This is a genomic window from Janibacter limosus NBRC 16128 (assembly GCF_001570985.1).
Taxonomy (GTDB): Bacteria; Actinomycetota; Actinomycetes; order Actinomycetales; family Dermatophilaceae; genus Janibacter; species Janibacter limosus.
Genome location: NZ_BCSS01000028.1, coordinates 1 through 44,093 on the forward strand (window position 1 = coordinate 1; position 44,093 = coordinate 44,093).

44 protein-coding genes and 1 pseudogene are annotated in these 44,093 nt (G+C 70.6%); 20 read left to right on the forward strand and 25 right to left on the reverse strand.

From position 1 onward, the window contains the following. Together JLI01S_RS11065 and JLI01S_RS11070 are read right to left on the reverse strand one after the other, a co-directional pair. Positions 1–369 (reverse strand): annotated as a pseudogene (locus tag JLI01S_RS11065) (transglutaminase-like domain-containing protein); the annotation flags it as partial. A gap of 59 nt (positions 370–428) precedes the next feature. Then, positions 429–779: an ArsR/SmtB family transcription factor gene (locus JLI01S_RS11070; RefSeq protein WP_084349374.1), complete on the reverse strand. Its 351-nt coding sequence runs from the start codon at positions 777–779 to the stop codon at positions 429–431. A gap of 81 nt (positions 780–860) precedes the next feature. On the opposite strand from JLI01S_RS11070, the gene arsM reads away from it, so the two are divergent. The 7 genes from arsM to JLI01S_RS11105 all read left to right on the forward strand — a co-directional run bounded on the left by arsM (position 861) and on the right by JLI01S_RS11105 (position 7,527). Further along, positions 861–1,682: an arsenite methyltransferase gene (gene arsM, locus JLI01S_RS11075; RefSeq protein WP_068264467.1), complete on the forward strand. Its 822-nt coding sequence runs from the start codon at positions 861–863 to the stop codon at positions 1,680–1,682. Beyond that, positions 1,682–2,773, forward strand: a complete 1,092-nt coding sequence (gene arsB / locus JLI01S_RS11080; protein WP_068264470.1) for an ACR3 family arsenite efflux transporter — start codon at positions 1,682–1,684, stop codon at positions 2,771–2,773. Before arsM ends, arsB begins: the two co-directional genes overlap by 1 nt. Next, positions 2,770–3,189 carry an arsenate reductase ArsC gene (locus JLI01S_RS11085; protein ID WP_068264472.1) on the forward strand — a complete coding sequence of 140 codons (420 nt, stop codon included), beginning with the start codon at positions 2,770–2,772 and terminating at the stop codon, positions 3,187–3,189. Before arsB ends, JLI01S_RS11085 begins: the two co-directional genes overlap by 4 nt. Positions 3,190–3,308: 119 nt before the next feature. Then, positions 3,309–4,889, forward strand: a complete 1,581-nt coding sequence (locus tag JLI01S_RS11090) for a peptide chain release factor 3 (protein ID WP_245634594.1) — start codon at positions 3,309–3,311, stop codon at positions 4,887–4,889. Next, on the forward strand, positions 4,886–5,311 hold the full coding sequence (locus tag JLI01S_RS11095; RefSeq protein WP_068264474.1) for a helix-turn-helix domain-containing protein: 426 nt from the start codon (positions 4,886–4,888) through the stop codon (positions 5,309–5,311). Before JLI01S_RS11090 ends, JLI01S_RS11095 begins: the two co-directional genes overlap by 4 nt. 51 nt (positions 5,312–5,362) lie before the next feature. Next, positions 5,363–7,048, forward strand: coding sequence for a ribonuclease J (locus tag JLI01S_RS11100; RefSeq protein ID WP_068264476.1), 1,686 nt, complete (start codon positions 5,363–5,365; stop codon positions 7,046–7,048). Between the two features lie 245 nt (positions 7,049–7,293). Next, positions 7,294–7,527 carry a hypothetical protein gene (locus JLI01S_RS11105; RefSeq protein WP_068264479.1) on the forward strand — a complete coding sequence of 78 codons (234 nt, stop codon included), beginning with the start codon at positions 7,294–7,296 and terminating at the stop codon, positions 7,525–7,527. 19 nt (positions 7,528–7,546) lie between these two features. On the opposite strand, the gene JLI01S_RS11110 is transcribed toward JLI01S_RS11105, so the two are convergent. Next, positions 7,547–8,077, reverse strand: a complete 531-nt coding sequence (locus tag JLI01S_RS11110; protein WP_068264481.1) for a YbaK/EbsC family protein — start codon at positions 8,075–8,077, stop codon at positions 7,547–7,549. Between the two features lie 75 nt (positions 8,078–8,152). Here JLI01S_RS11110 and pgm point away from each other — a divergent pair, with 75 nt between their 5' ends. The 4 genes from pgm to JLI01S_RS11130 all read left to right on the forward strand — a co-directional run bounded on the left by pgm (position 8,153) and on the right by JLI01S_RS11130 (position 13,795). Beyond that, a complete protein-coding gene (gene pgm, locus JLI01S_RS11115) occupies positions 8,153–9,808 on the forward strand; it encodes a phosphoglucomutase (alpha-D-glucose-1,6-bisphosphate-dependent) (RefSeq protein WP_068264483.1) in 1,656 nt (551 codons plus the stop codon). Between the two features lie 131 nt (positions 9,809–9,939). Beyond that, positions 9,940–11,190, forward strand: coding sequence for a threonine ammonia-lyase IlvA (gene ilvA, locus JLI01S_RS11120; protein ID WP_068264484.1), 1,251 nt, complete (start codon positions 9,940–9,942; stop codon positions 11,188–11,190). Positions 11,191–11,252: 62 nt separating this feature from the next. After that, a complete protein-coding gene (locus JLI01S_RS11125; protein ID WP_068264486.1) occupies positions 11,253–11,534 on the forward strand; it encodes a metal-sensitive transcriptional regulator in 282 nt (93 codons plus the stop codon). Positions 11,535–11,593: 59 nt separating this feature from the next. Continuing rightward, positions 11,594–13,795 carry a heavy metal translocating P-type ATPase gene (locus JLI01S_RS11130; protein WP_068264488.1) on the forward strand — a complete coding sequence of 734 codons (2,202 nt, stop codon included), beginning with the start codon at positions 11,594–11,596 and terminating at the stop codon, positions 13,793–13,795. Positions 13,796–13,897: 102 nt separating this feature from the next. Here the strand turns inward: JLI01S_RS11130 and JLI01S_RS11135 are convergent, their stop codons facing one another. The 6 genes from JLI01S_RS11135 to JLI01S_RS11160 all read right to left on the reverse strand — a co-directional run bounded on the left by JLI01S_RS11135 (position 13,898) and on the right by JLI01S_RS11160 (position 19,570). Then, positions 13,898–15,067, reverse strand: a complete 1,170-nt coding sequence (locus JLI01S_RS11135) for an ABC transporter permease (RefSeq protein WP_068264490.1) — start codon at positions 15,065–15,067, stop codon at positions 13,898–13,900. Continuing rightward, the gene (locus JLI01S_RS11140; protein ID WP_068264491.1) at positions 15,064–15,981 is read right to left on the reverse strand and encodes an ABC transporter ATP-binding protein; all 918 of its coding nucleotides are present in this window, start codon (positions 15,979–15,981) and stop codon (positions 15,064–15,066) included. The genes JLI01S_RS11135 and JLI01S_RS11140 overlap by 4 nt, the downstream gene beginning before the upstream one ends. A gap of 92 nt (positions 15,982–16,073) precedes the next feature. Next, the gene (locus JLI01S_RS11145) at positions 16,074–16,742 is read right to left on the reverse strand and encodes a response regulator (RefSeq protein ID WP_068264493.1); all 669 of its coding nucleotides are present in this window, start codon (positions 16,740–16,742) and stop codon (positions 16,074–16,076) included. Continuing rightward, entirely contained in the window at positions 16,739–18,061 is a 1,323-nt protein-coding gene (locus tag JLI01S_RS11150) for a sensor histidine kinase (RefSeq protein WP_068264496.1), read from the reverse strand. The genes JLI01S_RS11145 and JLI01S_RS11150 overlap by 4 nt, the downstream gene beginning before the upstream one ends. 10 nt (positions 18,062–18,071) lie before the next feature. Continuing rightward, positions 18,072–18,713 carry a VOC family protein gene (locus tag JLI01S_RS11155; protein ID WP_068264498.1) on the reverse strand — a complete coding sequence of 214 codons (642 nt, stop codon included), beginning with the start codon at positions 18,711–18,713 and terminating at the stop codon, positions 18,072–18,074. A gap of 47 nt (positions 18,714–18,760) precedes the next feature. Next, a complete protein-coding gene (locus tag JLI01S_RS11160; protein WP_068264500.1) occupies positions 18,761–19,570 on the reverse strand; it encodes a TrmH family RNA methyltransferase in 810 nt (269 codons plus the stop codon). A 30-nt stretch (positions 19,571–19,600) separates the two neighbouring features. On the opposite strand from JLI01S_RS11160, the gene JLI01S_RS11165 reads away from it, so the two are divergent. Beyond that, entirely contained in the window at positions 19,601–20,272 is a 672-nt protein-coding gene (locus JLI01S_RS11165; protein ID WP_169797320.1) for a phosphatase PAP2 family protein, read from the forward strand. Here JLI01S_RS11165 and JLI01S_RS11170 read toward each other — a convergent pair. The 7 genes from JLI01S_RS11170 to JLI01S_RS11200 all read right to left on the reverse strand — a co-directional run bounded on the left by JLI01S_RS11170 (position 20,269) and on the right by JLI01S_RS11200 (position 27,063). Then, entirely contained in the window at positions 20,269–21,933 is a 1,665-nt protein-coding gene (locus tag JLI01S_RS11170) for an ABC-F family ATP-binding cassette domain-containing protein (protein ID WP_068264502.1), read from the reverse strand. The two genes, JLI01S_RS11165 and JLI01S_RS11170, sit on opposite strands and share 4 nt — an antisense overlap. A gap of 220 nt (positions 21,934–22,153) precedes the next feature. Next, entirely contained in the window at positions 22,154–22,963 is an 810-nt protein-coding gene (locus tag JLI01S_RS11175; protein WP_068264506.1) for a DUF1206 domain-containing protein, read from the reverse strand. Between the two features lie 15 nt (positions 22,964–22,978). Next, positions 22,979–23,770, reverse strand: coding sequence for an HAD family hydrolase (locus JLI01S_RS11180; RefSeq protein ID WP_068264544.1), 792 nt, complete (start codon positions 23,768–23,770; stop codon positions 22,979–22,981). 75 nt (positions 23,771–23,845) lie between these two features. Then, positions 23,846–24,712, reverse strand: a complete 867-nt coding sequence (locus tag JLI01S_RS11185; RefSeq protein WP_068264507.1) for a siderophore-interacting protein — start codon at positions 24,710–24,712, stop codon at positions 23,846–23,848. A 102-nt stretch (positions 24,713–24,814) separates the two neighbouring features. Beyond that, a complete protein-coding gene (pyrE, locus tag JLI01S_RS11190) occupies positions 24,815–25,369 on the reverse strand; it encodes an orotate phosphoribosyltransferase (protein ID WP_068264547.1) in 555 nt (184 codons plus the stop codon). 174 nt (positions 25,370–25,543) lie between these two features. Continuing rightward, entirely contained in the window at positions 25,544–26,314 is a 771-nt protein-coding gene (locus tag JLI01S_RS11195; RefSeq protein WP_068264508.1) for an SDR family NAD(P)-dependent oxidoreductase, read from the reverse strand. Further along, a complete protein-coding gene (locus JLI01S_RS11200) occupies positions 26,311–27,063 on the reverse strand; it encodes a dienelactone hydrolase family protein (RefSeq protein WP_068264510.1) in 753 nt (250 codons plus the stop codon). The genes JLI01S_RS11195 and JLI01S_RS11200 overlap by 4 nt, the downstream gene beginning before the upstream one ends. A gap of 47 nt (positions 27,064–27,110) precedes the next feature. Here JLI01S_RS11200 and JLI01S_RS11205 point away from each other — a divergent pair, with 47 nt between their 5' ends. Then, positions 27,111–27,923, forward strand: a complete 813-nt coding sequence (locus JLI01S_RS11205; protein WP_068264511.1) for an exodeoxyribonuclease III — start codon at positions 27,111–27,113, stop codon at positions 27,921–27,923. After that, a complete protein-coding gene (locus tag JLI01S_RS11210) occupies positions 27,920–28,816 on the forward strand; it encodes an alpha/beta fold hydrolase (RefSeq protein ID WP_068264513.1) in 897 nt (298 codons plus the stop codon). Before JLI01S_RS11205 ends, JLI01S_RS11210 begins: the two co-directional genes overlap by 4 nt. Here JLI01S_RS11210 and JLI01S_RS11215 read toward each other — a convergent pair. The 3 genes from JLI01S_RS11215 to JLI01S_RS11225 are packed head-to-tail and all read right to left on the reverse strand — an operon-like array spanning position 28,778 to position 32,297. Then, the gene (locus tag JLI01S_RS11215) at positions 28,778–30,499 is read right to left on the reverse strand and encodes an MFS transporter (protein WP_068264549.1); all 1,722 of its coding nucleotides are present in this window, start codon (positions 30,497–30,499) and stop codon (positions 28,778–28,780) included. The two genes, JLI01S_RS11210 and JLI01S_RS11215, sit on opposite strands and share 39 nt — an antisense overlap. 13 nt (positions 30,500–30,512) lie before the next feature. Then, complete coding sequence (locus JLI01S_RS11220; protein WP_084349376.1) at positions 30,513–31,211, reverse strand: LppX_LprAFG lipoprotein; 699 nt, start codon at positions 31,209–31,211, stop codon at positions 30,513–30,515. Between the two features lie 54 nt (positions 31,212–31,265). Beyond that, complete coding sequence (locus JLI01S_RS11225) at positions 31,266–32,297, reverse strand: FAD-dependent oxidoreductase (RefSeq protein WP_169797321.1); 1,032 nt, start codon at positions 32,295–32,297, stop codon at positions 31,266–31,268. A gap of 150 nt (positions 32,298–32,447) precedes the next feature. Here JLI01S_RS11225 and JLI01S_RS11230 point away from each other — a divergent pair, with 150 nt between their 5' ends. The 3 genes from JLI01S_RS11230 to JLI01S_RS11240 are packed head-to-tail and all read left to right on the forward strand — an operon-like array spanning position 32,448 to position 35,174. After that, on the forward strand, positions 32,448–33,623 hold the full coding sequence (locus JLI01S_RS11230) for an acyl-CoA dehydrogenase family protein (RefSeq protein WP_068264517.1): 1,176 nt from the start codon (positions 32,448–32,450) through the stop codon (positions 33,621–33,623). Positions 33,624–33,628: 5 nt separating this feature from the next. Beyond that, positions 33,629–34,717, forward strand: coding sequence for an acyl-CoA dehydrogenase family protein (locus tag JLI01S_RS11235; protein WP_068264519.1), 1,089 nt, complete (start codon positions 33,629–33,631; stop codon positions 34,715–34,717). Between the two features lie 22 nt (positions 34,718–34,739). Next, positions 34,740–35,174, forward strand: a complete 435-nt coding sequence (locus JLI01S_RS11240) for a DUF1330 domain-containing protein (RefSeq protein WP_068264521.1) — start codon at positions 34,740–34,742, stop codon at positions 35,172–35,174. A 71-nt stretch (positions 35,175–35,245) separates the two neighbouring features. Here JLI01S_RS11240 and clpB read toward each other — a convergent pair whose 3' ends face one another. The 3 genes from clpB to JLI01S_RS11255 all read right to left on the reverse strand — a co-directional run bounded on the left by clpB (position 35,246) and on the right by JLI01S_RS11255 (position 39,814). Continuing rightward, complete coding sequence (gene clpB / locus JLI01S_RS11245; protein ID WP_068264527.1) at positions 35,246–37,813, reverse strand: ATP-dependent chaperone ClpB; 2,568 nt, start codon at positions 37,811–37,813, stop codon at positions 35,246–35,248. A 96-nt stretch (positions 37,814–37,909) separates the two neighbouring features. After that, complete coding sequence (locus JLI01S_RS11250; RefSeq protein WP_068264530.1) at positions 37,910–39,409, reverse strand: LCP family protein; 1,500 nt, start codon at positions 39,407–39,409, stop codon at positions 37,910–37,912. A 138-nt stretch (positions 39,410–39,547) separates the two neighbouring features. Then, entirely contained in the window at positions 39,548–39,814 is a 267-nt protein-coding gene (locus JLI01S_RS11255; protein ID WP_068264532.1) for a ribonuclease E inhibitor RraB, read from the reverse strand. Between the two features lie 63 nt (positions 39,815–39,877). Between JLI01S_RS11255 and JLI01S_RS11260 the strand changes: the two genes are divergently transcribed. Continuing rightward, positions 39,878–40,342 (forward strand): SRPBCC family protein, encoded by a 465-nt coding sequence (locus JLI01S_RS11260; protein ID WP_068264553.1) that lies wholly within the window; start codon positions 39,878–39,880, stop codon positions 40,340–40,342. Between the two features lie 49 nt (positions 40,343–40,391). Further along, positions 40,392–41,597 (forward strand): cysteine desulfurase-like protein, encoded by a 1,206-nt coding sequence (locus JLI01S_RS11265; protein WP_068264534.1) that lies wholly within the window; start codon positions 40,392–40,394, stop codon positions 41,595–41,597. Between the two features lie 20 nt (positions 41,598–41,617). On the opposite strand, the gene JLI01S_RS11270 is transcribed toward JLI01S_RS11265, so the two are convergent. Then, entirely contained in the window at positions 41,618–42,184 is a 567-nt protein-coding gene (locus tag JLI01S_RS11270) for a maleylpyruvate isomerase family mycothiol-dependent enzyme (RefSeq protein WP_068264535.1), read from the reverse strand. Positions 42,185–42,324: 140 nt separating this feature from the next. Between JLI01S_RS11270 and JLI01S_RS11275 the strand changes: the two genes are divergently transcribed. Then, on the forward strand, positions 42,325–43,164 hold the full coding sequence (locus JLI01S_RS11275; RefSeq protein ID WP_068264537.1) for an SGNH/GDSL hydrolase family protein: 840 nt from the start codon (positions 42,325–42,327) through the stop codon (positions 43,162–43,164). Between the two features lie 14 nt (positions 43,165–43,178). On the opposite strand, the gene JLI01S_RS11280 is transcribed toward JLI01S_RS11275, so the two are convergent. After that, positions 43,179–43,376 (reverse strand): helix-turn-helix transcriptional regulator, encoded by a 198-nt coding sequence (locus JLI01S_RS11280; protein WP_068264539.1) that lies wholly within the window; start codon positions 43,374–43,376, stop codon positions 43,179–43,181. Continuing rightward, entirely contained in the window at positions 43,376–43,804 is a 429-nt protein-coding gene (locus JLI01S_RS11285; RefSeq protein ID WP_068264541.1) for a hypothetical protein, read from the reverse strand. The genes JLI01S_RS11280 and JLI01S_RS11285 overlap by 1 nt, the downstream gene beginning before the upstream one ends. Positions 43,805–44,093: the final 289 nt, after the last annotated feature.

Here is a 44,093-nt window from a genome sequence, read left to right on the forward strand (position 1 = left end):
GAGCCGGTCGGACTCCGCGTAGCGGCTCGGGCGCGTGAAGACCCACCGGTCGAAGTCGATCTCGGGGCCGACCTGGTCGCCCGTGGGACGCGTGATGTCGACGAGCGCGGAGTAGGTGACCTCGAGCCAGCCGTCACCGACGCCCTCCACAAGGTGCAGGCGGGTGCCGTGGTTGCCGGCGAGCTCGCGAGCCTCGATCTGCTTGCCGCCCGCGTGGATGAGGATCTCCTCCTCGATGATGTCGTGCGCATTGGACACGGCGAAGGACAGCAGCGCCTCACGGACACCCTGCGTCCCATAGGCGAACTTGGTCCCCACCCGGGCCTGGAGCGGGGTGGATGCAGCATCAACGATCGCGAGGTCGGTCATGCCCCCATGGGACCGCGGCGGAGGCCACCCCGTCAAAGCGAAGGGGGGAGCCCCCGCGATCAGACCGGCTCGGTGACCGCGAGCAGTGCCGAGAGCGCCCCGAGAGCCTCGGGGTTGACCCAGTAGAAGACAAAGGTCCCGCGCCGCTCACAGTCGACAAGGCCGGCCTCGCGCAGCAGCTTCAGGTGGTGCGAGATCGTCCCCGACGACAGGTCAAAGGCAGGGGTGATCTCGCAGACACACAACTCGGGCTGGGCCGCGATCATCGACACCATCCGCAGCCGGACCGGGTCACCGAGCGCCTTGAAGACCGGCGCCAGACGCACAGCATCAGCCTGCGTCACCGGTGAGGTCGCCAGTCCGCAGCAGGTGACGGCCTGCTCCCGCGGCACGGACTCGAGGATGCTCATCGCCCTATCTTGACACATGCCAAAGTAGAAGGACATGCTTCGCTTGGCAGTTGATTCGACATCCATCGAAGCAGGAGCACCGTGAACACCGCAAGAGACACCCACGAGGCCGTGCGCGAGCGCTACGCCGCCGCCGCCCGCGACCAGCTGGAAACCGGCGGCTCCTGCTGCGGCCCCACCGCCACCGACCCGATCACCGTGGGGCTCTACGAGGGGACGGACTCCCCTTCGGACACCGCGCTCGCCGCCTCGCTCGGTTGCGGCAACCCGACCGCCCTGGCCGACCTCTCCCCCGGCGAGGACGTGCTCGACCTCGGGTCCGGCGGCGGCCTCGACGTCCTGCTCTCCGCGCGACGGGTCGGCCCCACCGGCACCGCCACCGGCCTCGACATGACCGACGAGATGCTCGAGCTCGCCCGGTGCAACCAGGCAGAGGCAGGCGTCACCAACGCTCGCTTCGTCCGCGGGACCATCGAGGAGATCCCCCTTGACGACGCGTCCGTCGACGTCGTCATCTCCAACTGCGTCATCAACCTCTCGCCTGACAAGGCGTCCGTGGCCAGCGAGTGCCACCGCGTGCTGCGCGCGGACGGTCGCTTCGCCGTGTCCGACATCGTCCTGCTGCGCGAGATCCCCGACGCGCTGCGCGGGATCATCGGACTGTGGACCGGTTGCGTCTCGGGCGCCCTCCTCGACACCGACTACATCGCCACGCTGACGGAGGCTGGGTTCGCCGACGCGTCGGTCGAGGTCACCCGCACCTTCGACCGGGCAGAGCTGGAGCGCATGTCCGACATGGTCGACGGCCAGCTCCCCGAGGGATGGTCGCTCGAGGACGTCATGGACTCGCTCCAAGGCGCCTTCGCCAGCGCCTTCATCCGCGCCCGCAAGGGTGACGCCTGATGACCACGGACACGATGACCCCGCCGCGCCTGTCGACGCTCGACCGCTACCTGGCCGTCTGGATCGGGCTGGCCATGGTCGCCGGCCTGCTGCTCGGCCGGCTCGTCCCGGGGCTCGGCACGGCGTTGAGCGCGATCGAGATCGACGGCATCTCCCTGCCGATCGCCATCGGCCTGCTCGTCATGATGTACCCGGTGCTCGCCAAGGTCCGCTATGACCGCCTCGACACCGTCACCAGCGACCGGCGACTGCTCGGCTCCTCGCTCGTCCTGAACTGGATCATCGGCCCGGCGCTGATGTTTGCCCTGGCTTGGCTCCTGCTGCCCGACCTGCCGGAGTACCGCACCGGCCTGATCATCGTCGGACTCGCCCGCTGCATCGCGATGGTCATCATCTGGAACGACCTGGCGTGCGGCGACCGCGACGCCGCGGCCGTGCTCGTGGCGATCAACAGCCTCTTCCAGGTCGTCGCCTTCGCCGCTCTCGGCTGGTTCTACCTCACCGTGCTGCCGGGCTGGCTCGGCCTGGACCAGACGGACCTGGATGTGTCCGCGTGGCAGATAGCCAAGTCCGTGCTGATCTTCCTCGGCATCCCACTGCTCGCCGGCTACCTCACCCGCCGGGGCGGGGAGCGCCGTTGGGGCCGTGAGCGGTACGAAGAGTCCTTCCTGCCCAAGATCGGCCCATGGGCCCTCTACGGGCTGCTCTTCACCATCGTGCTGCTCTTCGCTCTGCAGGGTGAGCAGATCACCTCCAAGCCCGGCGACGTCGCCCGGATCGCGCTGCCGCTGCTCGCCTACTTCGCGATCATGTGGGGCATCGGCTACGCCACCGGCCGGCTGCTCGGCATGTCCTACGAGCGCACGACGACTCTCGCCTTCACCGCCTCGGGCAACAACTTCGAGCTGGCGATCGCCGTGGCGATCGCGACCTTCGGCGCGACGAGCGGCCAGGCCCTCGCCGGCGTCGTCGGACCACTCATCGAGGTCCCCGTCCTCGTCGGCCTGGTCTACGTCAGCCTCGCGCTGCGCAAACGGTTCACACCCCCTTCGTCAGTAGTCGACGCCACACACCAAGGAGCCAGCCGATGAGCCGACCGTCCGTCCTCTATGTCTGCGTGCACAACGCCGGCCGATCGCAGATGGCCGCCGCATACACCCGCGTGCTGTCCGAGGGCGCCGTCGAGGTGCGCTCGGCCGGCTCCGCGCCGGCCGACTCGATCAACCCGGCGGTCCACGCGGCGATGCTCGAGGACGGGATCGATCTGTCCGCCGAGTCGCCCAAGGTGCTGACGACCGAGGCCGTGCAGGCCAGCGAGGTCGTCATCACGATGGGGTGCGGCGATGCCTGCCCGATCTTCCCCGGCAAGAGGTACGAGGACTGGCAGCTCGAGGACCCCGCCGACCAAGGGGTCGAGTCCGTGCGGCCGATCCGCGACGACATCAAGCGACGTGTCGGCGAGCTGCTCGCCTCGCTCGACGTGCCCGTCCAGGACGGGCCGCGCTGACGCCCTCCTCCGATCCGGCGATGCGGAGACAACTCTGCCGCAACGTTAGAGTGGCTGGCGCCGGTTCCCCACGCCATCACGACGCTTGCCGGCCACAGGAGGATGCATTGAGTGACGACGTGACCAGGGAGGCCACCCGGCGACGGACATTTGCGGTGATCTCTCACCCCGATGCCGGCAAGTCCACCCTCACGGAGGCACTCGCTCTCCACGCGCACGCCATCGCCCAGGCCGGTGCCGTCCACGGCAAGGGATCCCGGCGCGGCGTGGTCTCCGACTGGAACGAGATGGAGCAGGCGCGCGGCATCTCGATCACCTCTGCCGCGCTGCAGTTCCGCGTCCAGGACGTCGTGATCAACCTGCTCGACACCCCCGGCCACGCCGACTTCTCCGAGGACACCTATCGCGTCCTGTCGGCCGTCGACTGCGCCGTCATGCTCCTCGACGCGGCCAAGGGACTGGAGCCCCAGACGCTCAAGCTCTTCGAGGCCTGCCGGGCTCGGGCGACCCCCGTGATCACGCTGATCAACAAGTGGGACCGGCCTGGCCAGGAGCCGCTGGAGCTCCTGGACGAGATCAGTGACCGGCTGGGCATCCACCCCACACCGCTGAACTGGCCCGTGGGGATCGCCGGGGACTTCCGTGGGCTGACGGATCCGGCCACGGGTGGGATGACGGAGTTCACGCGCACGGCGGGAGGGGCCACGATCGCGGTCGGGGAGTCACTCACTCCCGCTGAGGCGTTCGAGCGCCATGGCGAGGACTGGGAGCGGGCCGCCGAGGAGTTCGAGCTGCTCACCGCCTCCGGTCACGCCCACGACCAGGAGAGCTTCCTGGCCGCTCAGTCCACGCCGGTCCTCTTCTCCGCAGCAGTGCAAAACTTCGGTGTCGCCGAGCTGCTCCAGACCGTGATCGACCTCGCTCCGGCACCGAGCGCGTGGACCGACGTCGAGCGCCAGCCCCGGCCGGTCGAGGCGCCCTTCTCCGGGTTCATCTTCAAGGTCCAGACCGGGATGGACCCGGCCCACCGGGACCGGATGGCCTTCATGCGGGTCTGCTCCGGGCGCTTCGAGCGGGGTGCTGTCCTCACCCAGTCCCGCACCGGGCGCCCCTTCCAGACCAAGTACGCGCAGTCGGTCTTCGGCAGGGAGCGCGAGACCATCGACGAGGCCTACCCCGGCGATGTCGTCGGCCTGACCAATGCGCAGGCGCTCCAGGTGGGCGACACCCTCTACGACTCCCGCCCCGTCAGGTATCCCGGCCTGCCGCGGTTCGCCCCGGAGCACTTCGCCGTCTTCCGCTCCCGCGACACCGGACGGGCCAAGCAGTTCCGTCGAGGGATCGAGCTGCTCGACCAGGAGGGCGTCGTCCAGGTCCTCGTCTCCGACCGCCGCGGAGTCCAGGCCCCCGTCCTGGCGGCCGTCGGGCCCATGCAGTTCGAGGTCGCGGCCCACCGGCTCGAGCACGAGTTCGGCGCCCCGGCCAGCCAGGACCACCTGTCCTACAGCGTCGCGAGCCGGGTCGTCCCCGAGGCCGTGTCCGCCGTCGATCGCCAGAGCGGCGCGGAGGTGCTCGAACGCACCGATGGTGTGGTGGTGGCGCTCTTCGCCGACGCCTGGCGGATGCACGCCATCGCGGGACGGCTGCCCGACGGCAGCCTGCCGCCGATCTTTGCCGCCGACGACAAGGTGGGGACGTGACCGATCGCCACGTCCTGATCGGCGAGGTGGTCACCCGCACCGGGCTCTCACACCGCACCCTGCGGTACTACGAGGAGATGGGCCTGCTCACGCCCACCGCGCGCACCGAGGGCGGCTTCCGCCTCTACGGCGACGCGGACATCGAGCGGCTGCTCCTGATCAAGCCGATGAAGCCCCTCGGCTTCTCGATCGAGGAGATGCGTCAGCTCGTGGACGCCCTCGATGTCCTCGCGGACCCGGCAGGACCCGCAGCCGACACGTCGTCGGCCCGGGCGCAGGTCGACGCGATCCACGCTGACGCACTCACCCGGGTGGCCGAGCTGAAGGAAGCCACCGCTCGCGCAGAGGCCTTCACCGATGCCCTGGCCCAGACCGCGCAGCCACAACCACCGACGACCAACCCTGCCGTGACGTCAAAGTAGGCTCGCACTCAGACATAGCACGATCGAAGCACCCCACAACCAAGGAGATCAATGAGTCATCCGCACCCCGAGCTGGGCGCACCACCCGCACTGCCCAAGGACGCCCTGCGAGTCATCCCGCTGGGAGGTCTCGGCGAGGTGGGCCGCAACATGATGGTCCTGGAGCACCGCGGCAAGCTGCTGGTGATCGACTGCGGCGTCCTCTTCCCCGAGGAGCACCAGCCGGGCGTCGACGTCATCCTGCCGGACTTCAGCTATCTGAAGGACCGCATGAACGACATCGTGGGCATCGTCCTGACCCACGGGCACGAGGATCACATCGGCGGCGTTCCGTACCTGCTGAAGCAGCGCAACAACATCCCGCTGATCGGGTCGCGACTCACCTTGGCGCTGATCACGGCGAAGCTCAAGGAGCACCGGATCAAGCCCACGACCATCGAGGTCGTCGAGGGTGACCACCGCGATCTGGGGCCCTTCGGCTGCGAGTTCATCGCGGTCAACCACTCCATCCCCGACGGGCTGGCCGTCGCGGTGCGCACCACGGCAGGACTGCTGCTGCACACCGGCGACTTCAAGATGGACCAGTTCCCGCTGGACAAGCGGCTGACGGACCTGCCCGCCTTTGCTCGGCTGGGCGCCGAGGGCGTCGACCTCTTTTGCACCGACTCCACCAACGCGGAGGTGCCCGGCTTCACGACCGCCGAGAAGGACCTGGCGCCGGCCATCGAGACCGTCTTCCGCACGGCCCCGGGTCGGGTCGTCGTCTCCAGCTTCGCCAGTCACGTCCACCGCATCCAGCAGGTGCTGGACTCGGCACACCGGCACAAGCGCAAGGTCGCCTTCGTCGGTCGATCGATGGTGCGCAACATGGACATCGCCCGACAGCTCGGCTATCTCGACGTCCCCCGCGGGCTCATCGTCGATGCCAAGGAACTGTCCAAGATGCCTGACAACAAGGTCACCCTGGTGTGCACCGGCTCCCAGGGTGAGCCCATGGCTGCGCTGTCTCGCATGGCCAGCGGTGACCACCAGATCCGCATCGCCGAAAACGACACGGTGCTGCTGGCCTCCTCACTCATCCCCGGCAACGAGACCTCGATCTCGCGCGTCATCAACGGCCTGACCCGGCGGGGCGCCAATGTCGTCCACAAGGGCAATGCCAAGGTGCACGTCTCCGGCCACGCCAGTGCGGGCGAGCTCGTCTACTGCTACAACCTCGTCAAGCCGCGCAATGTCATGCCGGTCCACGGCGAGTGGCGTCACCTGCGGGCCAACGCCGACCTGGCCATCGCCACCGGTCTCGACCCGGCTCACGTGCCGGTCGTCGACGACGGTGTCGTGGTCGACCTGCAGGACGGCGAGGTGCGCGTCACCGGCAAGGTCCGCGCCGGGTACGTCTACGTCTCCGCGGGAACCGTGGGCGGCGTGACCGAGGAGAGCCTGCGCGACCGGGTCACCCTGAGCCAGGAAGGCATCGTCACGGTGCTCGCGTTGATCGACATCGACACGGGCAAGCTGGTCGAGCCGCCCGAGTTCCTCGCCCGAGGGTTGGGCGCCGACGACTCCCTCTTCGAGGATGCGATCCCGTCCATCGAGAAGGCGCTCGCGGCCGCAGCTGCAGACGGGGTGGGCGACCCGATCGACCTCGAGAAGCGGATCGGGCGCGCGGTCTCCCAGTGGGCCGGCCGCAAGCACCGCCGCAACCCCTTGGTCATCCCGGTGGTCGTCGAAGCATGATCGTCGCCGGTCACGGCCCTAGCATCGGGGTCGTGACCGGCTACCGTCCCCTGCCCGACGAGACCGTCCTGCGTTCGTACGCTCGCGTGCAGAGTGGGGACAGCAGATTTCCCACTTCGCCGATGAGTTGATCTTGACCGATGTGCGCCTCATCGTGGTGAGCAAGGGAGCGCTGCGGGACGCTCGGGGGATCCAGGACTTCCCACTGCGCTCGATCCGGGTGACCAGCGGCCGGCCGCAGGTCGGTGACACACCTCGCCCCTCGGCTCGAGATCGCATTCGACGACAGCACGCAGATCTTCCGCTTCCAGGGTGGGCAGCGCGAGACGCAGATGTGGGCCGACTCCATCGAGCGAGCCGCGACCGGCAGACCGGTCGACGCCAGCCACCCGGACCCGGGCCTCATGGCTGGGTGCCGGGAATTCGCGTCCACACTCAGGGACGAGATCCGCCTCATCCTGACCGCCGGGCGGCGCTGAGGCCTCCCGGAGACTCGGCTCAGGCCTGTGCAAGCGCCAGCACCTCGGCGCTCGGCAGCGCGGCCAGCTCGGCCGCGTCCACGAGCAGCTTGGACCCGCGGACCCCGGAGCCGATGACGACCTCGCCGGCTGCCACGACGGCCTCGTCGATCAGGACCGGCCAGTCCGCGGGCAGTCCGATCGGCGTGATGCCGCCGTACTCCATGCCGGTCGTCTCGACGGTCTCGTCCATCGGGGCGAAGGAGATCTTGCGCGCGTCGAGGTGGCGCCGCACGATGCCGTTGATGTCCGCCCGGTCGCTCGCGAGGACGAGGACGGCGGCGTGCTTGGTCTCCCCTCCCCTTCGCCCGGCGACGACGACGCAGTTGGCGGAGAACTCCGCGGGAGAGCCGTAGGCCTCGCAAAAGGCTGCGGTGTCCGCCAGCTCAGGGTCGATCTCGGCGACGCGGGCGGAGGGAAGCCCCGCGATGGCTGCCGCCACGGACGCGGCGAGCAGATCGGACCGCTCCGCCGCGGGGGTCCAGGTCAGGGTGCCGGCTGCAGTGCTCATGGTCTGACGATATGGGCATCCCTTCGAGACGGTCGCGGGGCGGCCTCCTCAGGGAGCGTTGGGTAGCGTCGGCACATGAGCTCAGCCGCTGATCGTGCCGGGACGCCCGCGCTGCCCGAGGACCTCATCGACGTCAGCCACGTCGTCACCGCCTACTACGCCGTCCAGCCCGACCCGGACGATGTCGACCAGCAGGTCGCCTTCGGCACGAGCGGGCACCGCGGACGGTCGGTGGACGGGTCCTTCAACGAGGCGCACATCCTCGCCACGACCCAGGCGATCGTCGACTTCCGTCGGGCCGTGGGCATCGACGGACCTGTCTTCCTCGGACGCGACACCCACGCCCTCTCCGAGCCCGCCTGGACGAGTGCGTTGGAGGTGCTGATCGGCAACGACGTGACCGTCCTCGTCGACTCCCGCGACGGCTACACGCCGACCCCCGCGATCTCGCACGCGATCCTCACCGCCAACCGCGGCAAGGACCTCAGCGCGAAGGGGGTGGGCCTGGCTGACGGCATCGTCGTCACCCCGTCGCACAACCCGCCGAGCGACGGCGGGTTCAAGTACAACCCGCCCCATGGTGGGCCTGCCGACACCGACGCGACGACCGCCATCGCCGACGCGGCGAATGCCCACCTGCGGGAGGGGCTGCGGCAGGTGCGGCGGGCCCCCTTCGCCCGGGCACGGGCTGCGGCCACCGACCACGACTACCTCGCCGCCTATGTCACCGACCTGCCCGATGTCGTTGACCTGCAACGGATCAAGGACGCCGGTGTGCGGATCGGCGCCGACCCGATGGGTGGCGCGGCCGTGCACTACTGGGGCGAGATCGGCGAGCACCACGGCCTTGACCTGACCGTCGTCAACCCGCTCGTCGACGCGACGTGGCGCTTCATGACGCTCGACAAGGACGGCAAGATCCGGATGGACTGCAGCTCGCCGGCAGCCATGGCGAGCCTCATCCAGCAGCGCGACCGGTACGACATCGCGACGGGCAACGACGCCGACTCCGACAGGCACGGGATCGTCACCCCTGATGGCGGACTGATGAACCCCAACCACTACCTCGCCGTCGCGCTGCAATACCTCTACGGCGGTGCGCGGCCCGGCTGGTCGAGCGAACGCATCGGCAAGACGCTCGTGTCGAGCTCGATGATCGACCGCGTCGCTGCTGACCTCGGCAAGGAGCTGTGGGAGGTGCCGGTCGGGTTCAAGTGGTTTGTGCCCGGGCTGCTCGACGGGTCGGTCGGGTTCGGCGGGGAGGAGTCCGCTGGCGCGTCCTTCCTGCGGCACGACGGGTCGGTGTGGACGACCGACAAGGACGGCATCATCCTCGCGCTGCTCGCCTCCGAGATCCTCGCGACGACCGGCCGCTCCCCCAGCGAGCACTACACCGACCTCGTGGCCCGTCATGGCGAGCCCGCCTATGCACGCGTCGACGCACCGGCCACACGGGAGCAGAAGGCCGCACTCAAGGCCCTCACGCCCGACGCCGTCACCGCGGACGAGCTGGCAGGAGAGCCGATCACGGCCAAGCTCACCCAAGCTCCCGGCAACGGCGCGGCGATCGGTGGACTCAAGGTCGTCACCGAGTCCGCGTGGTTCGCCGCCCGACCCTCCGGCACCGAGGACGTCTACAAGATCTACGCCGAGTCCTTCCGCGGCCCCGACCACCTGGCGCAGGTGCAGGCGGACGCCAAGGGGGTCGTGGACGCCGCGCTCCGCGGGTGACGCAGCTGACCTGACCAGCACGATGGTTGTGTGTTGAACCGGTAGCCATGGGAGCCGGCGTCGCCACATGGAGCTCGCCGGCACGCTGGACTACCACTTCAACACACAACCAGCGGGGCTACCGTGAGCAGGTGACCACCCCGATCCTCACCGCGGCCGCCGTCGACGCAGCAGCGGCCCTGCTCGCCGATGTCCTGCCCGCGACCCCGCTGCAGCGCAGCGAGCGCCTGTCCGCCGCGACCGGCGCCGACGTCTGGCTCAAGCGTGAGGACCTGCAGCCGGTGCGCTCCTACAAGCTGCGCGGCGCCTTCAACTTCATCTCCAACCTGAGCGACGAGGAGCGGGCCAAGGGAGTCGTCGCCGCGTCCGCCGGCAACCACGCGCAGGGCGTCGCCTTCGCCGGTCAGCGTCTCGGCGTGCGGTCACGGATCTATCTGCCGCGCAACACCCCTCGTCAGAAGCGTGACCGTGTCGCCATCCTCGGCGGTGACCTGGTCGAGGTCATCGTCACCGGCGAGGTCTACGACGACGCTGCCAAGGCCGCAGCCGAGGACGCGGTCCGTACCGGTGCCGTCGTCGTCCCCGCCTTCGACGCGCTCGACACCATGGCCGGGCAGGGCACCGTGGCCATCGAGATCGTGCAGCAGCTGGGCAGGATCCCCGATCTCGTCACCGTCCCCGTCGGTGGCGGCGGGCTCCTCGGCGGGATGGCCACCTGGATGGCTGCCCACACCGCCTCGACCCGCCTGGTCGGCGTCGAGCCGGAGGGTGCTGCCTCGATGGCCGCCGCCCTGGCCGCCGGTGCCCCCGTGGACCTGGACGAGGTCTCCCCCTTCGTCGATGGCGCCGCGGTCCGGCGGGCCGGCACCCTCACCCACGCAGCGGTCGCCGCCACCGGCACCCACCTGACCTCCGTGTCCGAGGGCGCGCTGTGCGTCGAGATGCTCGCGATGTACCAGACCGACGGGATCATCGCCGAGCCCGCGGGAGCCTTGGCGACCACGGTGCTGGCCGACCTGCGGATCGAGCCCGGGTCCACCGTCGTCGCGGTCGTCTCCGGGGGCAACAACGATGTCTCACGATACGCGGAGATCGTCGAGCGGGCGCTGGTGCACGAGGGGCGCAAGCACTACTTCACCGTCGACTTCCCCCAGGAGCCGGGTGCCCTGCGTCGATTCCTCGACGAGGTGCTCGGCCCGGACGACGACATCACCTTCTTCGACTACATCAAGCGCAACAACCGCGACACCGGCACGGCCATCGTGGGCCTCGAGCTCGGCGACCCGGACGAGCTGGGCCCACTCCTGGCCCGCATGGACGCCTCCCCCCTGCGCATCGAGCGGATCCCGACGGACAGCCCGCTCTTCCGCCTCATCGGCTGACCTGGCGGAATACCCTCTAGGGGTATGCTGTTGTCGACGGTGACACCCCATCAGGAGGACCCATGGCCGGCTACAGCGGCAGCAAGGACGACTACCTCAAGCGCCTCAAGCGCGTCGAGGGACAGATCCGTGGCATCTCACGGATGGTCGAGGAAGACACCTACTGCATCGACATCCTCACGCAGGTGTCCGCGGCGACCAAGGCGCTGCAGGCCGTGAGCCTGGGCCTGCTCGAGGACCATGTCGGCCACTGCGTGGTCGACGCCGCCCGCGAGTCCGACGAGGCCGCGGCCGCCAAGGTCGCCGAGGCCAGCGCTGCCATCGCGCGGCTCGTCCGCTCCTGACGCGCAACGCGCCCCCTTCGCCTCCACAGACCCCTCCGAGCCCGCGAGATGATGCATCCATGAGCACCACGACCACCCCCCTCCCCGAGACCGAGGCCGGCGCGCACAGCGTCGACCTCGCGATCACCGGCATGACCTGCGCCTCCTGCAGCGCGCGGATCGAGCGCAACCTCGGCAAGATCGAGGGTGTCGAGGCGAGCGTCAACCTCGCCACGGAGAAGGCGACGGTCCACCACCCGGCCTCCGTCGACGTCGAGCAGCTCATCGCCACCGTGGAGTCCTCCGGCTACGGGGCGACGATCATCGAGCCCGATGCGCGCCTGACTCCCCCCACCCACACGCCCATCGCCCGCGCCGACCTGCAGCGTCGGGCCGTCGTCGCCGGTGTCCTCGCGCTCGTCGTGGTCATCCTCGCGATGGGCCCGTGGAGTTCCGCCGCCAACCCGTGGCTGCAGTGGCTGCTCACCACGCCGGTCGTCGCGTGGGCCGCCTGGCCCTTCCACCGGGCCGCCTATCTCAACGCCCGCCACCTGGCCTCGACGATGGACACCCTTGTCAGCCTCGGCGTGAGCGCCGCCTACCTGTGGTCCTTCGTCACCCTCGTCACCGGCGGCGGGCAGGACGGGCACTACTACTTCGAGACCGCCGCGGTCATCACCGCCTTCCTCCTCCTCGGTCGCTGGCTGGAGGCCCGGAGCAAGGACGAGGGCCGCTCGACGCTCACCGACCTCATGGACCTCGGGTCGAAGGGAGTCGCCGTCCAGCGGATCGACTCCCGCAGCCGGGCGACGACCGAGGTCATCCTGCCGCTCGACGAGCTGCAGGTCGGCGACCACTTCATCGTGCGCCCCGGCGAAAAGGTGGCGACGGACGGTGTCGTCCTCGACGGCACGAGCTCCATCGACACCTCGCTCGTCACCGGCGAGTCCGTCCCTGTCGACGTGCGCGCCGGTGACGCCCTCGACGCCGGCACGGTCAACACCTCCGGCCGGCTGATCGTCGAGGCGACCGCAGTCGGCGCGGACACCACCTATTCGCAGATCGTGCGGCTCGTCGAGCAGGCCCAGACGGGCAAGGCCGATGTGCAGCGGCTCGCTGACCGGGTCTCCGCCGTCTTCGTCCCCGTGGTCCTCGGCCTGGCGCTGCTGACCTTCGTCGGCTGGTGGATCGGGTCCGGCTCGGCGACGACCGCGATCGGTGTCGCCGTCACCGTCCTGATCATCGCCTGCCCCTGCGCGCTCGGCCTGGCCACGCCGATGGCCCTGCTCGTCGGCACGAGCCGCGGCGCCCAGCGCGGCGTGCTCATCAAGGGCCCGCAAGTCCTCGAGGACACCCGCCGCATCGACACGATCGTGCTCGACAAGACCGGGACGATCACGACCGGCATCGCGCAGGTCACCGACTTGGCCGCCGCACCGGGCCTGCACCCGGCCGCCGTGCTCACCGCCGCCGCTGCCGTCGAGTCCGGCAGCGAGCACCCCATCGCCCGAGCCATCGTGCGTCGCGCCCAGGACAAGGGCATCAAGATCCCGACGATCCGGGACTTCGAGAACCTCCCGGGCTCCGGTGCCGTCGCGACGATCAAGGACACCCGCGTCACCGTCGGTCGCGCCGACCTCTTCGACGAGGTGCCGGCCGAGCTGGCCACCCTCGAGCGCTCCGGCACGACGGTCTTCGTCGGCTGGGACGGCACCGCCCGCGGAGCGCTGACGGTCGCCGACGAGGTGCGCGACACCTCCGGCGACGCGATCCGTGCGCTGCGCGCCGAGGGGCTGCAGGTCTGGCTGCTGAGCGGCGACAACGAGCACAACGCGACGACGATCGCGGCCAAGGTCGGGATCGACCCGGAGCACGTCATCGCCGACGTCCGCCCGCAGGACAAGCACGACGTCATCGAGCAGATGCAGGCCGAGGGCCGGGTCGTCGCCATGGTCGGTGACGGTGTCAACGACGCTGCGGCCATCGTCAAGGCCGACCTCGGCATGGCCATGGGCACCGGCACCGATGTCGCCATGGAGTCGGCCGACATCGTCCTCGTGCACGCCGACCTCGAGTCCGTCCCGCGCGCGATCGCCCTCTCCCGGGAGACGCTCAAGGTGATCAAGCAAAACCTGGGCTGGGCCTTCGGCTACAACATCGCCGCCATCCCGCTCGCGATGGCCGGCCTGCTCAACCCGATGATCGCCGGTGCGGCGATGGCCCTGAGCTCGGTGCTCGTGGTGCTCAACTCGCTGCGCCTGCGGGGTGCGATCGACGACTGAGCGCCGGCAACGTCACCGGCCCGGGACTCTGCGCCGGGGACACAGATCGGCCCGGGAACCACCCCTGCGGATGCCCGGGCCGATCCAGTCTTGGGGCCGTCGCTACAGCTCGGCGTTCCACGCGTCCTTGTAGGAGAGCTTGCCGCCGGTCTGCATCAGCGCCCGGCGGTAGATCCGCTCCGCGACGAGGATGACGCCGACAGTGACTGCGGCCAGGATGCCCAGGCTGATCAGGGCCTCCCACCACTGCGCCTCGCCGGAGACCAGCCGCATCGGCTGCAGGATCGCGGAGAAGGGCGGGATCCAGGACAGCACCGTGACGACCGGACCGGTCGCAAACATCGCGCCGAAGAACATCACCATGAGCAGCATCGTCACGGGGAAGGACGTGGACTGGATGTCCTCCTGCCGCGAGGCGAGCGCCCCGGACACGGCGTACAACGCCGCGATCATCGTGAAGCCGGCGATGAAGAAGACGACGAACCAGATCAGCCCGGACGTGAGGCCGGGGAGCATGTCGCCCCAGTCGGTGAAGCTCGCCCCGACGATTGCCACGGCCGCGTAGAGGAGCAGCTGACCCACCGCCAGCGCCACGGCCGCGATGAGCTTGCCGAAGAGCAGGTGCCGCAGCGGGATGGAGGTCGCGATGATCTCGACGATCCGCGACTGCTTCTCCTCGGTGACGCTCATCGCGAGGTACATGCCGAAGATCGCGGCGGACATGTAGAAGAGGATCGCCATGCCGAAGCCGACGGCCTTGGCGATGCCCTGCTGCTCCGCATCCCCGTCGAGGATGTCGGTCGTGACAGCCGTCCCCTTCTGCAGGGCGGCGACATCAGTGCCGGCCTCGTCCGCGTTCGCCGTGAGGACCGCCGTGCTGATCGACTGGGTGGAGATGTCCTGCAGGCTCGAGCTGACCTCGGTCTTGCCGACGAGCTGCCAGCCGTCGTCGGTCTGGTGCAGCCACGCGTCGGCGGAGTCGTCCATGACGGCGGCCTCGGCGGCCTCGTCGTCAGCGACGTCGACCAGGGTGATCGTCACCTTGTCATCGATGCCCGGCGCCGCGTCCGCGACGACCTGGCCCATCTGCTGGGACTGGGACGTGACCGCGAGGTCATAGGTCGACGCCTTGTTGGCATTCCACGCCTGGAAGCCGAAGACGGCGATGAGGATGACGAGGGAGAGCAGGGTGGACCCGATGAAGGTCTTGTCCCGCAGTCGGACGGACAACTCGCGCTTGGCGACGAGCGTCCAGGCATTGGTGGTCTTCATGCCGTCACCTCTCGGTAGACCTCGGACAGGGGCGGGATGATCGGGGAGAGCTCGGTGACTCCTCCACGGCGCAGGCCCTCCGCGAGGACCTCGCCGAGCAGCCGTTGGCGCTCCACCTCGGAGTCGCTGGCCAGGTCCAGCACCGCGACCGGGCCGTCCACGTCGATGGTGGAGACACCGGGCACGTCGCGGACCCAGCCGGCGTCGCGGACGGCGACCAGACGGTGACGTCGCGGGGAGCCGCCGCGCAGCTCGGTGGGCGATCCGGTCGCCCGGACCTGCCCCTTGGCGAGGATGACGAGCTGGTCGCACAGCCGGTCGACGAGGTCGAGCTGGTGGCTGGAGAAGAGCACCGGCACACCGCGGGCCGTGTGCTCGCGCAGCAGCTCGGCCATCGAGTCGACGGCGTCGGGGTCGAGCCCGCTGAAGGGCTCGTCGAGGATCAGCGCCGCTGGCTCGATCATCAGCGCGGCAGCGATCTGCACCCGCTGCTGGTTGCCGAGCGAGAGGGCCTCGACGGTGTCGCCGGTGCGCTCGCCCAGCCCGAGTCGCTCGAGGAGCGTCATGACGGACTCGCGGGCCGCCGTGGTCGACAGGCCCTTGAGCTGGCCGAGGTAGATCAGCTGATCGGCGACCTTTTGCTTGGGGTAGAGCCCCCGCTCCTCCGGCATGTAGCCGATCGTGCGCTGGTCGGCGGCGGTGATCGGCCGATCGCCCCACATGACCCGGCCGTCGGTGATCGACAGCACGCCCATGATCATCCGCATGGTGGTCGTCTTGCCCGCGCCGTTGCCGCCGACGAATCCGGTCATTGTGCCCTGCGGCACGGAGAAGTCGATGTGGTCGACGGCGGTGAAGTCCCCGAAGCGTCGCGTCAGGCCCTCGACGGTGATGGTCTGCGGTGCTCTGTCCATGCCGCCAACGCTATGGACCGGAGGGTCGGAGCGGATCCACCCCGAGGGTGGTCTTGGGACGAAGGGGGTCTCCCCCTCCGGGGGGAGACGGCTCAGCGCTCGACGATCCCGGCCTCGTGGGCGATGATCACGGCGCCCACCCGATCGCGCACCTGCAGCTTGGCGAAGATGCTCGACACGTGCGTCTTGACCGTCGCGGCACCGATGACGAGGTCGGCGGCGATCTCGGAGTTGGACCGGCCGGCACCCATGAGCCGCAGGACGTCCAGCTCGCGGTCGGTGAGGTGGGCGAGCAGGTCGGCGTGCCTCCCTTCGCCCCCTGTGGAGGGGGCACGCGGGGCGCTCATCTGGGCGATGACCCGCTGGGTGACCTCCGGGGCGAGCAGCGCGTGGCCGTGGCCGACGGCCCGCAGTGCGTCGACGAGCTGGTCGGCCTCCGCATTCTTGAGCAGGAAGCCGCTCGCGCCGGCCTGCAGCGCGTCGAAGAGGTAGTTGTCCGCGTCGAAGGTCGTCAGGATGATGACTCGACCGAGGTCGCGCTCGACGATCTCGCGAGTTGCGGCGATGCCGTCCATGACGGGCATCTGCACGTCCATGACGATGACATCGGGGCGCTCTTGCTCGGCCAGGTCGATCGCCTCGCGTCCGTTGGCCGCCTCCCCGACGACCACGAGGTCCTCCTCGACGGAGAGCATCATCGCGAAGCCGGACCGGATGATCGGCTGGTCGTCGACGAGCAGCACCCGCAGCGTGTCCGTCATGACTCCTCCGTCCGAAGGGGGATGCGCGCCCGAACCCGATAGCCACCCAGGGGGCGGGGCCCGATCTCGATGCTCCCGTGGTGCGAGGAGACCCGCTCGCGGATCCCCAGCTGGCCCATGCCGGTGCCCGAGGTCCCCGGCCGCGGACGGCCGTCGTCGGTGACCTCGATCTCCGCGTGCTCGTCACCGACGCGGACGATCACGCGGGCGCGCTGCGCGGTCGAGTGCCGCACGACATTGGTCAGCGCCTCCTGCGCGGTGCGATAGAGGGAGTGACCGATCGCGGTGGGGACCGCGTCGAGGGCACCGGGTGAGTCCTCCACCACCTCGTGGGTGACGGTCAGGGCCGTGCCGTCGCGCGCGGCCGCGAGGTCGGCGACATCCGCCAGGGTCGGCTCGGGCGCGTGGCCCACCGTGGCCCGGCCGGTCTCGTCGGAGGGTGCTTCGCCCATCCGCAGCGTGCCGAGCAGCCCGCGCATCTGCGTGACGGCATCCCGGCTGCCACCCTCGATCCGCAGCAGCGCCCCCTTCGCCGCCTCCGGGTCCTTGTCGAGCACACGACGGGCCGCGGCCGCCTGCACCCCGATACCGGAGACGTGGTGGGCGACGACATCGTGCAACTCGCGCGCGATCCGCAGCCGCTCCTCGACGACCGCAGCCTCACGCAGCTGACCGGTCTGCTCACGGATGGTCTCGGTCTGGGTCTGCAGGCCCATCCGCTGACGAGCCGAGCGCCAGGCCACCTGGCCACCGAGCACGGCGCCACCGAAGTAGAGGATGTTGATGATGCTGAGCATCATGGGCGCCGCGATCGTCGGCGCGATCCACGCGTCCGGGTCAGCCTCCCTCACCATGCCCGCGGTCGCCTGCCCCACGGCGAAGCCCCAGACGAGCCAGAGGAACATCAGGAAGAGGATGACCCCGTAGACGGCGGCCATCGTGCGCCGGTTGCGGGCCCACGCGACACCGCCGAGGACGACGAGGAAGTAGGACACCTGCGTCGACAGCAGGCTGGCCATGAGCGGCTCGTACGAGGAGATCGCCCAGTACGCGAGGCTCGCCGCGGCGACGGTGAGCAGGGGGTACCGGCGCCGGGTGAGGAGGAAGAGGGCAGGGATCGCGGTGAGCAGCCACTGCTGCCACACCGGCTGATCGACCTCGGTGAGGCTGCCGAGCGCGCGCATGAGCTCGAGGACGAAGAGGGAGAGCGCGACGACCGTCAGGGTGAAGAGCGCGTCGCCGCGGCTGATCGTGCCGCCGGGTCGCTCCCAGTCGTCGTCGAGGGCGAAGAACCCACCGACGCTGTCGGACCAGGCCATGGGGAGCCGGTCAGAGGGTGACCGGGCCACCCGGGGTGTTGAAGGTGACCGACATCAGACCGGGCGTGCCGTGCGGGGCGACGAACTCGAAGTCGATGACCGAGGAGGTCTCCTCGGGCGGCAGGCCACCGAGCCAGTCGGTGACGCGCGCCTGGTCGCCGGCGATCATCAGGGAGGAGATGGTGACCGCGGTGGCCGCCTCCTCGCTGGGGTGCGGCGAGCCCTCGCCCCACTTGACGAAGAAGGGCAGCTGCGGATCGGCGAGCGTGCCCTTGATGCCGATCTGCTTCCACAGGAACTCACGGCCGTCGGACAGGCGACGGTTGCCCGCGACGGCCTTGCGGTCCAGGCGCTCCTCGACCTCTTCGATCTCGGCGTCGACGCGGATGACCCAGCCCATCCAGCCGCCACCGGCCTCGGAGCGGGCGCGCACGACCTGACCGAAGGGGGCCTTGTCGGAGCTCGGGTGGTCGAGGACCTCGACGACCTCGACATAACGCTCGTGGGCGAGCGGCAGGATCATGTTGCGCGTGCCGAAACGCGGGTGGATCCCCCCATCGACAGCGGTCACGCCAAGTGCCTCGCCCAGACGTTGGGCTGTGGCCTTGACACCGGACTGGTCTGCAGCATAGGAGACGTGGTCGACGCGCATGCACGCATCGTGACACAGGCCGCAGTCAGGCCCGTAATCGGGTCCGGTCAGATGCTCCGTCGCTGGCGCACGGCCTCGTACACGACGATCGCTGCCGAGGTCGCGACGTTGAGGGAATTGGCCCGCCCCACCATCGGGATCCGCACCTTGTGGTGCGCCCGGGCGAGCGCCGCGTCGGTCAGTCCGTACTTTTCCGACCCGACGGCCACCGCGACCGGACCGGTCAGGTCGGCGTCGGTGTGCTCGATGTCCGTGTCAGGCGTCGTGGCGACGATCTCGACGCCACGATCGGCCAACCAGGTCCACACCTCGTCGGTGCTCGCCGCAGCCACGGGGACCGAAAAGACGGTGCCCTTGCTCGAGCGGATGACATTGGGGTTGCCCCAGTCGGTGACCGGGTCGGCGGCGATGACGAGCGCGACTCCGGCGGCGTCGGCGGTGCGCAGCATGGCGCCGAGGTTGCCGGGCTTCTCCACCCCTTCGCACAGCAGGACGAGGGCTGCGTCGGGCAGGTCGATGTCGTCGAGGTCCCGTCCGGGCGCGGGGACCTTGGCCAGGATGCCGTCGGGCCCCTCGCGGTAGGCCACCTTCTGGAAGGCGGTCCGGCCCAGCTCGACGACCTCGGCGCCCACTGCGCGAGCACGCTCGACGAGCTCGGCACCGACCTGCTCGTCGAGCATCAGCTCGGGGCAGTGGAAGAGGGCCAGCGGGCGGACGCCGGAGTCCAGCGCGAGCGTGGTCTCCTCGAGACCCTCGAGGAGCGTGACACCCGAGGTCTCACGGACGCGACGACGACGCAGGGCGACGAGGTCCTTGAGGCGCTGGTTGGCCGGGGATGTGATGACGAGATCGGACATGGCGGGTCCAGCATGCCGCACAATCGGTGGATGCCTGTCGACCGCCCCGTCATTGTCTCGCGCGTCGTCGCTGCGATCACCGCGATGATCATGGCCATGCTGGCCGTCGCGGCGCTCGGCGAGTGGGTCCTGATCCCGTCGTCGTGGATCCGCGAGATCGACGCGCGGGGCGTCACGTGGGGCATCGACACGCTGGCCGGACACCAGAGCTGGCACGATGCAGCAGTGCTCTGGGCCGTGCTCAGCGGGCCGTGGTTCGTCTACCCCTGCGTGGCGATCCTCGGGGGCGTGCTCGCCGTGCGTCGTCGCATCACCGCGAGGGCCGCGATCGTCACGCTCCTCATCGGTCTCCTCGGCTGGGGCCTGGGCGCCTGGTGCAAACTGCTCGTCGAGCGCCCCCGCCCCATCGACGCGGTCGTCGAAGTAGGCGGCTGGTCCTATCCGAGCGGGCATGCCACCAACATCTCGATCGGCGCAGTGCTGGTCATCTCGCTCGTGCAGGTCGTGCAGCGCGCCTGGGTCCGGTGGAGCGCAACCGTGCTCGCCGTCATGGGCGCTGCTCTCACCGCCGCCGACCGCATCCTGCTCGGCGTCCACAACATCAGCGACGTCACGATGGGCCTGGTGCTCGGGACGGTGGTCACCCTCCTCGGGCTGGCCCTCCTCCCTGCGGTCCCGACCACCGAGCGTCCCGTGCCCTAGGAGGACGTCCGCAGACGTCCGTCGCGGACCTCCCAGCGGCGGGTGATGCCGATCCGCTCGAGGAAGCCCTCGTCGTGGCTGACCACGAGCAGCGCCCCCTCGTAGGCACTCAGCGCGTCGACGAGCTGGTCGATGCTGTCGACGTCGAGGCTGTTGGTCGGCTCGTCCAGGACGATCAGGTGCGGCGCCGGATCGGCGAGCAGCACGCTGGCGAGGGCAACCCGGAAGCGCTCGCCACCCGACAGCTCCGCGACGGATCGCTCGGCGAGCGCACCGCGGAAGAGGAAGCGCGCCAACGACGCCCGCACCTGCTGCGGCGCAACGGTGGGCGCGGCAGCACGGACGGTCTCGAGGATGCTCAGGTCCTCGTCGAGCTCGATCCGCTGCGGCAGGTGACCCACCTCGTCGATCCGCCGGACGAGCCGGGCCACCGGCTCGACTGCCGTGGTCAGGCCGAGGACCTCCCGCAGGAGGGTGGTCTTGCCGGCCCCGTTGGCTCCGGACAGCGCGATCCGCTCCGGCCCTCTGACGACGAAGGCGCTGTCCTGAGGAGCGAGGCCGTGAGCGGCCGAGCCTCGAAGGGGAGTACCTGTCGCCTCGCGCAGCTCCAACACCGTCCGGCCGGCCGGCACCCGTGTCCCAGGGAGCTCGATGCGCACGGAGCGGTCCTCGCGGACCCGGCCCTCGGCCTGCGTCAGCGAGGTCCGGGCTCGGTCGAGGCGGTCGTCGTGGAGGTGACGGTGCTTGGCGGCTGACTTCTCGGCCTTCATGGCCCAGGTGTTCATGACGATCTTGGGCGCCCGCTTGCTCGCCCGGTCGCGATCGGCGATCCGCTGGCGACCGGCCAGCTTGGTCTCCGCCTCGATGCGGTCGCGCTTCTGCCGCAGCACGTCCTGCTCTGCAGCCTGCACGGTATCGGCTGCCGCCTGCTGCTCGGCCTCGATCGCGGCGCGGTGGACCGACCACGGCCCGTCGAAGCCGCGCAGCTCGTGGCCGTGCACCTCGACGATGCGGTCGACGTGCTCGAGCAGGTCGGTGTCGTGGCTGACCACGACGAGCGAGCGCCCGGTCGGCCACGCGTCGATCACCTCGACGAGACGCTGTCGGGCCGCCCGGTCGAGGTTGTTGGTCGGCTCGTCGAGCAGGGCGATGTCGGCCCGCTGCAGCTGGAGCGCAGCGAGCCCCACGGTGACGACCTCGCCGCCGGAGAGCGTGCCGAGGGGCCGATCGAGCAGGTCGGCGTCGGCGGTCAGACCGAGGGCTGCCAAGGTCGAGAGCGCTTCGGCCTCGACGCCCCAGTGTCCCTCTGCCGCATCGAAGTCCGTCTGCTCGAGGGAGCCGGCTGCGACCCGGGCGATGGCCGCGAGCGCCGGTGCGATGCCGAGTGCCTGGGCCACCGTCTGCTGCGTGTCGAGGCCGAGCTGCTGCGGCAGGGTCGCGACAGACCCGGCGACGTGGAGCGTCCCGTCGCTCGGCATGAGTTCCCCGGTGATCAGGCGCAGCAGCGTGGTCTTGCCCGAGCCGTTGCGCCCGACGAGGCCGGTACGCCCCGGGCCGAAGGATCCGCTGACGTCGTCGAGGGCACGCGTGCCGTCGGGCCAGTCGAGGGTGAGGTGGGTGAGGGTGACGAGGGCGTCCGCCCCCGGGATGGGTGATGACATGGAGATCTCCGTACCGTCGCTGCGCACGCGCCGACGGGACTCGCGGTGCGTGGGCCGCGGTCGGTCGCGCTCTTCAGTCGCAGGAGATCTGGTGCCGCATCGGGCGGGTCATCACCTTGTGGTCGAGGGGACCGGGCGCTGTCACCGGCCGGTCTGACCCGACAAGGCTAGGGCTCCCCCCTTCGCCCCGGCAAGCGCTTTGATGACGAAGGGGGGCGCCTCAGATCCGCTGGTGGCGGGCCCGGGCGAAGCAGTACAGGCCAAAGGCGATCAGGCCCGCCGCGACCACCGTGAGGAGCACCGGGCCAAAGGGCTGGTCGCGCAGGCTCTTGAGCGCGCCGTCGAGGCCGGAGGCTTCGGATGACTGGTGCTGGACGGCGGCGATGACGAAGAAGACTCCGACGAGGGCGAGGACCGCTCCCTTCGCCGGGTAACCGATCGTGCCGGACCGGGTCGCCCACGTGCCGGGGTCCTCCTCGAGGTCGTCGAGGAACGTGCGGGAGAGCCCCTTGTAGACGTGGTACCCGCCGACGACGATGACGGCGACTCCCACCGCGCCGACGAGAACCTGCCCGGCGGGTGCCTCCATGAGGGTGGCGGTGAGGTCCTGGGAGGACTGCTCGGAGGACGACGACGAGCCGGAGCCGAGGGCGAACTTCGACGCGGTCCAGGCCAGGACCGCGTAGACCGTCGCCTTGCCGAGTGCCTTGATCCGATCAAGGGCACCACCGTCGCCGAGCCTCGGCCCGACCGCCACCGTCAGCTGCCACAGGACGAGCGCCGCGAGCCCGATGACGATGACCCACATGAGGACCGTGCCGGCGGGGTTGCTCGCGAGCGAGGAGAGGGCACCGGACTGGTCGGCCTGGCCGCCACCGCCCCAGCCCACGCGGCCGGCGGTCCAGCCGAGCACGATGTGCAGCAGCCCGGAGACGACGAAACCGACGCGCGCCAGGGCCTCGAGGGCGGGGTGGTCGCCGACCTTGCGGGCGGCGTCGCGGGCGTCATGGAGATCAGGGGTGCGGCTCACGACCCCATCCTGCCCTCAGATCAGTGGGCGGAGGGCCGCTGCGAGCCCGTCCTCGTAGACCGTCCCGGTCTGCTCGTCGGCCGCGGCGACGACCTCGGGCGGTGCGTCGCCCATCGCGACCCCACGGGCGGCCCAGCGGAGCATCTCCAGGTCGTTGCGCTGGTCCCCGGCGGCGAAGGTCAGGTGGGGCTCGATGCCGAGGCGCCGGCGCACCAGCTCCAGCGCCGAGCCCTTGGACACGCCCTCGGGCGCCAGGTCCAGCCAGGCGGTGTAACCGACGGCGTAGCTCACCCCGTGCAGACCGATCCGCTCGACGAGCTCGAGGAAGTCCTCGCTCGCGGCATCGGGGTCGTGGAAGGTCACGCGAGTGGTCGGACGGTCGACGAGCTGCTCGAGGGGGACGACGACCTGCTCGCCCTGCAGCACCCCCTCGGGGTAGGGCCGGGCCACCTTGAAACCGACGCCGACCTCCTCGACCGCGACGAGGATGTGCGGCGCGTGCTCCATGACGAGGGTGAGCGCCTCGCGGGGGTCGAAGGTGACCGTCTCCTCGATGCGATAGCCCTGCGGCTCAGCGGGATCCAGCTCGAGGGTGACCGCTCCGTTGGAGGTCACCGCCCACCCGTGGGAGAGGTCCAGCATCTCCAGGACGGGTGTCGTGGCGACGACCGAGCGCCCGGTCGAGATGACGATCTGGTGGCCGGCGTCGGCGACCGCCCGGATCGCGTCGCGGGTGGCGGCCCGTAGCTCGCCGTCATGGGTCAGGATCGTGCCGTCGACATCCAGGGCGACGAGGTGCGGCTCCATGGTCGGCACGCTACCGGTGCCCAGCAGCCGTCCGCGCACGCCCCTCGTCCGCGACGCCCGGCCGGATCGGTCAGGTCAGCCGCGCGCGGCGCCGAGCTTCCAGTAGCCGGAGAAGGTGATCTTGCGCTTGTCCATGCCCACCTCCTGCACGAGGTGGCGACGAAGGGAGGTCGCCAGACCCGACTCGCCGCACAACCACGCGTAGTCGAGGTCCGCGGTCGCGGTGGGCGCACCGGCGAGCGCCGCCAGGACGGCGGTGCCGGGCGCGTCGGTGCCGCGCACGTGGACCACGACCTCGGCGGGCACCTCCATGCCGTCCAGCACCGAGGTCGACGGGACCTCGACATGGGCCTCGACGCCGGCGCCGAGGCCGGGCAGGCGGCGCCGGGCGCGCTCCTCGAGGATCGCCAGCAGCGCGGGGACTGCGGTCTCGTCGGCGACGATGAGCTGGCGCTCTTCGCCGAAGCTCGAGTAGAGCGCTCCGCCGGAGCGGAAGGCCGCGGTGTCGCCGACCTGCACGGAGGTCGCCCACGCGGAGCCGGGGCCGGAGTCGCCGTGCGTGACGATGTCGACGTCGACCTCGCCCTCCCGTCGGCGGATGCTGCGGATCGTGTACCAGCGCAGGCCGGGCTGCTCGTCCTCGGGCATCTCGCTGATGGCGGCGCGCACGTTGGACCGCTCCGGGTCGGGCAGGTGCAGGTGACCATCGGCGCCGGGCATGAGCAGGCCGAAGTACTCGTCCGGCCCGAGCAGCGAGTAGTCGCGCAGCTCGGGGGCGGCCAGGGTGACCCGCCGCATGACGGAGTTGAGCTCGACGACCCGGGTGATCGCGACCTCGAACTGCGACTCCTCCGAACGCTCGGCGTAGTCGGCCATCGTCCGACGGGCGTACACGCGGGCAGCGCCGAGGACCACGCGGTCCTTGAGCTCGGCGATCTTCATGACTCTCCTGGGGCCGGGGGCGGCTGGCTTAGGAGAGCCTAACCTAGCAACGGCTCACGATCTCGAGGAAATGCGGATCGGGGCCGACGAAGGGGTGCCCGCTCAGGCGAGGCCGAGCTCCTCGAGCCCGAAGACGTGACGGTACTCGAACCCGGCCTCGGCGAACGTGTCCGCGGCACCGGTCGCCCGGTCGGCGATCGTCGCGACGGCGACGACCTCGGCTCCCGCCTCACGCGCGGCATTGGCCGCCTCGAGGGGCGAGTTGCCGGTGGTGGAGGTGTCCTCGACGATCAGGACACGACGGCCCGTGATGGACGGGCCCTCGATGCGCTGCTGCAGGCCGTGCGCCTTGCCGGACTTGCGCACCACGAAGGCGTCCAGCCGCTCCCCCTTCGCCGCCGTGGCGTGGAGCATGGAGGTGGCGACCGGGTCGGCGCCCAGGGTCAGCCCGCCGACGGCGTCGAAGTCGAGGTCCGCGACGAGGTCGAGCATGACCCGACCGACGAGCGGTGAGGCCTCCCCGTCGAGGGTGATGCGGCGCAGGTCGACGTAGTAGTCGGCCTCGGCACCGGAGGAGAGGGTCACCCGTCCGTGGACGATGGCCTTGTCCTTGACGATCTCGAGCAGGCGGGCGCGGTCGGCGGCGATGTCAGTCACGGCTCGCATTCTATGGGGCGCACGGTGCCGACCTGCGGCCAGAGGTTACTTGCGGGTACGACGTGCACTTGCGCGCCCGATGCGTAGGAGAAACCCGGAAAATCAGCCCTCTTGACCGAAGCGCTTCGCCAAGTGCACGTCGTACCCGCAAGTAGCTTTCGCCGAGACGGGAGGTCAGCGGTTCTTGCGGTGGGCGGACGTGACCCGAGGGTTTCGCAGGAGCGCTCTCGGCACATGACGCAGCACCCCGACGAGCGCCTTGTACTGCGGGCTGGGCACGGAGACGACGCGTCCGCGCTCGGAGTCGGCGAGGGCCTGCGCGACGAGGTCGGTCGGGTCCAGCCAGAAGGGCCCGGACTGCTCCCCCTTGTCGATGCCGGCGCGCTCGTGGAACTCGGTGCGCACGAAGCCGGGGCAGAGCACCGTCGCGTGCACTCCCTTCGGTCCGAGCTGGCCGGCAAGTGACTCCGTGAAGACGGTGACCCAGGACTTCGCGGCGGAGTACGTGCCGCTCGTGATGAAGCCGGCCACGGACGAGACATTGATGATCCGCCCGCTCCCCCGCGCCACCATCGCGCCCGCCGCCGCGTGGCTGAGCACGAGGACCGCACGCACGAGCACGTCGAGCAGCCGCTCCTCGTCCTCCACGGTCGTGTCGACGAAGGCCGACCCCAGCCCGTAGCCCGCGTTGTTGACGAGCAGGTCGACGGGACGGGCAGGGTCGCGCAGCCGCTCGGCCACCCGCTCCAGCGCCGTCCGGTCGGACAGGTCGGCGGAGATGACCTCGACGGCCACGCCGTGCGCGGCGGTCAGCTCGGCGGCCAGCGCGTCGAGACGAGCAGTGTCGCGGGCGACGAGGACGAGGTCGTCCCCCTGCGTCGCGAGCTGGACGGCGAACTCGCGGCCGATACCGGCGGTCGCTCCGGTGACGAGTGCGGTGCTCATGCGCCGAGGGTGCGGGCGAAGAGCGCTTCGAGCTCGACGAAGTGCCGCTCTGCGCCGGCTTCCTGATAGCTCGACGTGTCGCTCATCGTGTAGCCGTGCGGCGCGTCCGGGTAGATCGCGGCCTGTGCCTCGAGCCCGTGCTTGGCGAGGGCGCTGTCGAGGAGCGCGACGGCCTCCGGCGGCATCGTGCGGTCCTGGTCGGCGTGGCCGTAGACGAAGGCCGCCCGCGCGCTGCCCAGCGAGAGGTGCGCGCTGTCGGGCCCGTCCGTGGCGATCTGTGCGCCGTGGAACCCTCCGCAGGCGGCGATGCTCGGGTCGACGCACGCGGCGAGGGTCGCGTGCTTGGCCCCCATGCAGTAGCCGGTGGTCCCGATCGGTCCGTCGGCGACACCGGGCAGTGCACGCAACGCAGCGACGAAGGGGGCGACGTCCGCCTCGGTCCGCTCCCGGGTCAGCGTGCCGACGCGCGGGATGCTCTGCTGCCCGTAGGCGGCCCGCTGCTCCGGATCGGTGAGGTCCATGCCCGCCGGCGGGGACATCTCGGCGGCCGTGCCGAGGCGGTAGAAGGTGTTGGGTGCCAGGACGATGTAGCCCCACGAGGCGATGCGGTCGGCCATCTCCTCGATGCGCGGGCGCAGACCGATGGCGTCCATCCACAGCAGGACTCCGGGGTGGGTGCCGTCGTCGGGCCTGGCGACGATCGCCTCGGCTGGTCCGTCTGCGGCGGTGATGTCGATGAGGGGTCGCATGCTGCCCGACGCTACGACCTGTCAGCGGGCGTGGCTAGGGTGACGTCGTGCGTATCGCGACTTGGAATGTCAACTCCATCCGCTCCCGTGTGGACCGCGTCGAGGCGTGGCTGCAGCGCAGCGATGTCGACGTCCTGGCCATCCAGGAGACCAAGGCCAAGGAGGAGCAGTTCCCCCACGACCGCTTCACAGCCCTCGGCTACGAGGTGGCCCACCACGGCCTCAACCAGTGGAACGGCGTGGCGATCCTCTCCCGCGTCGGCCTGGAGGACGTGTCGATCGGCTTCGACGGCGATCCCGGCTTCGGTGACCCGGTCGCGCCGGAGGCCCGCTCGATCGGCGCGACCTGCGGCGGCGTGCGCGTCTGGTCCCTCTACGTGCCCAACGGCCGCAGCCTCGAGGACCCGCACATGGCCTACAAGCTCGCCTGGCTCGAGCAGCTCAAGCAACGTGCGCTCGAGTGGACGGCCAACGGCACGCCGACCGCGCTGTGCGGCGACTGGAATGTCGCGCCCCAGGACGGGGACGTCTGGTCGATGGAGTACTTCGCCGACAAGACCCACGTCTCGCCGCCGGAGCGCGCCGCCTTCAACGCCTTCCTCGAGTCAGGCTTCGTCGACGTCGTGCGCCCCCACACCCCCGGGCCGGGCACCTACACCTACTGGGACTACCAGCAGCTCGCCTTCCCCAAGAGGCGCGGCATGCGCATCGACTTCGTGCTCGGCTCGGCGTCCTTCGCCGACCGGGTGACCGGCGCGTCGATCGACCGCGAGGAGCGCAAGGGCAAGGGCGCCAGCGACCACGCCCCCGTCATCGTCGGCCTCGACGGCGACGCCGGTGACTCGCGGACCAACCTGTGAGCCCCCTCGCCCACCCCGCCCCGGGTGCCCGACGGACGGTCATCTCTCCCGACGGTGCCCGACTCGCGGTCTTCGAGCACCCGGCCCCGAGCGGCTCGGCGCAGGGACCGACCCTCGTCCTCGCCCACGGCTGGTGCGGCACCCACGAGGTGTGGGACCCGGTCGTGGTTGAGCTGCAGCAGCGCCGGCCCGATCTGCGGGTCGTCACCTATGACCAGCCCGGCCACGGCAGCTCCAGCTCCGGCCTCGACCGTGACGTGTCCCTGCTCGACCTCGGCGCTGCCCTGCGCGAGGTCGTCGCGGAGACGGTCCCGGAGGGCGATGTCGTCCTCGGCGGCCACTCGATGGGCGGGATGACGGTCATGGCCCTCGGCGAGGTCGACCCCGGCTTCGTCCACGACCGGGTGCGCGGCGCGGCCCTCGTCGGCACCGCCGCCCACCTGCCCGGCCGTCGGGGCGTGCCCGGCGAGGTGCTCGTCATGGGCCTGCTCGCCAAGGCACCCGCCTCCCTGCCGGGCCTGCCGACCACGGCTCGGCTGACCGCGGCCAACCTCTTCGGTGACGACCCGGACCCCGAGGCGGTGCGCGCCACCGCGCAGCAGACGAGCCGCACGCGGGCCAATGTCGTCGCGGACTGGTACCGGGCGATCATGCAGCTCGACCTGCGCGAGGCGGTCGTCCCTTTCGCGCAGGTGCGCACGGTGATCCTGACCGGCCGCAAGGACCGGCTCACGCCCGTCTCCGCGGGCCGGCGGCTGGCTGCGCTCGTCCCGAGCGCACAGTTCTGGATGGTGCCCGGTGTCGGGCACATGATCACCTACGAGGCGAGCTCCACGGTCGCCGACAAGATCGAGCTACTCCTCGACGCCGAACCCGCGGGCCAGCGAGCCTGAGCCCTCCCGGCGACGGACGCCGAGGAAGGCGAAGGCGACGAGAGCGCCCAGGAGCGCGGCACCGGCGGCACCGACGAAGACGGTGTGCACCTGCAGCAACGCGGCGTCGAGCAGGGCCTGACCGCTGGTCTGCTGCTCGCGCGGCAGCGCCTCGACGGCCTGGTAGTAGCGGTGCAGACCCACGCCGGTGAGCAGCGCGAGGCCGACGACCATGCCGACCATCCGCGCGACGACGACGAGGCTCGATGCCGTCCCGTGCGCGTGCTGCGGGGAGTCGGCGAGTGCGGCATCGTTGACCGGTGCGAGAGCCATGCCCAGACCGAAGCCGACGACCGCGAGCGTGATCGTCGAGGTCACCTCGGCGAGCGAGCCGCGGTCCCAGCCGGACATGACGACGAGCCCGCCGGTCGCCAGGAGCAGGCCCACCCCGGCCGCCAGTCCGTCGCCCACCCAGCGCAGGACCCAGCCGCCGACGAGGGCGCCGACGGGCACGGCGACCAGGAACTTCACCAGCTCCATCGCCGCATCCGTCTGCGACCCGGACGTGGTCAGTCGAGAAAACAGGGGCACGTCGACGACGACCGAGACGAGGGCGACGCCCACGAGCAGCGAAACGACCAACGCCCAGCCGGTCCGACCGCGGACGGTGCCCCGCGGCACGAGCGGCGATGCAGCCGTGTGGTGCCGCCAGGCATAGGCCAGCGCCGCGACGACTGCGACCGGCAGCAGGGCGTAGCCGAGCGGGCCGACGACCTCGGACTCCGGGTCGGCCGAGCTGAAGGTGAGCACGATGCACCCCAGTGCCGTGCCGAGCAGCAGAGCGCCGGGCAGGTCGCTCTCGCGCAGCGGCGGCCACCAGCGGCGGATCGTCAGCACGACGAGCAGCGCGGCGAGAGCGAGGGTCACCAGCCCGATCGGCGTGAGCAGCCGGCTGTCCCCGGCGAAGGGGACGAAGGGCAGCCCGAGGTAGACATCCGTCGCGAGCGAAGGGGGCGCCGCCAGCGCCAGCCAGAGCAGGCCGACGGTGAGCACCCCGAGCGCGGTGGTGACCACACGAGGACGGGGGCGGCCCTCCCCCCGGTCCCTGAGGAGGCCGCCCGCGGCCGTCTCGAAGGGGGCTCCGCGGGTGACGAGGGCGATCGCGAGGAAGAGCAGGATGCCGAGGACGACATTGAGCCAGAAGATCGCCCGCCAGTCGGCGACGACGAGCACAGCCGCGCCCAGCAGCGGACCGAGGACGGAGCCCAGCTCCTGGACGGCGCCCACGATGCCGAGAGGCATCCCGCGCCGCCCCGGCGGCCACAGGTCAGCAACGAGCGCGAGGGTCGCGGGGACCAGCCCGCCGCCACCGATGCCCTGGACGACGCGGCCCGCGACGAGGATGTCGAGGTCGACGGCCAGCGCGGTGATGCCGGAGCCGACGACGAAGACGACGAGGCACCCCAGCAGGATCCGCGAGCGCGAGATGACATCCGCCAGGCGACCGATGAGCGGCAGGACCGCGATGTAGCCGAGGAGGAACCCCGAGATGATCGGGGCCGCGCGTTGGAGGTTGTCCAGGCCGAGTCCGACGCCGCTCATCATGTCCGTGAGTGCGAGGACCACGACATAGGTGTCGGCCGCGGCGAGCGCGACCGCCGTCGAGGCGAGCGCGAGCAGGGTCCGGGGGTTGGTCCCGGTCATGGGGCCTTCCACGTCAGGTCGAGGGCTTGTCGATCGTGACGCTCTTGCCGTAGTCCTTGAGGGAGAGCGTGAAGGTGGTCTGCGCCTCCTTGTAGAAGTCACCCGTGATCTTCACCGAGCGCAGCTCGCCGCTGTCGGGCTCGATGCCGTAGGTGACGTCGAAGGTGTCCGCGCCCTCGCCGAGGTTGAAGAGGCGCTTGATGTCCGCCTTGGGGATCGTGCCCGTGTACTCCTGCAGGACGGTGTCGCCCGCACGCGTGCGCTCCCCCTCGGCCGCGTCGCTCGTGTGGGCGAGGATCTGGTCGACCCCGCTGCCGGTGCGGAAGAACTCGGCCGGGTTGGGGGCGCCGAGGTCGGCCATGTCGACCGGGTTGAAGTCCTTGGTGAAGAAGGACATCCAGGTGTCCTTGTCGATGGCGATGATCTCGACGCCCGCCGAGTTGCCGTCGATGACGCCCGTGACCTGGCCCTGGAACTTGGGGCTGGTCTTGTCGATGACGCCGGAGCCGTTGGCCGCGCTGACGCCGTTGCGCCCCTTGGGGATCGCCGACTGCTTGAGGTCGAACCCGACGCTGCCGGCGTCGACGAAGGTCGTGCGGGCGGTCTCGAGGGCCTCGGCCGGTGGATCGGCGTCCTCGAAGGCCGAGCACCCGGAGGCCAGACCCAGGGTCAGGGCGAGGGGCACGGCGGCAAGCAGTGAACGTCGTCGCATGTCGGCAAACCTAACCGCTGGCGGGCTCTTGGCGCTGCACCTGTGTTTTCGCCCTCAGGCGAGGATCGCCACGGCGCGCACCAGCGCATCGCGCGCGGGGGCAGCGTGGCCCGTCGTCGCGACCCGCAGCCCGGCGCTCGCGGCGACCCGCAGGACCTGGCCGCGCAGGTGGCGTCGCCTGCTGAAGGCGTGGGGCGCTCCCTTCGTCCCGTGGCGGTGGATCATCGCGGCGAGGGCGACCGCGTCCTCGAGCGCCTCGTTGGCCCCGCGACCGAGGTTGGGGCTCATCGCGTGGGCCGCGTCGCCGATGAGGACGAGCCCGTCGTCGGCGCTCGTGCGCAGACGGGGTGCGAGCAGGATCCGCTGGGTGTCGCCCTGCTCGCCGACGGCAGCGAGGATCTCGCGGGTCCGTGGGTCCCAGTCGGCGAAGTGGCCCCGGGCCAGTGCGAGGGCGTCGGCAGGGTCGAGCGTGGTCCCCCTGCCACCGCGGACAGCGCAGAACCACGCCGCCCCCTGCGGTCCGGGGGTCGTGCCGAAGAGACCGCCCGGCCCCCACCACTCCGTGGCCGTGTGCTCGGGCGGTCCGGGCAGGTGACCGCGCAGGGCGATCCAGTCGGTGATGACCGGCGCCGTCCCCGGCCAGGCGTGCTGACGCACGGCCGAGCGCACGCCGTCTGCGCCGACGACCAGGTCGGCGCCGAGCTGTGTGGCGAGTGCCCGCGGGTCCGTGACGAGCCGGGTCAGCCGCGTGACGCTGTCGGGCAGCGCACCCTCGAGCGCCGCGACCAGCTCGGACCGGGGGGTGAACCAGAGGGAGGGAGCGATGTCGTGCAACCCGCGGCCCGTAGCGTCGCGCAGGAGGGCACGGTCGGCGGGGAAGGAAGTCGAGCGCACCCGCTCCCCCACCCCGATCGCGTCGAGGGCGACCCGACCGCCACGCCACATGGCCAGCACCGTGCCGGCGCCGGCCCGCTCGGGCCGCTCCTCCACGAGGGTCACGCGCACCCGGCGAGGGTCGAGGGCGGCGGCGGTCGCCAGCCCGGCGACGCCACCACCGATCACCAGGACGTGCTCATGGGGTCTCACGGTCTCCACTGTGCCTGCTCGCACCAGCGTGGACGGGGACATCGCCGTCGGGCGGACGTCCCACACCACCCGAGGACGAGGACGACCAAACCTGAATCCGCATACAGGTTAGCCACCGTACGCATGCCCGAGGGGGCTAGGTTGACAGGCATGCACCTTCGCCTCTCCCCGCAAGACGCCGCATTCCAGCAGCGGATGCGTGCCTACTTCACCACCGAGTTCCCGCGAGAGCTGCGTCATGCGGCCGCCGCCGGGCAGCAGCTCACCCCGGAGGACATCCGCCGAAGCCAGTCGGTGCTCAACGATGCGGGGCTGGCGGTCCCGGCCTGGCCGACGTCGTGGGGCGGGCAGGACTGGAGCCCCCTTCGGATGCACATCTGGAACAGCGAGATGCGAGCGGCGGGCGTCCTGCCGCCGCTGCCCTTCAACACCTCGATGGTCGGGCCGGTGATCGCCGCCTTCGGCTCCGAGGAGCTCAAGGCCAGGTTCCTGCCCCAGACCGCCAGCCTCGAGATCTGGTGGTGCCAAGGGTTCTCGGAGCCGGACGCCGGCTCCGACCTGGCCTCGCTGCGCACCACGGCGGTGCGCGACGGTGACCACTACGTCGTCAACGGGCAAAAGATCTGGACGACCCTCGCCCAGCACGCCGACTGGATGTTCGCTCTCGTGCGCACCGACCCCGCCGCCCCCAGGAAGCAGGCAGGCATCTCCTTCCTCCTGCTCGACATGCGCAGCGAGGGCGTCACGACCCGCCCGATCCGCACCCTCGACGGTGATGTCGAGGTCAACGAGGTCTTCTTCGACGACGTGCGCGTGCCGGCGGACCAGCTGGTGGGCGAGGAGAACAAGGGCTGGGACTACGCCAAGTTCTTGCTCGGCAACGAGCGCGTCGGCGTCGCCGACACCGGCCTGATCAAGCTCTGGCTCACCGACCTCAAGGACCACGCCCGCCAGGTCCGAAGGGGGGATGGCACCCTGCTGGACGACCCCGCCGTCGCGGTCCGCTTCGCCGAGCTCGAGGCCGAGCTCATGGCGATCGAGCTGACGGCCGTGCGGGTCTCCGGCAGCTCCAGCGACGGCCGTCCGGACCCGGCCTCGTCCATCCTCAAGCTGTGCGGGTCCCAGCTGCAGCAGGACGTCCTCGAGCTGGCGATCGACGTCGCCGGCCCGATGGCACTGTCCTGGGAGCACCTCGAGGCGGTGCCGGGCTGGGCGAGCTCGAGCGTGCCGACCTACCTCAACTACCGCAAGGCCACGATCTACGGCGGATCCAGCGAGGTCCAGCGCAGCATCGTCGCGACGTCCATCCTCGGACTGAAGGGCTGACACCCATGGACTTCACCCCCACCGACGAGCAGCACGCACTCGCGCAGGCCGTCAGCGGCGCCCTGCGCCGCCACGGCTCCCCGGCGTCCACCCGGGGCGAGACGGCAGCCCCTCCCGCGCACGACGCGGCCCTGTGGCGGGCACTGGTCGACATCGGCGTCCCCGGCCTGGCCTGGCCGGAGGACGACGGCGGTGTCGGGGCCGGGTTCACCGACCTGGCCGTCGCCGCCACCGAGGTCGGACGGTCAGGGATGCAGGTCCCCCTCGCCGAGACCGTGGTCGCCGGCTCGCTCGTGCGGGCGCTGGCACCCGACGACCTGCGCCGAGAGGTCCTCGGCGGCCTCACCGACGGATCGCTCCTGCCCGTCCCCGCCCTCGCCGAACCGCTGCGGGCATGGTCCACGACGACGTCCGACGTCACGGCCACCTCGTCGGACCAGGGATGGACCGTGCGCGGGACGAAGGCCCCGGTGCGCTACGCACCTGCCGCCACCCACCTCGTGGTCACCGCCACCACCGATGACCAGCTGGCGCTCTTCGTCGTCGCGCAGCCCTCGGCCACGACCGAGGAAGTCGACCTCGACGACGAACCAGCGACCCTGCTCGCGCAGGGCGAGACGGCCGAGGTGGCATTGCGAGAGGCCCTCGCGATCGGCGGGGTCGTGCTGTGCGCCGAGGCGGTCGGTGCGATGGACGAGGCCCTGCGCCTGACGACGGACTACCTGCGCACCCGCACCCAGTTCGGCCGCCCACTGGCCAGCTTCCAGGCCCTCACCCACCGGGCGGCCGACATGTACGCCCGGCTCGAGCTGGCTCGCAGCGCGACCCTCTTCGCCGCGATGGTCGCCGACGAGCAGCCGCTGGACTCCGACGCCCTGCTGAGGGCACGAGTCGTCGTCGACTCCGCTGCCCGACTCGTCGGCCAGGAGGCCGTCCAGATGCACGGCGGCATCGGTGTCACCGCCGAGCACCCGGTTGGCCACCTGACCGCGCGGCTGACGTCGATCAGTCGCACCTGGGGAGATCGTCGCTCACGCCTGTCTGACCTGGGCACCCGCATCGCCGACCATCCCAACGTCCCGATCCTGCGTTGACCCGAGCGTGAAGGAGAAGCACATGAGTGCAGGACACGTCGATCCGAGCAGGGAGGCCTTCGACCAGTTCAAGTCCCTCCCCCGCGATGAGGCGATCCAGATGCTCAACCTCATCCGCTACCGCGAGATGGCCGACTATCCCGAGGGGCACGAGAACGCCGACCGGGGTTGGAGCGGGGCGCAGGCGTACCGGGAGTACAGCCGCACCACCACCCCGGTGCTCGAGCGGGTCGGCGGACGCGTCACTTGGAGCGGACGGCCACAGGTCACCCTCACCGGCCCTGCGGAGGAACGGTGGGATGCCGGGTTCGTCGTCGAGTACCCCTCCGCCGCGGCGTTCTTGAGCATGGTCACCGACGAGGAGTACCAGCAGGCCGTCATCAACCGCACCGCGGCCGTGGCGGACAGTCGCCTCATCCGCTTCGGCGTCCGTGAGGACGGCCCGGGCCTGCCCTGAGCCCACCTTGACGAACGCGGCGCGGCGTCCTCCCCCGCGGTGCGGGGGAGGACGCCGTGGTGCGGTGGCCCTCAACGAACGGCGAGGCCGCCCCCTTCGACATCGACGTCCACGACGACCGTCGTACCGTCCCGCACGTCGCCGGACAGCAGGCCTGTGGCCAGCCGGTCACCGATCTCCTTCTGCACCAGGCGGCGCAGCGGTCGGGCACCGTAGGCCGGGTCGTAGCCGGTGTCGGCCAGCCACTGTCGAGCGGCCGGCGTGACCTCGAGGTCGATCCGGCGGTCGGCCAGTCGGCTACCGAGCTCGCGCACCTGCAGCTCGACGATGTGGCCGAGCTCGTCACGGCTGAGCGCGTCGAAGATGACGATCTCGTCCAACCGGTTGAGGAACTCCGGCTTGAAGGCCTGGCGCACGACCCCCATGACCGACTCGCGGCGAGCCTCCGCCTCGATCAGCGGGTCCGTGAGGAACTGGCTGCCGAGGTTGGAGGTCATCACGAGGATGACATTGCGGAAGTCGACCGTGCGGCCCTGACCGTCGGTCAGGCGACCATCGTCGAGGACCTGCAGCAGGATGTCGAAGGTCTCCGGGTGTGCCTTCTCCACCTCGTCGAGCAGGACGACCGAGTACGGCCGACGGCGCACGGCCTCGGTGAGCTGACCGCCCTCCTCGTAACCGACATAGCCCGGAGGCGCACCGATGAGGCGCGCGACCGCGTGCCGCTCGGCGTACTCCGACATGTCGATGCGCACCATCGCCTTCTCGTCGTCGAAGAGGAAGTCGGCCAGGGACTTGGCCAGCTCCGTCTTGCCGACACCGGTGGGCCCGAGGAAGAGGAAGGAGCCCGTCGGCCGGTTGGGGTCGGCGATGCCGGCCCGCGAGCGGCGCACCGCGTCGGAGACCGCACGCACGGCGTCGGTCTGACCGATGAGACGCGAGCCGATGATCGACTCCATGCTCAGCAGCTTTTCGGACTCGCCCTGCAGCAGACGCCCGGCGGGGATGCCGGTCCACGCCGAGATGACCTCGGCGATGTCGTCGGCACCGACGCGCTCCTTGACCATCAGGTCGGTGTCGTCGCGGGCCGCCTCGGCCTCGCTGGCCTGCGCCAGCTGACCCTCAAGCGTCGGGATCTCGCCGTAGAGCAGGCGCGAGGCGCCCTCGTAGTCACCGTCGCGCTGCAGTCGATCGGCCTGCGTGCGCAGGTCGTCCAGCCGAGCCTTGAGGTCACCGACCGCGTTGAGGCCCGTCTTCTCCGACTCCCAGCGGGCGGTGAGGCCGGCCAGCTCCTCGGACTTGTCCGCGAGGTCCTTGCGCAGCCGCTCCAGCCGGTCCCTGGAGGCGTCGTCGGTCTCCCGAGCCAGGTGCAGCTCCTCCATCTTGAGCCGGTCGACGGCGCGCTGCAGCTCGTCGATCTCGACGGGGCTGGAGTCGATCTCCATCCGCAGACGCGACGCGGCCTCGTCGACCAGGTCGATCGCCTTGTCGGGCAGCTGACGCCCGGTGATGTAGCGGTCCGACAGGGACGCGGCAGCCACGAGCGCGGAGTCCTCGATGGCCACCTTGTGGTGGGCCTCGTAGCGCTCCTTGAGCCCGCGCAGGATCGCGATCGAGTCCTCGACGCTCGGCTCACCGACGAAGACTTGCTGGAAACGACGCTCCAGCGCCGGGTCCTTCTCGATGTGCTCGCGGAACTCGTCGAGCGTCGTCGCGCCGACCAGCCGCAGCTCACCGCGGGCGAGCATCGGCTTGAGCATGTTGCCGGCGTCCATCGCGCCCTCACCGGAGGCACCCGCACCCACGACGGTGTGGAGCTCGTCGATGAAGGTGACGACCTCCCCTTCGCTGGACTTGATCTCCTCGAGGACCGCCTTGAGACGCTCCTCGAACTCGCCGCGGTACTTGGCCCCGGCGACCATCGCCCCGAGGTCGAGGCTCACGAGGCGCTTGCCGCGCAGTGACTCCGGCACGTCGCCGGAGACGATCCGCTGGGCCAGGCCCTCGACGACGGCGGTCTTGCCGACGCCGGGCTCGCCGATGAGGACGGGGTTGTTCTTGGTCCGGCGCGAGAGCACCTGGACGACTCGACGGATCTCGGCATCGCGGCCGATGACCGGGTCGAGCTTGCCGTCGCGGGCCATCGCGGTGAGGTCGGTGCCGTACTGCTCCAGGGCCTCGCCCCCCTCGGCCGGGGTCTCCGAGGTGACCTTGCGGCCGGCCCGCAGCTCCTCGACCTTGGTCTCCATGTCAGTGGCTCCGCGCTTCTCGACGGCGGCGAGGTGGCCGGTCTCGGCGAGGGCCAGCAGGAGCAGGTCGAGGGCGAGGAAGTCGTCCCCCTTGGACCGCATGAGCGTGTCCGCCTGCTGGAGGACGGCGAGCAGCTCACGGCCGAGCGTTGGGGGCTGCGCCGCACCGCTCGTGGTGGGCTGGGACGCGACCTGCGCGTCCGCCTGGGCGAGGACGTGCGGCGCCCCCGTCCCGGCGGCCTGCAGCAGCGTGTCGCACTGCGGGGTGTCGAGCTGCACGAGGGCGCTCACGAGGTGCGCCGGAGTGACCTCGGGGTGGCCCTGGGTCTGGGCGGAACGCTGGGCCAGGGCAAGCGCCTCGGCCACCTTGGTGGTGGGCTTGAAGTCCATGGGTCTCCTTCGCGACTGACAACGGGTTCGTTGTCCGGTCCAACCGCGTCAGAGTTGAGTGTATTCCGCTCAACCCTGGGGAGTCGTGGCGTCGGGTCAGCAGCTCGAGGTGATGTCGCTCAGCTCGTCCTCGTTGGTCGTGGTCGAGCTCGACGTGGGCGGCGTCGTCGTGCTGGAGGTCGTCTTCTTCGACGTCGAGGAACTCGTGCTGGGCGTCGGCTCGGGCGGGTGGATCGCGTCGTCGACCATCGCGTGGATCTTGGCGTAGTCAGGCCGGTTGACGTTGATGTTGTTGTTGGTCAGCGGCAGCGACTTGATGGTGCCGCCCTCCTGGATGCGCAGGACCAACTCGGCCCAGGCCTTGAGGTCCTGCTGCGGGATGTCGACGGTGACATTGTCCTGCAGGGTCTTGGCCAGCGCCGGGTAGCGCACGAGCATCGAGGTGGGGTTGACCTGGTTGAGCAGCGCTCCGACCATGCACCGCTGCCGCCGCATCCGGGAGAAGTCGCCGTCCTGGGAGTCGGCGCGGGAGCGCGAGTACCAGAGGGCGTGATACCCGTCGAGCTCCTGGACCCCCGGCTCGATGTAGCCGGTGGTGCCGACGACGACGCCGCCTTCGATCTTGCAGCCGATGCAAACCCGCTTCTTGACGTCGACCGTCACCCCGCCCATCGCGTCGACGAGCTGGGTGAAGCCCTCGAGGTTGATGACGGTCGTGTAGTCGATGTGCAGCCCGAGGATCTGCGATGCCGCGTCCTTGGTCGCGACGAGCCCCGGGTTGACGTCGGGCGGAAAGAGGTCGGCGTTGTCCCGACCCAGGGTCCAGACGTACTCCATGAGGCACTCGTCGCCGCAGTTGTAGCCGTCGGGGTACTTCTGCGACAGCGGGTTGTCGGCGGAGAAGGGGATGTTCTGCAGGTTGCGCGGGATCCCGAAGAGGACCGTCTCCCCGGTCTGGGTGTCGATGCTGGCGACCATGAGCGAGTCGGGTCGGATGCCGTCCCGGTCCGCGCCTGCGTCGGAGCCCACGAGCATGATGTTGACCCGGTCGGTGCCGGCCCACGGGTCCTCACCCTCGCCCGGCGCGGTGGCGCCGTCCGGGCGGAACTGGTCGAAGACGCTGCCGATGAGCGAGCGCTGGATGACGGCGTAGCGCACCGACTGCGCAGCCGGCGCGAAGACCAGCAGCGCAGCCAACGCGGCGAAGACCACCATCGCGATCTTGGGTCGGCCGCTCGTCCCCTCGGGCAGGTTGTCCCGGGCGGTCGCGATGACGCCCCAGATCCACACGATCGCCCCGATGACGACGACCGGGATGAGGATCATCAGGGCCCGGCGGCTCACGCCGACGCTGATGGCCGAGGAGGTCAGTCCCTTCGCCAGTGCATAGCCGAGGACAGCCAGGACGGTCAGGACGAAGCCACCGAGGATGATCGAGCCGGTCCGGCGCCGGCTCGGGATGAGCCCCAGCCCGGGCATCAGCGTGCTGGCTGCCGTCAGGGCGTAGTAGCGACGGCTCTGGCGCGCCTTGCGGCGGGAGTTGAGTCCGCGCTCGCCGAGGCCACGCGGGCGCTCAGGGGTCTCGCTCTGGGCCACAGGTGCCAACTTCCGATCTCGGGTACCCGTGGACGGACGGTGGCATCCCTGGGCTCTTTGTTCACGACATCGTGACACAAAAGTGACCCTCCTCCACAAACTGTCGAAGGGGCCCGCCGCCCCGTGCCATCTCGTGGCTCAGGGCCTCGGTTCCGGGTCGTACCAGCCGTCGTGCTCCTCGGCGAGCGCGGCAAAGCGCTCCCGCAGACCGTGGGCCACGGCACCTGACTCGTCGGCGACCATCGCCTCACGCACGTGGACGGCCCAGTCGTGGTCGTCGCTGTCGTCCTCGCCGGCCAACGCCTCCCGGACGACACGGACCTGCGTGAAGCCCTCGTCGCGGAGGTCGTCAGCGATGCGGTCAGCGTCGTCACGGTCGGGGAAAACCATCAGGTGCTCGGACATGTCGCCAGCCTGTCACGGCGACGGGGGTGGACAACAGCCGTGAGGCGTGGTGTCGTCGAAGGCATGGCACAGGAACACACAGTCACTGTCCAGCGCACCATCGACGCGTCCGCCAAGGACGTCTTCGAGGTGCTCACCAATCCCGAGCGGCACGCCGAGCTCGACGGGTCCGGGTTCGTCCGATCGGACGAGAAGAGCGACCGCATCCAAGCGGTCGGCGATGTCTTCACGATGAACATGACCGGCGACCACATGGGCGGCGAGTACCAGACGGACAACCACGTCACGGCCTTCGACCCCAACAAGATGGTCGGGTGGAAGACGGCACCCGCTGGTACCGAGCCCCCCGGGTGGGAGTGGCTGTGGGAGCTCGAGCCGCAGGGCTCCGACAGCACCCTCGTCACGCACACCTACGACTGGAGCGGCGTCACCGACAAGGCCCTCCTCGACAAGATCGGCTTCCCGCTCGTCACGCAGGACCAACTCGAGGAGACGCTGGGTCGGCTCGCAGCGGCCGTGAGCAGCTGACGCGACGCGCTTCCTCCCGCGCGGCGGCGTCACCCGGCATGATCGACACATGCCACTCGACGTCGCCGCGCTCCGCTCCCGCTTTCCCTCGCTGACCTCCGGGATCGCCCACTTCGACGGGCCGGGCGGGACACAGACACCGGCCGAGGTCGGCCAGGCGATCGCCGCCACGCTCACCGGGCCCCTGTCCAACCGCGGCTCCTCGGTCGCGAGTGACCGCAACGCCGAGAGCGCAGTCGCCGGGTTTCGCTCGGCGATCGCCGACCTGCTCGGCGCGCAGCCGAGCGGGATCGTCTACGGCCGCAGCGCCACCCAGCTCACCTACGACATCTCCCGGACGCTGGCGAAGGGGTGGGGGCCGGGTGACGAGATCGTCCTCACCGAGCTCGACCACGACTGCAATGTCCGGCCGTGGGTGCAGGCGGCGCAGGCCGTCGGTGCGACCGTCCGGTGGCTGCGGCTCGACCCCGCCAGCGCCGACCTCGACCTGAGCGACCTCGACGAGGTCGTCGGCGAACGTACCCGCCTGGTCGCCGTGACCGGCGCGTCCAACCTGCTGGGGACGATGCCGCCCGTCGCCCGGATCGCCGCACGGGCCCACGCCGTCGGCGCGCTGGTCCACGTCGACGGGGTTCACCTCACGGCCCACTCGCACATCGACATCGCCGCGATGGGCGCCGACCTCTTCGTGTGCTCGCCGTACAAGTTCTTCGGTCCGCACTGTGCGGCCCTGGCCGCTGACCCCGCGCTGCTGGAGACACTGCACCCGGACAAGCTGCTGCCGTCGACCGATGACGTCCCGGAACGCTTCGAGCTCGGGACGCTGCCCTACGAGATCATGGCCGGCGCGACGGCCGCGGTCGACGTCATCGCGTCACTGGCCCCGGGCGAGGGCACCCGCCGGGAACGACTCGCTCTGGCGCACGCCCTCGTCCACGAGCACGAGCTCGCCCTGCGCCAGCGGATCGAAGGGGGCCTGGCCGACCTCGGCGAGCGGGTCACCCTGTACTCACGGGCGCAGCAGCGCACGCCGACCCTCTTCTTCACCTTCGCCGACCGGGACGCGCGCGAGGCCGCGGCCTACCTCGCCGAGCGCGATGTCCTCGCGCCGGCCGGCACCTTTTATGCGCACGAGCCCTTCCGCGCCCTGGCACCCGGGGTCGACCTCGGGATGCGGGTCGGCGCGGCGCCCTACACCGACGACTCGGACGTCGACCGCCTGCTGACGGGACTCACGGACTTCGTCGCTCGCTGACCCGTCGAGCCCAGCTGACGTCAGCGGGGGTCGCGGCCGGTGAGCGCCAGCACCTGGTCCTGACGTGAGGCGTCGGGGCCCAACTCGACCGCTGGGCCGCAGACGCCGTCGCTGCGGATGGCGTCACCGAAGCCGGCGATGGCGGTCTCGGCCTGATCGAGCTCACGCTCGGAGAAGTCCACGTCGACACCGGCGGCCTGACCGATGTCCCAGCGGTGCACGATCAGGTCGAAGCCGAAGAACTGGTCGAAGGCTCCACCCACCGTGCTCGTGCCGAAGGGGGTCTCGTAGGCCCGCTCCGCCAGGGTGTCGTCGGCCAGCTGGCGAGCGACGCCCTCGGCGTGCGTGCGCCATGCGGTCGCGGGACCCAGCGCGGCAACCGTCGGCGCGGGATCGGGCAGGTCCGCGCCGGCCTTGAGGAGGAAGTCACGCTGGGTGTCGATGAGGTGCTGGACGACATCGAGCCCCGACCAGCCCTCGCACGGGCTCTCGCCCTCGAGCGCGCGAGGGTCGGTCGCGTCGATCAGGCGCATGAGCGGAGTGTTCTTGCGGTCGAAGACGGAGGCGGCATCGCGAGGAAGGGGCATGGGGACAGCCTGCCAGCGCCCTGCGACAACCGCCACGACATTCCCCCTTCGTCCAGCGGGTGAACTCCCGACGGCGACTGGGCGAAGGGAGCGCACCACCCCTTGATCCGGCCCCCGCAGCCAGCGAGCATGACGACGACATGAGTGGGCTCTTCGTCGCCATCGGCGACTCCTTCACCGAAGGCGTGGGCGACCCGAACCTGCACTACCCCAACCAGGTTCGCGGTTGGGCGGATCGGTTGGCACGGCAGCTGGGGCGGGCCGATCCGACGTGGCGCTATGCCAACTTCGCCATCCGCAGCAAGTTCCTCGACCAGGTCGTGGTCGACCAGCTGGAGCCGGCACTCGCGCTCGGCCCGACCCACATCTCCTTCTGCGCCGGGGGCAATGACCTGCTCTCGCTGCGCGCGGATGTCGACGGCATCGCCGAGCGCTACGAGCAGGCGCTGCTGCACCTCGTGGGGTCCGGCGCGGAAGTCATCGCCTTCACGACCTTCGTCCCCCGGGCGAGCGGGCTGCTCAAGCCGTTGATCCGCAGGGTCGATGCCTTCAACGGCGCCATCCGCGACCTCGCCGTCACGCATGACGTGACCCTCGTCGACCACGACGCGATGCGCGAGTTCGACGACAAGGGCCTGTGGTCGCTCGACCGGATCCACATGGCCAGAGCCGGCCACAAGCGGATGGCTGCCGAGGTGGCCCTGGCGCTCGGCGTGCCGCACACGCTCAAGCTGAGCGACCTCGTGCCGCCCGACCGTCCCGGGTGGCGGCACGCGATGCGCACCGAGGCGCAGTTCATCCGCGACGAGGTGCTCCCGCTGGTCCGGCGGCGGCTGCGCGGCGCCTACGAAGGCGACACCACCCGCCCCAAGTGGCCCGAGCCGATCCATCCGGTCGACGGGATGAAGCGCCTGGCTGCCGAGCAGGCCGCGGTCGAGCGGCGGCTGCGTGACTGGGGCGAGGTGCTCGAGCGGGTGTGACGGGCTCCCCGTGCTCAGGCGCCCTCAGGCCGGAAGAGCTCCTCGATCGCGCAGCCGAAGGTCGCCGCGATGCGGAAGGCCAGCGGCAGGCTCGGGTCGAAGCGTCCCCGCTCGATGGAGATGACGGTCTGCCGCGAGACCCCGAGCTCCTCAGCCAGCCGTGCCTGCGACCAGCCCAGCTGTGCGCGGCGATCGGCGAGATCGTTGTCCATCAGCACTCGCGACGGGAGATGACTGCGTATCTGAGCACGGCGTCGATGCCAGCCCCCGCGAGGACCGCCAGCAGGACCAGCCCGCCGGGGACCTCGAGGTCGAGGACCGAGGTCAAGGTGAGCGCGAGTCCGGTGGCGACGACGAGATCGACGAAAGCACCCGAGCAGGCACGCTCCACCCATCGCGCCTCGACGCTGTCCTCCACGTGCGGGTCGGGTTGCACGGTGTGGCCCGAGACGAAGATCAGCCAGCCCAGGGCGATCGCGGGACCGAGCGTGCAGACGGCGAAGACGGTTGCGACGAGCCAGAACTCGTCGCTGCGCACCCATCCGGCCACAGCCCCTGCGGTGACAGCGACGGCGAGCGTGAAGAGCCCTGCCTTGGCATAGGCCTCCGGCGGAGCCGTGGGTCTAGTGGTCGTGGTCACGTCATCCCCTGTAGTCAAGCGTGCTTTACAGGTGACAGTAAAGCACGCTTGTCAGCGCCGGGACGCGCTCACCCGTGCGCAGCACAGCGTCCCCTCCCGACGACTCAGGTCGTGACTCGGGCGGTGCATTGATCCACGACGTGAGTCACGGCCGGGGGCGCGCCGGCACAGATGGGCCCTCACGCGAAGCGCACCGGGGTCAGTCAGCGGCGAGCGCGCGGCTCCCACACCACGAGCGCCTGCCCGCCGGTGCGGGGGCGCGGGCGCTGGCCGTGGCGCAGCGCGACGA

Coding starts and splice junctions, on each gene's coding strand:
- JLI01S_RS11070 (WP_084349374.1), bottom strand. CDS start 779: ATGAGCATCCTCGAGTCCGTGCCGCGGGAGCAGGCCGTCACCTGCTGC.
- arsB (WP_068264470.1), top strand. CDS start 1,682: ATGACCACGGACACGATGACCCCGCCGCGCCTGTCGACGCTCGACCGC.
- JLI01S_RS11085 (WP_068264472.1), top strand. CDS start 2,770: ATGAGCCGACCGTCCGTCCTCTATGTCTGCGTGCACAACGCCGGCCGA.
- JLI01S_RS11100 (WP_068264476.1), top strand. CDS start 5,363: ATGAGTCATCCGCACCCCGAGCTGGGCGCACCACCCGCACTGCCCAAG.
- JLI01S_RS11110 (WP_068264481.1), bottom strand. CDS start 8,077: ATGAGCACTGCAGCCGGCACCCTGACCTGGACCCCCGCGGCGGAGCGG.
- pgm (WP_068264483.1), top strand. CDS start 8,153: ATGAGCTCAGCCGCTGATCGTGCCGGGACGCCCGCGCTGCCCGAGGAC.
- JLI01S_RS11125 (WP_068264486.1), top strand. CDS start 11,253: ATGGCCGGCTACAGCGGCAGCAAGGACGACTACCTCAAGCGCCTCAAG.
- JLI01S_RS11130 (WP_068264488.1), top strand. CDS start 11,594: ATGAGCACCACGACCACCCCCCTCCCCGAGACCGAGGCCGGCGCGCAC.
- JLI01S_RS11135 (WP_068264490.1), bottom strand. CDS start 15,067: ATGAAGACCACCAATGCCTGGACGCTCGTCGCCAAGCGCGAGTTGTCC.
- JLI01S_RS11140 (WP_068264491.1), bottom strand. CDS start 15,981: ATGGACAGAGCACCGCAGACCATCACCGTCGAGGGCCTGACGCGACGC.
- JLI01S_RS11145 (WP_068264493.1), bottom strand. CDS start 16,742: ATGACGGACACGCTGCGGGTGCTGCTCGTCGACGACCAGCCGATCATC.
- JLI01S_RS11150 (WP_068264496.1), bottom strand. CDS start 18,061: ATGGCCTGGTCCGACAGCGTCGGTGGGTTCTTCGCCCTCGACGACGAC.
- JLI01S_RS11155 (WP_068264498.1), bottom strand. CDS start 18,713: ATGCGCGTCGACCACGTCTCCTATGCTGCAGACCAGTCCGGTGTCAAG.
- JLI01S_RS11160 (WP_068264500.1), bottom strand. CDS start 19,570: ATGTCCGATCTCGTCATCACATCCCCGGCCAACCAGCGCCTCAAGGAC.
- JLI01S_RS11165 (WP_169797320.1), top strand. CDS start 19,601: ATGCCTGTCGACCGCCCCGTCATTGTCTCGCGCGTCGTCGCTGCGATC.
- JLI01S_RS11170 (WP_068264502.1), bottom strand. CDS start 21,933: ATGTCATCACCCATCCCGGGGGCGGACGCCCTCGTCACCCTCACCCAC.
- JLI01S_RS11180 (WP_068264544.1), bottom strand. CDS start 23,770: ATGGAGCCGCACCTCGTCGCCCTGGATGTCGACGGCACGATCCTGACC.
- JLI01S_RS11185 (WP_068264507.1), bottom strand. CDS start 24,712: ATGAAGATCGCCGAGCTCAAGGACCGCGTGGTCCTCGGCGCTGCCCGC.
- JLI01S_RS11195 (WP_068264508.1), bottom strand. CDS start 26,314: ATGAGCACCGCACTCGTCACCGGAGCGACCGCCGGTATCGGCCGCGAG.
- JLI01S_RS11200 (WP_068264510.1), bottom strand. CDS start 27,063: ATGCGACCCCTCATCGACATCACCGCCGCAGACGGACCAGCCGAGGCG.
- JLI01S_RS11215 (WP_068264549.1), bottom strand. CDS start 30,499: ATGACCGGGACCAACCCCCGGACCCTGCTCGCGCTCGCCTCGACGGCG.
- JLI01S_RS11220 (WP_084349376.1), bottom strand. CDS start 31,211: ATGCGACGACGTTCACTGCTTGCCGCCGTGCCCCTCGCCCTGACCCTG.
- JLI01S_RS11230 (WP_068264517.1), top strand. CDS start 32,448: ATGCACCTTCGCCTCTCCCCGCAAGACGCCGCATTCCAGCAGCGGATG.
- JLI01S_RS11235 (WP_068264519.1), top strand. CDS start 33,629: ATGGACTTCACCCCCACCGACGAGCAGCACGCACTCGCGCAGGCCGTC.
- JLI01S_RS11240 (WP_068264521.1), top strand. CDS start 34,740: ATGAGTGCAGGACACGTCGATCCGAGCAGGGAGGCCTTCGACCAGTTC.
- clpB (WP_068264527.1), bottom strand. CDS start 37,813: ATGGACTTCAAGCCCACCACCAAGGTGGCCGAGGCGCTTGCCCTGGCC.
- JLI01S_RS11255 (WP_068264532.1), bottom strand. CDS start 39,814: ATGTCCGAGCACCTGATGGTTTTCCCCGACCGTGACGACGCTGACCGC.
- JLI01S_RS11260 (WP_068264553.1), top strand. CDS start 39,878: ATGGCACAGGAACACACAGTCACTGTCCAGCGCACCATCGACGCGTCC.
- JLI01S_RS11265 (WP_068264534.1), top strand. CDS start 40,392: ATGCCACTCGACGTCGCCGCGCTCCGCTCCCGCTTTCCCTCGCTGACC.
- JLI01S_RS11270 (WP_068264535.1), bottom strand. CDS start 42,184: ATGCCCCTTCCTCGCGATGCCGCCTCCGTCTTCGACCGCAAGAACACT.
- JLI01S_RS11275 (WP_068264537.1), top strand. CDS start 42,325: ATGAGTGGGCTCTTCGTCGCCATCGGCGACTCCTTCACCGAAGGCGTG.
- JLI01S_RS11280 (WP_068264539.1), bottom strand. CDS start 43,376: ATGGACAACGATCTCGCCGATCGCCGCGCACAGCTGGGCTGGTCGCAG.